66 protein-coding genes (1 of these 66 running past the window's edge) are annotated in these 53,390 nt (G+C 68.0%); 38 read left to right on the plus strand and 28 right to left on the minus strand.

What is annotated here, in order from left to right; translation table 11 throughout:
* Positions 1-49 precede the first annotated feature (49 nt).
* Positions 50-907, minus strand: a complete 858-nt coding sequence (locus JHY01_RS12445) for a hypothetical protein (RefSeq protein WP_205325973.1) — start codon at positions 905-907, stop codon at positions 50-52.
* A gap of 379 nt (positions 908-1,286) precedes the next feature.
* On the opposite strand from JHY01_RS12445, the gene JHY01_RS12450 reads away from it, so the two are divergent.
* On the plus strand, positions 1,287-2,546 hold the full coding sequence (locus JHY01_RS12450; protein ID WP_205325974.1) for a HEAT repeat domain-containing protein: 1,260 nt from the start codon (positions 1,287-1,289) through the stop codon (positions 2,544-2,546).
* A gap of 62 nt (positions 2,547-2,608) precedes the next feature.
* Here the strand turns inward: JHY01_RS12450 and JHY01_RS12455 are convergent, their stop codons facing one another.
* From JHY01_RS12455 to JHY01_RS12475, 5 genes are all read right to left on the minus strand, one after another.
* Positions 2,609-3,499 (minus strand): class I SAM-dependent methyltransferase, encoded by an 891-nt coding sequence (locus tag JHY01_RS12455; RefSeq protein WP_205325975.1) that lies wholly within the window; start codon positions 3,497-3,499, stop codon positions 2,609-2,611.
* 101 nt (positions 3,500-3,600) lie between these two features.
* Entirely contained in the window at positions 3,601-4,311 is a 711-nt protein-coding gene (locus JHY01_RS12460; RefSeq protein WP_205325976.1) for a sensor domain-containing protein, read from the minus strand.
* Between the two features lie 161 nt (positions 4,312-4,472).
* Positions 4,473-4,703, minus strand: coding sequence for a hypothetical protein (locus JHY01_RS12465; protein WP_205325977.1), 231 nt, complete (start codon positions 4,701-4,703; stop codon positions 4,473-4,475).
* A 644-nt stretch (positions 4,704-5,347) separates the two neighbouring features.
* A complete protein-coding gene (locus tag JHY01_RS12470) occupies positions 5,348-6,082 on the minus strand; it encodes a hypothetical protein (RefSeq protein ID WP_205325978.1) in 735 nt (244 codons plus the stop codon).
* A gap of 115 nt (positions 6,083-6,197) precedes the next feature.
* Complete coding sequence (locus JHY01_RS12475) at positions 6,198-6,710, minus strand: hypothetical protein (protein ID WP_205325979.1); 513 nt, start codon at positions 6,708-6,710, stop codon at positions 6,198-6,200.
* 324 nt (positions 6,711-7,034) lie between these two features.
* Here JHY01_RS12475 and JHY01_RS12480 point away from each other — a divergent pair, with 324 nt between their 5' ends.
* Positions 7,035-7,772 carry a hypothetical protein gene (locus JHY01_RS12480; protein WP_205325980.1) on the plus strand — a complete coding sequence of 246 codons (738 nt, stop codon included), beginning with the start codon at positions 7,035-7,037 and terminating at the stop codon, positions 7,770-7,772.
* A 19-nt stretch (positions 7,773-7,791) separates the two neighbouring features.
* Here the strand turns inward: JHY01_RS12480 and JHY01_RS12485 are convergent, their stop codons facing one another.
* From JHY01_RS12485 to JHY01_RS12495, 3 genes are all read right to left on the minus strand, one after another.
* The gene (locus JHY01_RS12485; protein ID WP_205325981.1) at positions 7,792-8,451 is read right to left on the minus strand and encodes a hypothetical protein; all 660 of its coding nucleotides are present in this window, start codon (positions 8,449-8,451) and stop codon (positions 7,792-7,794) included.
* Between the two features lie 256 nt (positions 8,452-8,707).
* Positions 8,708-9,403 carry a GNAT family N-acetyltransferase gene (locus JHY01_RS12490; protein WP_205325982.1) on the minus strand — a complete coding sequence of 232 codons (696 nt, stop codon included), beginning with the start codon at positions 9,401-9,403 and terminating at the stop codon, positions 8,708-8,710.
* 44 nt (positions 9,404-9,447) lie between these two features.
* Positions 9,448-11,802, minus strand: a complete 2,355-nt coding sequence (locus JHY01_RS12495; protein ID WP_205325983.1) for a hypothetical protein — start codon at positions 11,800-11,802, stop codon at positions 9,448-9,450.
* Positions 11,803-11,952: 150 nt separating this feature from the next.
* On the opposite strand from JHY01_RS12495, the gene JHY01_RS12500 reads away from it, so the two are divergent.
* Positions 11,953-12,432, plus strand: a complete 480-nt coding sequence (locus JHY01_RS12500; protein ID WP_205325984.1) for a hypothetical protein — start codon at positions 11,953-11,955, stop codon at positions 12,430-12,432.
* A gap of 148 nt (positions 12,433-12,580) precedes the next feature.
* On the opposite strand, the gene JHY01_RS12505 is transcribed toward JHY01_RS12500, so the two are convergent.
* Positions 12,581-13,105 (minus strand): hypothetical protein, encoded by a 525-nt coding sequence (locus JHY01_RS12505; RefSeq protein ID WP_205325985.1) that lies wholly within the window; start codon positions 13,103-13,105, stop codon positions 12,581-12,583.
* A 343-nt stretch (positions 13,106-13,448) separates the two neighbouring features.
* Here JHY01_RS12505 and JHY01_RS12510 point away from each other — a divergent pair, with 343 nt between their 5' ends.
* The 3 genes from JHY01_RS12510 (at position 13,449) to JHY01_RS12520 (ending at position 15,771) form a co-directional block, all read left to right on the plus strand.
* Positions 13,449-14,318, plus strand: a complete 870-nt coding sequence (locus JHY01_RS12510) for a hypothetical protein (RefSeq protein WP_205325986.1) — start codon at positions 13,449-13,451, stop codon at positions 14,316-14,318.
* Positions 14,319-14,554: 236 nt separating this feature from the next.
* Positions 14,555-15,448: a hypothetical protein gene (locus JHY01_RS12515; RefSeq protein WP_205325987.1), complete on the plus strand. Its 894-nt coding sequence runs from the start codon at positions 14,555-14,557 to the stop codon at positions 15,446-15,448.
* Positions 15,445-15,771 (plus strand): hypothetical protein, encoded by a 327-nt coding sequence (locus tag JHY01_RS12520; RefSeq protein WP_205325988.1) that lies wholly within the window; start codon positions 15,445-15,447, stop codon positions 15,769-15,771. The genes JHY01_RS12515 and JHY01_RS12520 overlap by 4 nt, the downstream gene beginning before the upstream one ends.
* Positions 15,772-16,165: 394 nt before the next feature.
* On the opposite strand, the gene JHY01_RS12525 is transcribed toward JHY01_RS12520, so the two are convergent.
* The 6 genes from JHY01_RS12525 to JHY01_RS12550 all read right to left on the minus strand — a co-directional run bounded on the left by JHY01_RS12525 (position 16,166) and on the right by JHY01_RS12550 (position 23,696).
* Positions 16,166-17,332: a M23 family metallopeptidase gene (locus JHY01_RS12525; protein ID WP_240192709.1), complete on the minus strand. Its 1,167-nt coding sequence runs from the start codon at positions 17,330-17,332 to the stop codon at positions 16,166-16,168.
* Positions 17,329-17,868, minus strand: a complete 540-nt coding sequence (locus JHY01_RS12530) for a hypothetical protein (RefSeq protein WP_205325989.1) — start codon at positions 17,866-17,868, stop codon at positions 17,329-17,331. Before JHY01_RS12530 ends, JHY01_RS12525 begins: the two co-directional genes overlap by 4 nt.
* A 3-nt stretch (positions 17,869-17,871) precedes the next feature.
* Entirely contained in the window at positions 17,872-19,503 is a 1,632-nt protein-coding gene (locus JHY01_RS12535; protein WP_205325990.1) for a hypothetical protein, read from the minus strand.
* Positions 19,504-19,787: 284 nt separating this feature from the next.
* Entirely contained in the window at positions 19,788-22,985 is a 3,198-nt protein-coding gene (locus JHY01_RS27745; RefSeq protein ID WP_205325991.1) for an ATP-binding protein, read from the minus strand.
* Positions 22,982-23,371 carry a hypothetical protein gene (locus JHY01_RS12545; protein ID WP_205325992.1) on the minus strand — a complete coding sequence of 130 codons (390 nt, stop codon included), beginning with the start codon at positions 23,369-23,371 and terminating at the stop codon, positions 22,982-22,984. Before JHY01_RS12545 ends, JHY01_RS27745 begins: the two co-directional genes overlap by 4 nt.
* Positions 23,372-23,417: 46 nt before the next feature.
* Positions 23,418-23,696 (minus strand): hypothetical protein, encoded by a 279-nt coding sequence (locus JHY01_RS12550; RefSeq protein WP_270111720.1) that lies wholly within the window; start codon positions 23,694-23,696, stop codon positions 23,418-23,420.
* Positions 23,697-24,080: 384 nt separating this feature from the next.
* On the opposite strand from JHY01_RS12550, the gene JHY01_RS12555 reads away from it, so the two are divergent.
* The 22 genes from JHY01_RS12555 (at position 24,081) to JHY01_RS12660 (ending at position 38,834) form a co-directional block, all read left to right on the plus strand.
* Positions 24,081-24,893, plus strand: coding sequence for a hypothetical protein (locus tag JHY01_RS12555; RefSeq protein ID WP_205325994.1), 813 nt, complete (start codon positions 24,081-24,083; stop codon positions 24,891-24,893).
* 168 nt (positions 24,894-25,061) lie between these two features.
* Entirely contained in the window at positions 25,062-25,799 is a 738-nt protein-coding gene (locus JHY01_RS12560) for a hypothetical protein (RefSeq protein WP_205325995.1), read from the plus strand.
* Positions 25,796-26,098 carry a hypothetical protein gene (locus JHY01_RS12565; RefSeq protein ID WP_205325996.1) on the plus strand — a complete coding sequence of 101 codons (303 nt, stop codon included), beginning with the start codon at positions 25,796-25,798 and terminating at the stop codon, positions 26,096-26,098. Before JHY01_RS12560 ends, JHY01_RS12565 begins: the two co-directional genes overlap by 4 nt.
* Before the next feature lie 14 nt (positions 26,099-26,112).
* Positions 26,113-27,048, plus strand: a complete 936-nt coding sequence (locus tag JHY01_RS12570) for a hypothetical protein (RefSeq protein ID WP_205325997.1) — start codon at positions 26,113-26,115, stop codon at positions 27,046-27,048.
* Positions 27,039-27,551: a hypothetical protein gene (locus tag JHY01_RS12575; protein WP_205325998.1), complete on the plus strand. Its 513-nt coding sequence runs from the start codon at positions 27,039-27,041 to the stop codon at positions 27,549-27,551. The genes JHY01_RS12570 and JHY01_RS12575 overlap by 10 nt, the downstream gene beginning before the upstream one ends.
* A gap of 108 nt (positions 27,552-27,659) precedes the next feature.
* A complete protein-coding gene (locus JHY01_RS12580) occupies positions 27,660-29,213 on the plus strand; it encodes a WXG100 family type VII secretion target (RefSeq protein WP_205325999.1) in 1,554 nt (517 codons plus the stop codon).
* Positions 29,214-29,263: 50 nt separating this feature from the next.
* On the plus strand, positions 29,264-29,602 hold the full coding sequence (locus JHY01_RS12585) for a hypothetical protein (RefSeq protein ID WP_205326000.1): 339 nt from the start codon (positions 29,264-29,266) through the stop codon (positions 29,600-29,602).
* Between the two features lie 61 nt (positions 29,603-29,663).
* Positions 29,664-29,969: a hypothetical protein gene (locus JHY01_RS12590; protein WP_205326001.1), complete on the plus strand. Its 306-nt coding sequence runs from the start codon at positions 29,664-29,666 to the stop codon at positions 29,967-29,969.
* Entirely contained in the window at positions 29,966-30,544 is a 579-nt protein-coding gene (locus tag JHY01_RS12595; RefSeq protein WP_205326002.1) for a hypothetical protein, read from the plus strand. Before JHY01_RS12590 ends, JHY01_RS12595 begins: the two co-directional genes overlap by 4 nt.
* A gap of 101 nt (positions 30,545-30,645) precedes the next feature.
* The gene (locus tag JHY01_RS12600; RefSeq protein WP_205326003.1) at positions 30,646-31,047 is read left to right on the plus strand and encodes a hypothetical protein; all 402 of its coding nucleotides are present in this window, start codon (positions 30,646-30,648) and stop codon (positions 31,045-31,047) included.
* A gap of 2 nt (positions 31,048-31,049) precedes the next feature.
* Entirely contained in the window at positions 31,050-31,376 is a 327-nt protein-coding gene (locus JHY01_RS12605; RefSeq protein WP_205326004.1) for a WXG100 family type VII secretion target, read from the plus strand.
* A 34-nt stretch (positions 31,377-31,410) separates the two neighbouring features.
* On the plus strand, positions 31,411-31,905 hold the full coding sequence (locus JHY01_RS12610) for a hypothetical protein (protein ID WP_205326005.1): 495 nt from the start codon (positions 31,411-31,413) through the stop codon (positions 31,903-31,905).
* Between the two features lie 109 nt (positions 31,906-32,014).
* Positions 32,015-32,476, plus strand: a complete 462-nt coding sequence (locus JHY01_RS12615) for an HNH endonuclease signature motif containing protein (protein ID WP_205326006.1) — start codon at positions 32,015-32,017, stop codon at positions 32,474-32,476.
* Complete coding sequence (locus JHY01_RS12620; protein WP_205326007.1) at positions 32,473-33,060, plus strand: hypothetical protein; 588 nt, start codon at positions 32,473-32,475, stop codon at positions 33,058-33,060. Before JHY01_RS12615 ends, JHY01_RS12620 begins: the two co-directional genes overlap by 4 nt.
* Before the next feature lie 13 nt (positions 33,061-33,073).
* Positions 33,074-33,592 carry an SUKH-4 family immunity protein gene (locus JHY01_RS12625; protein WP_205326008.1) on the plus strand — a complete coding sequence of 173 codons (519 nt, stop codon included), beginning with the start codon at positions 33,074-33,076 and terminating at the stop codon, positions 33,590-33,592.
* A gap of 345 nt (positions 33,593-33,937) precedes the next feature.
* Complete coding sequence (locus JHY01_RS12630) at positions 33,938-34,135, plus strand: hypothetical protein (protein WP_205326009.1); 198 nt, start codon at positions 33,938-33,940, stop codon at positions 34,133-34,135.
* Positions 34,136-34,247: 112 nt separating this feature from the next.
* Entirely contained in the window at positions 34,248-34,475 is a 228-nt protein-coding gene (locus JHY01_RS12635; protein WP_205326010.1) for a hypothetical protein, read from the plus strand.
* A gap of 26 nt (positions 34,476-34,501) precedes the next feature.
* Entirely contained in the window at positions 34,502-35,395 is an 894-nt protein-coding gene (locus JHY01_RS12640; protein ID WP_205326011.1) for a hypothetical protein, read from the plus strand.
* Positions 35,376-35,882, plus strand: a complete 507-nt coding sequence (locus JHY01_RS12645) for a hypothetical protein (RefSeq protein ID WP_205326012.1) — start codon at positions 35,376-35,378, stop codon at positions 35,880-35,882. Before JHY01_RS12640 ends, JHY01_RS12645 begins: the two co-directional genes overlap by 20 nt.
* A gap of 110 nt (positions 35,883-35,992) precedes the next feature.
* On the plus strand, positions 35,993-36,316 hold the full coding sequence (locus JHY01_RS12650) for a hypothetical protein (RefSeq protein ID WP_205326013.1): 324 nt from the start codon (positions 35,993-35,995) through the stop codon (positions 36,314-36,316).
* Between the two features lie 101 nt (positions 36,317-36,417).
* Positions 36,418-37,122, plus strand: coding sequence for a hypothetical protein (locus JHY01_RS12655; protein WP_205326014.1), 705 nt, complete (start codon positions 36,418-36,420; stop codon positions 37,120-37,122).
* Between the two features lie 2 nt (positions 37,123-37,124).
* Positions 37,125-38,834, plus strand: coding sequence for a hypothetical protein (locus JHY01_RS12660; RefSeq protein WP_205326015.1), 1,710 nt, complete (start codon positions 37,125-37,127; stop codon positions 38,832-38,834).
* A gap of 113 nt (positions 38,835-38,947) precedes the next feature.
* On the opposite strand, the gene JHY01_RS12665 is transcribed toward JHY01_RS12660, so the two are convergent.
* Together JHY01_RS12665 and JHY01_RS12670 are read right to left on the minus strand one after the other, a co-directional pair.
* Positions 38,948-39,916: a hypothetical protein gene (locus JHY01_RS12665; protein WP_205326016.1), complete on the minus strand. Its 969-nt coding sequence runs from the start codon at positions 39,914-39,916 to the stop codon at positions 38,948-38,950.
* On the minus strand, positions 39,916-40,239 hold the full coding sequence (locus JHY01_RS12670) for a type VII secretion target (RefSeq protein WP_205326017.1): 324 nt from the start codon (positions 40,237-40,239) through the stop codon (positions 39,916-39,918). The genes JHY01_RS12665 and JHY01_RS12670 overlap by 1 nt, the downstream gene beginning before the upstream one ends.
* A gap of 157 nt (positions 40,240-40,396) precedes the next feature.
* On the opposite strand from JHY01_RS12670, the gene JHY01_RS12675 reads away from it, so the two are divergent.
* From JHY01_RS12675 to JHY01_RS12690, 5 genes are all read left to right on the plus strand, one after another.
* On the plus strand, positions 40,397-41,206 hold the full coding sequence (locus JHY01_RS12675; protein ID WP_275889765.1) for a Bax inhibitor-1/YccA family protein: 810 nt from the start codon (positions 40,397-40,399) through the stop codon (positions 41,204-41,206).
* Between the two features lie 98 nt (positions 41,207-41,304).
* The gene (locus tag JHY01_RS27345) at positions 41,305-41,433 is read left to right on the plus strand and encodes a hypothetical protein (protein ID WP_275889766.1); all 129 of its coding nucleotides are present in this window, start codon (positions 41,305-41,307) and stop codon (positions 41,431-41,433) included.
* Positions 41,434-41,536: 103 nt separating this feature from the next.
* Positions 41,537-41,836 carry a YbaB/EbfC family nucleoid-associated protein gene (locus tag JHY01_RS12680; RefSeq protein ID WP_205326019.1) on the plus strand — a complete coding sequence of 100 codons (300 nt, stop codon included), beginning with the start codon at positions 41,537-41,539 and terminating at the stop codon, positions 41,834-41,836.
* Complete coding sequence (locus JHY01_RS12685) at positions 41,833-42,231, plus strand: YbaB/EbfC family nucleoid-associated protein (RefSeq protein WP_205326020.1); 399 nt, start codon at positions 41,833-41,835, stop codon at positions 42,229-42,231. The genes JHY01_RS12680 and JHY01_RS12685 overlap by 4 nt, the downstream gene beginning before the upstream one ends.
* Positions 42,232-42,276: 45 nt before the next feature.
* A complete protein-coding gene (locus JHY01_RS12690; RefSeq protein WP_205326021.1) occupies positions 42,277-42,885 on the plus strand; it encodes a hypothetical protein in 609 nt (202 codons plus the stop codon).
* Between the two features lie 175 nt (positions 42,886-43,060).
* Here JHY01_RS12690 and JHY01_RS12695 read toward each other — a convergent pair whose 3' ends face one another.
* Positions 43,061-44,257, minus strand: coding sequence for a hypothetical protein (locus JHY01_RS12695; RefSeq protein ID WP_205326022.1), 1,197 nt, complete (start codon positions 44,255-44,257; stop codon positions 43,061-43,063).
* 123 nt (positions 44,258-44,380) lie between these two features.
* On the opposite strand from JHY01_RS12695, the gene JHY01_RS12700 reads away from it, so the two are divergent.
* On the plus strand, positions 44,381-45,262 hold the full coding sequence (locus tag JHY01_RS12700; protein WP_205326023.1) for a hypothetical protein: 882 nt from the start codon (positions 44,381-44,383) through the stop codon (positions 45,260-45,262).
* A gap of 28 nt (positions 45,263-45,290) precedes the next feature.
* Here JHY01_RS12700 and JHY01_RS12705 read toward each other — a convergent pair whose 3' ends face one another.
* On the minus strand, positions 45,291-46,283 hold the full coding sequence (locus JHY01_RS12705) for a Gfo/Idh/MocA family protein (RefSeq protein WP_205326024.1): 993 nt from the start codon (positions 46,281-46,283) through the stop codon (positions 45,291-45,293).
* A gap of 234 nt (positions 46,284-46,517) precedes the next feature.
* Here JHY01_RS12705 and JHY01_RS12710 point away from each other — a divergent pair, with 234 nt between their 5' ends.
* Positions 46,518-47,108 carry a copper resistance CopC family protein gene (locus JHY01_RS12710; protein ID WP_205326025.1) on the plus strand — a complete coding sequence of 197 codons (591 nt, stop codon included), beginning with the start codon at positions 46,518-46,520 and terminating at the stop codon, positions 47,106-47,108.
* 17 nt (positions 47,109-47,125) lie between these two features.
* On the opposite strand, the gene JHY01_RS12715 is transcribed toward JHY01_RS12710, so the two are convergent.
* The 7 genes from JHY01_RS12715 to JHY01_RS27350 form a co-directional block, all read right to left on the minus strand.
* Entirely contained in the window at positions 47,126-48,337 is a 1,212-nt protein-coding gene (locus JHY01_RS12715; RefSeq protein WP_205326026.1) for a sulfotransferase, read from the minus strand.
* A 119-nt stretch (positions 48,338-48,456) separates the two neighbouring features.
* Positions 48,457-48,870 carry a molybdenum cofactor biosynthesis protein MoaE gene (locus JHY01_RS12720; RefSeq protein ID WP_205326027.1) on the minus strand — a complete coding sequence of 138 codons (414 nt, stop codon included), beginning with the start codon at positions 48,868-48,870 and terminating at the stop codon, positions 48,457-48,459.
* Positions 48,871-48,874: 4 nt separating this feature from the next.
* Positions 48,875-50,041: a molybdopterin molybdotransferase MoeA gene (locus tag JHY01_RS12725; protein WP_205326028.1), complete on the minus strand. Its 1,167-nt coding sequence runs from the start codon at positions 50,039-50,041 to the stop codon at positions 48,875-48,877.
* On the minus strand, positions 50,038-50,634 hold the full coding sequence (locus JHY01_RS12730) for a molybdenum cofactor biosynthesis protein B (protein WP_205326029.1): 597 nt from the start codon (positions 50,632-50,634) through the stop codon (positions 50,038-50,040). Before JHY01_RS12730 ends, JHY01_RS12725 begins: the two co-directional genes overlap by 4 nt.
* Positions 50,622-51,164 carry a cyclic pyranopterin monophosphate synthase MoaC gene (gene moaC / locus JHY01_RS12735; protein ID WP_205326030.1) on the minus strand — a complete coding sequence of 181 codons (543 nt, stop codon included), beginning with the start codon at positions 51,162-51,164 and terminating at the stop codon, positions 50,622-50,624. Before moaC ends, JHY01_RS12730 begins: the two co-directional genes overlap by 13 nt.
* Before the next feature lie 54 nt (positions 51,165-51,218).
* Complete coding sequence (locus JHY01_RS12740) at positions 51,219-51,368, minus strand: hypothetical protein (protein WP_205326031.1); 150 nt, start codon at positions 51,366-51,368, stop codon at positions 51,219-51,221.
* Positions 51,365-51,493, minus strand: a complete 129-nt coding sequence (locus tag JHY01_RS27350) for a hypothetical protein (protein WP_275889767.1) — start codon at positions 51,491-51,493, stop codon at positions 51,365-51,367. The genes JHY01_RS12740 and JHY01_RS27350 overlap by 4 nt, the downstream gene beginning before the upstream one ends.
* A gap of 68 nt (positions 51,494-51,561) precedes the next feature.
* On the opposite strand from JHY01_RS27350, the gene JHY01_RS12745 reads away from it, so the two are divergent.
* A complete protein-coding gene (locus tag JHY01_RS12745) occupies positions 51,562-51,927 on the plus strand; it encodes a hypothetical protein (RefSeq protein ID WP_205326032.1) in 366 nt (121 codons plus the stop codon).
* A complete protein-coding gene (locus JHY01_RS12750; protein ID WP_205326033.1) occupies positions 51,920-52,321 on the plus strand; it encodes a hypothetical protein in 402 nt (133 codons plus the stop codon). Before JHY01_RS12745 ends, JHY01_RS12750 begins: the two co-directional genes overlap by 8 nt.
* Here JHY01_RS12750 and JHY01_RS12755 read toward each other — a convergent pair.
* Positions 52,318-52,893: a TetR/AcrR family transcriptional regulator gene (locus tag JHY01_RS12755; RefSeq protein ID WP_205326034.1), complete on the minus strand. Its 576-nt coding sequence runs from the start codon at positions 52,891-52,893 to the stop codon at positions 52,318-52,320. The genes JHY01_RS12750 and JHY01_RS12755 overlap by 4 nt on opposite strands.
* Before the next feature lie 81 nt (positions 52,894-52,974).
* Here JHY01_RS12755 and JHY01_RS12760 point away from each other — a divergent pair, with 81 nt between their 5' ends.
* Positions 52,975-53,390, plus strand: the start of a protein-coding gene (locus tag JHY01_RS12760; RefSeq protein ID WP_205326035.1) for an NADP-dependent oxidoreductase. The gene runs 595 nt beyond the window's last position; only the first 416 of its 1,011 coding nucleotides appear in the window; it begins with the start codon at positions 52,975-52,977; the stop codon falls past the right edge of the window.

The following is a 53,390-nucleotide window of genomic DNA, read 5'->3' on the forward strand; positions in this document are numbered from 1 at the left end:
CCCCGCGCCGATCAGGCCGTGCAAGGCGGAGCGGTGGCCGCTCAAGCCGTCAGTAGGTCACATCGCAGAGTTTCCAGACGCCGCCCTCTTCAACCGCCGTGAAGGTATAGCCGGAGCCGTCCTCCATCTCGTCGGTGCTGTTGGGCTCGCTGTCGTCCATGGTCCAGCCGACCCAGACCTCCATGCCGCCGTCGACCTCGCGCGACATGCTCCATAGCAGGAAATCGAAGTTGTACCCGGGGTACTCCAGCTCCCATTCGAGGTCCGTCTGCATCGCCGAAGTCGGCTCCGCGCACACCTGCGCCTGCATCAGATCGTCGTCGTCCGTGTCAGACCCGATGCGGTAGTTGATGGCCGCGGCTTCGGGGGTGCCCGCCGCGAACTCCTCGGAGTTGACGGGCGTACCCCACGTGGCGAAGTCGTCGTCCGCCGCTGCGTCGGGGGTGGTCGCCTCCTCCTCAACGGGCGCCTCAGCATCCTCGCTCGACTCCTCTTCGGAGGGTGCCGCGCTCTCGGAGGGGTCCCCGCCCGCCTGCGGGTCGTCGTCGTCCATCATGCCGGGGATGATCAGCACCGCGGCGACGCCGAGGACCACGACCAGGGCCACGATCACTCCGAGGATCACGCCGAGGTTGCCGCTGCCCTGGTTCGCGGGCGGCATCGGGGGAGGCAGCACCGAACCGGGCGCCGACGGGTAGCCGGGCTGGACGTTCATCGTCGGCTGGATCGGCACCGGCGGGTACTGCGGGTTCGAAGGCTGCGTGTACTGCTGGGGCGGCTGCTGCTGGTAGTAGTTGCCGGGCGGGGGCGTGCTGTTGTAACCCTGCGAATAGGGATCGCTGGGCTGCTGCGGCTCGGGCTGCAACTGGTACTGCGGGTTCCCACCGCCGGGGGGCGGATACGTCATCGCTTCTACACGCCTCGTCTGCTCGGGGGCAATCGGTCGCGGTGATTGGGCTTCACCGGGGTGCTCTCGATCGTACAGGCAACCACCGACCCCGTGGACCCCGGAAATTCCCAGGTCGCACCCCCTGCCAAAGCCCAAGGGGCCGTAGCGGGGCGAACCGTTCGCGCCGCCCGGCGCGGGTGGACCGTCGCACACCCTGTGCGACGCCGAGCCCCCCTCTGGGACTACGATTTATGCCCCGGCACCCCGTATGCGGCCTGGTAGCGCAGTCGATCCCACATCGAGGCCGCGCGGCGCCCGAGGCGGTCCGCCGTCGCGGTCGTCGGCGGAGCCGCACCCAGAAGTCCCGCCGACAACGCTTCTACCCGAGGTTCGACGTATGGCGAACGCCAATGCAGTGCAGCTTTGGACCATCCGCTTCTCCGCCGCGCTCGCCCCCGTCCCGGTGGTCGAGCTTCTCGGCCTGAACCGCTTCTGGGGCTACGGCCTCCTCTATCCCGCACTCGCCGCGACCTGGGCGACCGGCTGCTGGCAGCGCCGCCGCCAGCTCGCCCGCATGCGCGACGAGCCCGACCCGGAGCCAGTGAGCGCACGCGCCCGCTTCTGGGGCGGCACCGGCGAAGCGAGCACCGACGCGGCCGAGGTCGGCGCCTACGAGGCCGCGATCAGCGGCGCGTACCGGCCTCCGGTTGCCGCCGAGGAGGCGCTCGGCGCCTTCGACGACGGCCGTGAGCGCTCGGCGGGCTCGTTCGGCGGCTCCTGCGCGCCTTCGATAGGCATGGCCGTCGTGTCCGTCCCGCATCAGCGCCGCGACCGCGCCATGAGCAACCTCGTGGGTTCCATCAAGAACGAGGCGATCGACGCCGAACTGCGCATCCAGCTCATCCAAGACCTCATCGACCTGGGCGGCCGGGACATGGCCATGCGCCTCTCACCCGTAGCCAAATTGTCCAATGTGGATATAGAGGTGCGCCTCGAAGTCGCCGAGCACATGGGCCGCTTCAGCGTCGAGGACGCCGCCCGAGCACTCGAAGCCATCGCCGCCGACTCGACAGTGGACCCCAAATACCGCCTCGACGCCGCTAGCGCCCTCGTCGACTGCGCCGCCGGCCCCGCCGGGGTCGCCCTGATGCAGTTGGTCACCGACGAGACGGTGAGCGAGTACGTGCGCCACAGCGCCGCCCACGCCCTGCGGAACGTGCACCCCTCGGCCGCTTCGATGGCGCTGCGGCACTTGGCGAACACTCCGCATGTCTCGGTGCGGCTGCGCATCATCTGCGCCGAGCAGCTCGCCGAGGACAGCGTCATCGACGCGGAGCACGCGCTGTGGCGGATCGTGAAGGGCGTCGAGTCCGTCATGGACTTCCACCTGGGAATCGATGCGGCAGAGGCGATGCACTGCTTCAGCCCCGACGTCGGGGTCGAGGCCTACTCGGTGCTCGCCTCCGACGACTGCTTCCACTGGTTCGGGCGCATCGAGGCGGCCTACCGGCTCGGGCGGCTCGGCCTGCGCGACGGCTACGATCTGCTCAGCGATTTCGCGCGCGTCGACCACTTGGAAGAGGTGTACGCGCGGGCCGCGCTCGAGCGGCTCTTCCCGCTGGAGGTCGATTCGGGGTCGTTCGACGCCGAGGACTGACGGCGCGGCTGCGCTTTCCGGCGCGCTGGTCGGGTTTCGGGGGCGAGCGACAAGCCCGGACCTCAGTCCGGGGTGGCGGTTGCCGCTTTGACGGCGACGAAGTACGTGTCGATCGACAGGTGGTGGAGGTCGCGGCGGTTGCCGAGCCAGTCCGAGCCGTCTTCGTCGAGGAGTCTCGCCCAGGCGGTCCGGTCGGCGTCGCTGAGGTAGTGCTCGAACCATTCGGCCCTGGTGCGCAACGACTCCAGCGCGTGCCGCAGCGCCGCGCCTTCGAGCGGGGCCGGGGTCGCGTCGAGCTCGTTCACTTCGCGCACGTCGGTCAGGCCCGCGCGCTCCAGGGCGAGGTTCCAGCCGTACGGGAGCGGCGTGGACCCGTGCTCGCGGGTTTCGCCTTCGAGGCGCCGCGACCCGGCTTCGATGAGGCGCAGCTCGAGCCCCGGGTTGCCCACGCCCACATGCCAGGGCAGGTACTGCGGGGCGGTGCCGCCCTCGCCGATCGCGAGCCGCCCGCCGGGGGCGAGCAGCCCGGCCAGGTTGTCCAGGGCAGCTTGCGGGTCGGCGGCGTGGTGGATGACGCGCCCGGCCCACAGGAGGTCGGCGGGCGCCCCGACGGCGGCTGCGAGCGCGTCCGCGTCGTCCACTGACGCCTGCGCGGCCCGCACCGCGGCCCCGGTCTCGGCGGCGCGTTCGCGTACGAGGTCGAGCATGGCGGGTTCGGTGTCGACGGCCGCCACCTGTGCGTCGGGGAGGACCTCGGCGAGGGCGAACGCCATCGAGGCGGCCCCGCACCCGATGTCGGCGACGACCTCGTCCCCTGGGGCCGAGAGTCGTTCGGCGAGCCGACGGTATTTGTCGGCTTCGGCGGCGGCGCGCTCCTTGAAGCGGGGAGCGGCCTCGGCGAAGTCGAACGCGGCGGAGTGGTCGTCGTGCCGGTGCCCGTGCTGCGCTGCCATGCGCCCCAACCTAGCACCGCTGAAAACCGTTCCCGGCCCGAAGGCGACCGGGCGGCCGCGTGAGGCGGCCGCCCGGTCGGGGTTTCCTGGAATGCCGGCCGCTATGCGGCGGAGAGCCGTTCCTGGACGCGGGTGACCTCGGTGTCGAGGGAGACGGCGCGGGTCGGGCCGCCGTACGGCGCGTCGGATTCGGTGAGGGAGGCGAGCAGGCCCCGGCCGAGCGCGGCCTGGGTGATCGCGAAGCCGCGCAGCACCAGCGGGAGCAGCAGGGCCATGACCAGGCCGCCGAGCACGGCGAGGAGTGAAAGCGCCGCGTACGAGTCGCCCCAGCCGAGCCAGCGCGTCGCGTACTCGAGGCCGTCGCCTTCGCCGACCGAGCGGTGGATGACCCAGGCGTACAGGGGGTAGGCGAGAGCCGCGACGGTGGCGACCCACCAGCTCAGGGCGACGCAGAACCCGGCGACGGCGAGCGGGAAGTTGACCAGGCCCCACAGGAGGTTCAGCCACGACTGGCCGTCGGTGAGCGGCGTCAGGTACCGGCGGAGCGCGGAAGCGCCTTCGGGGGCGCGCTGGTAGTGCGGCCGGTTGACGGGCTGGCGCAGGACGGCGCTGAGCTGGCTGCGGCCGGCGGCGGCGAGGCCGCGCATGGCGAACAGGGTCGCGGCGAGGATCGGGACGCCGATCCAGACGACGGCGGTGCCGAGGCCGGCGGCGAAGCCGGCGACGGTGATGATGAACGCGGGGAGGGCGATCGGGAACGAGGAGAGCAGGTACGCACTGTCGGCGCCGAGCTGCTTGAAGATCGTTTTCATGTGTCTCATCCTCGTCCGCGCGGAGCGCCGCAACGACCCTGCGAGCAGGCATTTCACTGGTAGGGGCAGCCCTACCGGGATTGTCGGGCCTGCCCTGGCGGTCGGGCTGGAGCGGCGTTGCCGTGCTGGGTGCGGTGCACGGTTTTGCGGTGGCGCCGTTTCTAGGTGCGCAAGGTCCACCACGGCCGCCCGGGGGGTTTGCTCGGTAGCGGGATCGTCAGCCGGAGGAAGCGTTCGTCGAGCGGTGCGACGAGGTGCCGCAGCTCCTGTGCGGAGCGCCGGGGCAGGAGGTGCAGGGCCAGTTCGAGGACGTCGCGGCTCGGCGGATTGCAGCGCTCGCAGTCAGCGTGGAGTGCGTGGTCGCGGGCGCGTCGGGACGGGCCACTGGTCACTCGGTGCCAGACCCGGAACGCCGAGGCGACTTCGTCTGGGCTGAAACGGGGATCGTCGAGTTCGAGGCGCGTGATCGCACCTTGCAGGGTGCTCGAGGCGCCGGGGATTCGGGGGAGCGGCCGGCTCGTCGCGGGTTGGACGCGGCGTCGCTGCTGTGCGCGTACTCGCGCGGGCGGCCTACACGGCATCGCCCTTTCGGTTGTGGCTCATAGCGACCATGATGCCGCGCCGCCGCAACCGGGGGCATTGGTGCGGCCCGGGTGGTTGACCTCCATCCCGGGCCGCGTTGTGCCACATAGTGGCCGCTGCGATCTGCGGTAGCCGTTGAGTCTGCTGCTAGCATCGCGCTCTGCCATTGAGCTACCGCCCCATGTGGTGGGGCGGGAGGGATTCGAACCCCCAACCTAGATGTCCCAGAGGAACTACTCGCGGATACGCGCGGCGTGGCGAATACTGAAGCTGGAGCGAGAGTCTCAGTTTTCGCGGCTTGCCTCTGCCGATTGGGCCACCCCGACTTGTGGTGCCGGGGGAGGGACTCGAACCCCCACCTCTACCGCGATGTATTCGACCTGAACTTCAATTTCAGTGTGTTTCGGCGCGATTCGCGCCACCCCTGTCGCTCAAAACAGGGGAGTCCGTGTGCCTATTCGCCGAGCAGGTAGCCGAAGACCTTGGCGCCGATCTTCTCGTCGACGACTTCGGTTCCGTTGGCCTCCTCCCGGGCGAACTTGACGGCGATCTGGAGCTTCTCGAGCCGCTCGGAGAGCTGCGCGACCCGCTTGGCGGGGGCCGCGCCGGAGAACTTCACGGTGGTCCAGTAGCCGACCGGGATGTCCTCGTAGTACACCTCGACCTGCGCCGGGTGCTCCTCGGTGGCCTCGGCCTTGACATGGTTGCGCGGGATCTTCTTGGTGCGCACCGTCTTCACCGGGTCGGTCGCGAAGGCGTCGGACGCGTCGTTGTACGTCCAGGATTCGCCCGCGTCCAGCACGGGCAGCGCCTTCACGAATGCCTGCAGTTCGCCGAGCTGCTTCTCCAGGAACAGGAGATAGGTGACGGGGACGTCGGCGACGAGCACCTCGCCGTCCACGGTGATGTCAGCGGTGGCGATGGCGTTGGTGCGGTCCTTGGTGGCCGTGACGTCGAACAGGCGCGTCATCGCCTCGGAGACCTCGCGCAGCTGCGCTTCGACGCGGCGCTGCACCTTCGTCGACTCGGGCGGGAGCTGCTCGCCCTCCTCGTCCTTCGGCTGGTAGGTCCGGGAGATGCCGGACAGCAGCGGTGCCTTCGCGAGCTCGCGCCCGGCGTCGCCGAGCGCACGCGCGGCCTTCGCCTTGACGCTCTTCTCGATCGCGATGATCTGGTTCAACTTGGTCACGGAGCAACCCTCACTTTCGGGGTTCACCATAGGACCTTCGTGCCGACTCCGGCAACGCGTTAAGCACGGCGCGGCCGCCGGACGGAACCCGCCCAGCGGCCGCAGCGCTTCCGTACTACTCGTTGCACCAGCGCTTGGAGTCCGCAGTGGACAGCAGCCCGATGATGATGGCGGCCAAGGCGATACCGATGACCGCGCCGATCGCGCCGCTCGCGGCGCTGCCGCCGGCGTCGGCTGCACCGGTGACCTCGACCTCGGGGGTGAGGATCCACGACAGGAGCGAGAGGCCCACGCCGACGGCCTCGAGGATGATCGCTCCCTTGCGGGCGCCGGCGTTGCGCTTGGCGATCCGCACGGCGAAGACGGCGCGCAGGACGGTCCAGACCAGGATCTGGATGATCGAGGCGACCAGGAACGGCATGAACGCCGAGGGGATCGAGACGTCGCCGGTGTCCTCCAGGGCCGCGAGGGCCGCGTAGCCGAAGACCGAGAGGGCGCCGCCGCAGATGCCGAAGCCGAACAGGATCCACAGGAGCACGACGGCGCCCTTCGTGGAACCGGGCATGGTCTCGGGGGTGGACCCGAGCGGCGGGCCGGGAGGGGGCGGGGGAGCGGGGGGATAGCTCATAGGCGTACTCCTAAGGTTGAGTGTTCGAGCGGGGGCGTCGGGGATGATCTCGAGCGGAACGGGGTGGCGGACCCGGCGGGGCGGCCGATGGTCTGCCCTCCAGGGGTGATGAGGGGTCGTGCCGCTCATTGTAGTTGCAACGGTGCCAATCGGGGTACCCCGCAATCACGACCGCCATGCACGCGTGAGTCAATGCCCAGCTCACCGTGGTGATGTTCGTGCGCGTCGCAGCGGGGTACTAGGCTGGAGGGACGTGTCGCGTCGCCCGAAATGACGGGTTCGTCGCGGTGGCGGGCGGCGGTCAGCGGTTGGACGGAGGAGCAGATGATCACGCGATTGGCCGAGTCCCTCGGATACCGGGTGCTCGACGTGCGCGACGGCGACGGCACCCTCTCCGTGGGAGGCCACGACGGCGCCAGCGCGCTCCGCATCGGCTGGCGGCCGCTCATCGTCGAGGGCTACACCGGCTCCGGCTCGATCGACCGCTTCGCGATCCGCACCCGCGACGCGACCTTCCGCAACTCGCTCTGGGACCTGCGCTCCCGTCTGCGCTACGCCACCCGCGACACCGACCCGGTCGACCTCGCGCGCCCCATCCTCCGGCTCCTGCAGCCCGGCCACTACGGGGTGCGCATCTGGCGGGACGCGAACGTCCACATCGAACCCTTCGGCGACAACGGCACCGCGTGGTGGTACCCGTACGAGCCCATCGGCACCGAGGGCACCGCCGTCATCCCCACCGACGCCTGGCCGCCCCGCGACGAGGAGACCATCGCCGGGTACGTGGACGCCATCGAGGACGGCGACCGCCCGCTCGCGGTCATCATCCGCTCGGAGCCGCCCGGCGACGAGCAGGACTGCGCGTCGTTCCTCATCGACGGCCACCACAAGCTTGCCGCATACCGCCGCACCGGGATCGCCCCGCACTTCCTCGACATCGCCCGTCTCGCCGACCGCCGCCCATGCCGGCCTGACGACCTCCGCGAGGTCATCGCGGGCGACGAGAAGCTCGAGCAGTCCGCCGCGAACCTGATGCGCTACCTGGAGGACCGCCACCGCTGACGCACGCGTTCAGCTGGTCTCAGCTCAAGACCAGTTGCGGCGCATAGGCGATGGCGATGAAGCGGACCGAGCGGCCGATGAGGCACGCGGCGACGAACAGCGGCAGGTTGATGCGGGTCCCGGCTGCGCAGATGCTCGTGGCCATCAGCGGTGGGAAACCCGTTGTGGCACTGAGGAGCAGGACCGGGGCGGCGAGCGCGGGCCGGTCGAGGAGGGTCAGGAGCCTGCGGCCGGTCGCGACCAGCGCCGCGAACGGGCCGGTGCGGCGTCCGCGCACGGCCGGACCTGCGGCGGTATCGGTGTCGACGGCGGTTCGAGCGGTACCCGACTCGGCGGCGGTCCGACCTGCGCCGCTCTCGGCCGCGGGGTTCGCCGGGGCCTCCACGGCTGCCGTCGGAGCGACCGCGGCCTCTGCGCAGCGGGCGGCTCGCTGCCGTCCCCGGCGCCGTTTCGCCGCTTCGAGCCATTGGCGCAGGCGGGTCGACCGGATGGCCCCGCGCGCGCCGAGGAACAGCGTCGTCTTGCCGATCGTCTGACCCACCGCGGCCGCGACGCCGAGTGCGATCGGGCTGTAACCGGTGGCGGCGGCCAGCGCCACCAGGTACGGCTCGACCGGGGTGATCGGGAAGAACGCCGACACGAAGGCCGTGAGCGCCGCCGAGAGGCAAGCGGGGATCACGGCCGCGCCACCCGCGCGGCAGCATCCGCGTCACCGGCGAAGACCCGCATGTCGGGCAGACGCTCTCCAGCGCCCGCGGCGCTGCAGCCGGCCCGCGCGGCGCGGCCGTCGGAGGCCCTGGCGGGCGAGGCGGGAGTGGCGGGTGGCTCGATCATTCCAAGTCGGTTCGCTCGCGGGGGGTGTGGCTTGGCGCACTGGGAGCGACTGTAGTGCACCGATGCGGGCCGGGGAACCCCCGTCGCGTCGGCGAGTGCCGCTAAGGGCGCGTTCCCCACCGCCCCATCGGGATGCCGCCCTCGCGGTCGAACGCTCTGAACAGCGCCTTGGCGTCCCAGTCGTTCGCCGGCTCCCCCTCGGCGGCGGCCAGGTACTCGGTGATGAACGCGCGCAACAGTTTGCCGGACAAGCGGTCCAGACGTTCGGGGGTGAACGTGGGGTCGGCGTGGATCACCAGCAGCAGCATCCCCTGGACGCGCCGCGAAGCCCCGCCGATGCCCGGCTGGAAGTACGGCAGGTCGAGGACCCGCGCGCCCGCGGACTCGTAGAAGCCCAGGCGGCGGCGCGGGTCGCCGTAGTCCTCATGCACCATGCGCGCGTCCGGTGATTCGATCTCAGCGACGATGAGGCACGGGTCGTAGCGTTCCCTCCAAGCGTCCACCGCGTCCCGCAGCAGCCGTCCGCCGAGGCCGTGCCCCCGCGTGCCCGGCTTGACGGCCAGATTCGCCAGCATCTGCACCCGCGACGCCTCCCACCAGTGCCCGAACGCCGCCGCTGCCGGTCTGCCGGTGTCGTCGACGGCCACGAGCAGGCTCCCGAGCCCGGTCTCCAGGGTCTCGGCGAGGCTCTCCTCGCTCTCCAGCTCCTCGGGCGGGAACGCGGGCACCAGCACCTCGCGGTACACCTGCGCGAGCATCCCGCCCGGCCGCGTCTGCTCCACGATCCGATACTTCATCCGAGCCCCCTCACCAGGAGCCCAGTATTTCAAGGAACGGCAGTTCAGGCGGCCACTCGCGCAGACTTGCGGCGGCCGCGCCAGCGCCGCACGAGCACCACCGGGGCCGTGACGATCCGCAGCGCGGTCGCCCAGGCGCCGTAGTAGGACACCCAGCGGCGCATCACGTAGACGACCGCCCAGACCGCCACGACCGCCGTCACCGCGCTCCAGCCGAGCGGCGTCCACAGGCCCGCGGCCTGCCAGATGCTGATCGCGGCGCACACGCTGAGCGCCGAGACGGCCGCGGTGAGGGAGTCGCGGATGCGCTGCTGCCGGTCGCCCTCCCATCGCTGCAAAGTCGCCTCGGACTGGTCGGCCATGACCTCGCCGAGCCCGGCCTCGAACGTCTCGAGCTGCTCGTCGACGCCGCTGACGTCGAGGAGTCGGCGCAGCGCGGCCGCGTTCGAGGGGGAGCGCAGGAGCGAGGGCGAGTGCAGCAGCGAGATCACCTGCCGGGTCTCGCTCTCGAAGCCGAGCATCCGGGTCCGGGAGGCCTTGATCGCCTCTAGATGCGCGGACCGGTCGGCGCCGGGCGTGTTGTAGGCGGCGATGGAGGCGGTGACACTGGCCCGGTACGTGTCGAGCTGGTGGTTCCAGGCGGCGAGCGTGCCGCTGAGACAGGCCGTGAACTCGGCGACGGCCTCCAGGTCGCCGGAGATGAAGTTCGGGGCGTCGAGCGCGGCGATCACGGTGGTGTTCTCGGTGGAGATGAGCAGGTCGCCTTGGTTGCGCTGGTTCCAGATCTGCTTGCTGTGGTCGTCGGCGAGCCGCACCCAGTCCCACAGCGACTCCTTCGCGTCCGGTGCGGCGTGCAAGAGCACGGAGGACCCGACGAGGGTGAGCAGGCGGCGGCCGTCCTGCACCATCTCGCTGCCGCCGTTGCTGACGTGCGGGCCGTACTCGTGCTTGCGCTCGCTCGCGCGCAGCACCCGTATGAGCACATGGGAGCGTCCCCTATGGATTTCAACGGGTTCGAAGTGATGCCGCTTCCGTTCCGCCTCCTCGTCGGTCGCGAGATGCGCGGGCAGCTGTTCGAGGAGGAGGTCGCGGGCGAATCGCGACAGGCGGTCCCAGGTGCGATCGGAGTCGCCGCAGCGCACGTCGATGGTCCCGTGCTCGCGCGCCGCCCGGAACATCGCGGCGTGCAGCTCGCCGGGGTAGACGTCGGTGAGGGTGCGTTCGAGGCGCAGGCAGTGGACGCCCATGGGGGAGAACCGGATCGACGCGGCGAGCTCCTCGGTCGTCTCGTCGTCGACGCGCAGCAGCACGTTCGGCAGGGACATCTCCATGCCGTCGAACCGCTTGTCGGTCTCGAGGCGCGGCTCCCAGATGTCGGCGTGGTACGTGAAGTGGTCATGGATCGCGTTGGGCCGCAACAGATCCGAGTCCACCCGCCGCTCGAGCGAATGCCGCAGCCGCGAGGTGAGCGCGACGTAGTCCAGCCCGGTCACCCCGAACGGGAACAGGTACACGATCCGGCCCTCGTCGACCCGCATCCACCGCCGCGAGTCCTTGAAAGGCGCCCGGCCCAGGAACGCCAGCAGGCGCTCCAGCGCCTGCCGGTGGGCGTTGAGCTTGCTCAGCTCGACCGAGGAGAACTGCCACTCGTTCGCCAAGCGCTGCAGGTCTTTGCGCATCTCGTACTTCGGCGCCTGCCCGCCGGACGCGACGGCCAGCGCCTGATTCGCCCGGTGCAGCGCCGAGTGGTACTCGTTGCGGATGCACACCTCGTCCCGCACGTACCCGCTGATCGGGTCGGTGTGCCCTTCGGTCTCCTCGAGGAGGCCGGCGTACCCGGCGAGGAGTTCCCGCAGCGCGGTCTCATAGCGAAGTCGCGACCCGGTCTTGAGCCGGTCCTCCAGGAGGATCTCGGCGCGCACGAGGTCGCACAGGCGCAGCGCCAGCGCGACGGGCTCGTCCGGTTCGGCGTCGAGGCCCCACGGCTCCCGCACGGTCTTGGCGAACCGGATCATGCACTTGGTGAGCAGGTCCACCCGGTACGTGTGGTTCCATGCTCGCACCGAGCTGTGGTGCACCCAGAGGCACAGCAGCGCGCGGTCGAAGCCGTGCCTCGTCCGCGCCGCCTGCGCCGCGAACTCGGCCCCGGCCAGCGCGAGGTAGGTCTCCTCGAGCTCGGGCCCGCCTTCGGCCCCGATCTCGGACTGGAGCCCGTTCCACACGAAGCAGTCCCGCACCGCTCGCGTATCGACGCCGCACCGTTCGCGCAACCGCGCCTCGATCCGCCGGTGCACGGCGACGTCTCTGGCCTCCAACGGCTCAATGAAGTCGTCGCCGGTCGACCCAGTGCGCGCCAACGGGACCGAAACGCCGGTCTCCGACTCTGAGTGGGTGCTCATGAACCCAGGGTAGGGTGACCGCGCCCATCCGGCGGGTCACCGCCGCTGCCACGCTGCGGAGACGGTGCTGACGGGCGCCCGAGCGCCTCCTGCCGGCGGGCCCTCACGGAACGGCAACCGCCTCAGCGCAACCGAGGAGGCGACAGCCTCATGAGCACAGTGCAACGCCACCCCGGCGAACCTCCCATGCAGGTCCGATCCGGCCCCTACCCGCCCCCGCGGCCCAAGGCTCGCCTTCCCCTCTGGTTTCACCTGCTCGCGTGCCTGCTGGTGTGGCCCGCGGTGTTCGCCACCATCGTCATCGCCGAGTTCGTAGCCGTCGTGATCGTCTACGACACCTGGGCCGGGCCGCTCTTCTGGCCTATCGCCTGGATCCTGTCCGCGATCGTCTACGGGTTGTTCGTCGGTGTGCCGCTGGCGATCTGCGGACGCAGACAGCGGCCGTACCTGCGGCTGATCCCGGCGGTGACCGCAGCGGCTCCGTTCGTGTGCTTCGGCATCCTGGTCGGCATCGGATCGATCCCCGTGACGGCGACCGGCCTCCTCTGGCTGATCCCCGCGATGGCGACCATCGCCCTCTCGATCCTGGTCCAGACGGCTCGCTGGTGGAGGGCCGGGAACGGAGAGTGAGGTGGGCGGTCGAAGGCGCCGCCGAGGCGGGCCTGGAACCGGTCGCAGCGCTCCCGGACCTGTTGGCGCAGGCCGAGATCGTCCTCTCGGTGGTGCCCGGCGTTCGGCGAAGACCTCGCCCAGCAGCTGGCCGCAGCCTTGCCTTCGGTTATGACCAGGGAGGTGTCCAGGCGAGGCGTTTGCAGACCACGTCAAGATTCGGTTCGGTCAGGCTCGACAGGTCGGAGAGGTTGCCCATGCGTCCTGCCAAGACGTCCATCCGGGTGATCGAGCTGTCGGGATGCCCGACGTCGTTACGGATCTCCAGCAAGAAGTCGGCGTACAGCCGGAACTGTATATCCGCAGGTGGTTGATGCGGTAGCGCCATCATGAATCGCGAATAGGCCCGGACTGCACCATCGGAGGCGTAGACGTTCAGCCAGGTGTCGAATTCGCGCTTATGTTCCAGCTCCTCAGGTGTAGGCACTTCGTCAGAGGTGAACATGCGGTCGAGCAGCCGAACGATGGGCTCATACATCGCTCGCTTGGTGTCAGCGATTCGCTCGAAGGACTGGTTAGTGCGTTGGAGTCGCACCTCCTCACGACGTGAAATGTTGGCGAACACGCCCGCCACTATGGCAGCGATAACCGAAGCCACGGCCGCAATGACCGCTACAACTATCGGGGAGGACATGCGACGGATTCAATCATTCGTCCTCGCTCGAGAGTGTCGGGTACACGACACCGGGCGGACTGAGGTCACGTGCTTGCGTGGAGGGCCTGGTTGTGACGCTTGGGGCGTATAGCGCAGGCACGCGGAAATCGTGATCATTGCGGTGCTGGGCAGGGTTTGGGAGCCGGAGTCGAGGACCCTCCAGGGGGATCCGAACAGCCTTTGGTTGAGGTCTGTGGGGGCGGTCCAATAGGGTGTGGTCATGGGTAGGTTGTTCCGGCGTGTCGTTCGCAACGTACGTGGTCCGCGACGCGTCAGTCGCGCCTCCACGGTCCGCAGCGCGGACGGGAGGCAATACCGGGTCGTGGCGGTCGACGAGGCCGAGGCAGCTGAGTTCGCCGACCCGCCAAGGAAGTGGGGACGAGTCGGTGCGATGGCCGGAGCGTGGGCCATCGTCGTCGCCCTGGGCGGCTGGGTTGCTCCCAGCTTTGCCGAGAGCGGCAACCCTGCCAATGTTGACCCACGTGATGAAGCCGCCTCCAGCGCAAACAACGCAGCCTGGCGATACCTTCGCTATGGATCGAACCAGGACTTGGAACGGGCCGAGGCGACTCTCTGTGAAGGCGCCTCTCCTGAGCTGACACCTTCCGATCTTGATGCTATTCGCCAGGCATACGACGCTGAGCTTGGCGGAATCACCCGAGTGGACCTCGAGACCGGAGACCCGGTGCCTGGCGTGGATGGAACCACGGTGGCAGGGACGGTCTCCTACATCCACGAGGCGACTCAGCGGTTCGAAGAATTCGTCATCACGGTCCAGGAAGATGATGGGGCGTTCTGCGTCTCGAACGCGGTGCGGGTTGGAGGCGAAGAGCCAGGATCTGGCGATGATCTTGGCGAGGTTGTCGACCCTGAGGCAGTCGCCGCCGATTTCATGCGTGCGATCGTTGTCGAACGAGAGCCTGGCTCTGCAGCTGCACCCCATTGCGCCGCAAACACAGGCGTTACGCCTGAAGAGATCGACGCGGCGATCAGTGAGTGGGCCAAGGCAAACGGTGAATTCACGGCCTTCATCGACACGATCGAACCAGCGGAGTCCTCAGAGACATCCATCACGGCCTTTACCTTTGAGATCTCCCTCAAGGCCTCCTTGAACCAGGAAACGTTCAGCTTTACCGTTGCAGTGCAAGAGGGTTGTGTGACGATGATATCGGGTGGAGATGGACTTATCTAAATATCTTGCGTCCGTGATCCACTTGAGACCTCTCGACACGCCGTAAGTGAAGGTTGACAACTCGGAGAAGTTCGCTCACCATTTGGTCAGCGCGCCTCTGGCTCACGATCGGTTGATCCGCTTGTGCGAGGCTTCGCGCCCAACTGAATGAGGCAGAAGTACATCTGCCGCCCGGTGGCACCGACTACCAATCATGTTCCACCGGGCGGCCCCTTGAACCAGAGGAGCAAGCTCCCTTGGCAACTACGACGATACTCGATTTCGGGCTGCCCGCAAACAGCCATTCCGGGGCGAATCAGAACCGCCGACCGGGCGTTCCCACTTACCTTGAGCAGGTGGTTTACGCCGCCGATGTCGACTCGAATGCGCCCGGCACGTACCGCTACGACCCAGAGGCCTCCGACCCGACGCTCCCCGAATCCGACCCTCGATCCCCCCGCTACGAACCACCGCATCTGCGGCACCGGCCCGGCGACACGCGGATCATCGACCGTAAACGCCCGCACGATCCGCTCGACCCCGGCCCGTTCGGTTCACCCGACTGGCGTCCCGACACTCGCACCGGCAGGCACCGACGAGGGGAACTTCCCGACCCGCCGCGCCAGGCCGAACCGAACCAGCCCCGACCCGAGCGCGCCAAGCGACCGTCACCCGGCCCCACCTCCGAAGGGACCGAGGGATGTCGCATGTCGACCGGTCTGGGCGGCAGCGAACGGCCCAAACGTCCGCGACGGCGATTCTGGGAAGACGACCACGAGGACCGCTACGACTTCGGCAAGCTCCGCGAAGACGCTTGGACGCGGTTCATCGCCGGTTCCCAAGATCTGCACCAAGCACAACTGATGGCCACGACCACCTTCACCGACCGCTGGTTTCAGTTCTGGGCGACCATGTGCGCCTTGCTCTTCCGTGTACTCGGCATCGATATGGCCAAGAGCGAGGTCGTGATCGAAGATCCGACGGTCCCGCTCCGTACCGTTGCCGCGCAGGCCCAAACCGCGACTCGACCGCTGCTCGCGGGTACGCCCTTCCAAGGGACGCAACAAATGAGCCCCATCAGCCCATACCTCGGCGACTGGGAGCGACATTTCGATGAGCGTCAGGCCTTCCGAGAGGCGGTGGCGCTGTGAACGCCAATTCTTCTGGCAGCGATGCGCCCAGAGGGAAGTCCGCCGCTGAGGAGCGCGACGGCCTTCACTTCGCGGCCGTGATCGGCGGACGGCGACTCTACTTCCAAGCCTTCCCAACTCAAGCGCGCTTTCGGATCACCATGGCCCGGGCTTGGGAACAGCGCACTGAAGCCCTCGGTTCGGTGATCCGGCTCGACACCGCCCAACCGGGTTTGCGCGTCTGCGCCCCATTGGAAGTCGAGTGGGCGGAGAAGCACGCTGAGAAGATCATCGACGAGGCCGTGTCGGTCTGGAAATCCATTATCCGCGGTTGCGAAGCTTGAGCGGGAAACAGAGGGAAAGCATGAAGAGGTCGGCGCACCGCGGTGGGGCAGTGCGCCGACCTCTTCATTATCCAAGTCTCCAAAGTCCGAGTTGCGGCGGTCCTTCCGGCGCAACGGATCCGGACTCGCGGGATCCTGAGATCCCTGCTTCGACAAAGCGATGGAAGTACTCGAGTGCGCGCCCGCAATATCGCAGACTCGGAACGGTCATCGTCGCGACGCTGGCGGAAGCTCGAGCCGAGTTGCAGGAGAGACTGAACGGCGCAGCTCCGCGCGGCCGGGGCTGAGGATCGGAGGGAACGAGGCGAGGGCTCGCTCAACACGACGACGACTGCCGTCGCGACATCTCCACCAATGAATGCATCGAGTCCTGACCGTGCCGAATGAACAACGGCTACTGGAGCGGAGCGCCCATCTGGTTCATGAAGTCGACCGGGTCCACCGCGCCCGCCGGGCTGCGGTCGGCGTTCAAGTGCGTCTCGAAGTGCAGGTGCGGGCCGCTCGACCGGCCCGAGGAGCCGACATAGCCGAGGATCTGACCGGCCTGGACCACGTCGCCTTCCTTCACCAGTGGCGCAGAACCGAAGTGGCAGTAACGGGTCAGGTAGTCGCCGGCGTGGACGATGTTGACGTACCAGCCGCATCCGGCCACCTCCGGCGAACCGTCCTGGTTGCAGGAGTAAGGCGCTCCGTACAGACTCGCGTTGCATTCGGCGGTGATCACGGTGCCCGCCGACGCCGCCACCACTGTCGCGCCGCGCGGCGCGCCGATGTCGACCCCGTTGTGGGTCGGGCGCTCGGCGGTCCTGAAGCCCGAGTTGAGCGGTCCCTCAACGGGAATCATCCAGCCCGAGGCGGAGAGTTGGCCAGAGGGATTGCAGTTGCCGAGCTGGGTGTCGACGGCGGCCACGCGGCCGCCGCCGCCGGTCAGAGTGTTCACGATCTCCGTGGCCTTCGGCTCGTGCTTGGCGTACGCATCGGGAAAGGCGGAGATCTGGACCCGTTGGGCCGCAACGGTGAGCGGGAGCGTCTCCCAGTCGTCGATGGTCTGGAGCTTCTCGTAGAACTTCGTGGAGGCGTAGACCGGATCGGTGACCTGTTCCGGTGTGCCCCAACCTGAGGAGGGACGCTGCTGGAACAGGCCTTGGGAGTCGTGGTCGTTCCGGTCGCCCAGGTGCCCGAGGTTCGTCAATCGCGATTCCTGCATCGCCGTCGCCACCGCGATGATCCAGCCCCGGGCCGGAATCTCCAGGTCCTGCCCGACCGAGATGATGATGGCGGCGTTCTTGATCTGCTCAGAGCTGTACGGGTCGATGGCGGGGAACTCGGCGTTCGGGTCGACCGTGGCGTTGGTGCCGCAGCCTGCCAGGGTCACGCTTCCTTCGTTACCGTTCGACTGGTCGGAGAGCAACTGCACGATCGAGAAGACCGCACCGAGGCAGCACACGCTGAGCACCGTAAGCGTCCACATGAGAGGACGAAGCTTCTTGGGAATCTTCGGGGGCTTGGGGTCTAGAGAGTATTCCTTCGCAGTGGTCCCGTCATCGCCGATGGTGCTCATGACTGCTCCCAGTCGATCGCCGAGACGAGCCAGCCGGTCCCGGACAGGTTGTTGGAGCTTTCAGTCATGGTGAGTGTCAACGTGCCCGTGTCCATCGGGATGCCGACCTTCGTGCCCTCGGGGACAGGTTCCCCGGTGATCTCCTTCGCGGGCACCGAGATGGGGTCGACGCCCTGCAGCAGCTCGGCCTGTTCGTCGGTGATGAAGGGAAGGAGTGAGTTGTACCAGTTGTCAGCACCGAACCCGTTGGGGTTGAGCCAGACCTCGGCGAATTCGACCGATCGGTCCACCGCCTCCTGCGGCAATTCGATGTCGGGATAGCAGTCGTCGCCTTCGCAGTTCTCAGTCGCGAAGCCGTCGTCCTCGGTGAAGGCCTCGGAGCTTGCCTCAGAGGTCGAGTTGCCATCGGCGGAATTCCCACCGTCGAGCGGTGTCTGCTGGCGTTGCGAGGCCAGCGCGATCACCCCGAGCACGAGTACCAGGATGATGACAACGATCCCGTTGCGGGAGAAGATGATCCGGAGGGCTCGGTTCATCGGTCACTCTTTTCTCGAAGGCCGGTAGACCTCTCCGCCACCGCCGGACGCGCCTGTCCCGCTGGGGCCGCCGGTGCCGGCCGGCTGGTCGGCTCCCGTCTTCTGCTCGGGCAGGGTGTCAGTGCTGCGCGGGGTTCGGACGCTGTCGGTGACCTCTTCAGGTCGGGCGTCGTCTCGGCGCCGGGAGATCCGTTCGCGCTCGCGCTCGCGTTCGGCCTCCCGCTCGGCTTCGCTAGTGCGCCTGCCGAGGAAGGAGTCGGCCACGCCGCCGCCGGCGGCGAGTCCGGCGATGCGTCTCCCGGGTCGTAGTAGCAGCCAGGCGGCGACGCCCAAGAGTCCAATGAGGACGACCTGCAGCCAGACGGGCATGGTGGTGCCCAGGATGCGACTCGAAGCCCAGATGTAGATCACTGCGGCCAGCGAGAAGATCGCGACGTTGATGATCGCGCCGAGGACCGTGTTGACCAGGCGTTTGAACGGGCCCCCGGCCGGGCGCAGGAGCGCGATGGTGCCGATGATCGGCAGGGCCACGATCGCGAATCGCACGATCATGAAGCCCAGGATGATCATGATCGAGGCGGTGAGGTCGAAGAGCGAGAAGAAGATCGCGGTCAGCAGGGCGAGGAAGCCGGTGCCCGTCCGCTCCCAGGCGCGCTGGCCGCTGATGTTGGCGTAGGCCTCGGGGTCCTCGGTCTGGATCTGGGCGACCAGGTTCCGCCAGATCTCCTGCTTCTCCTCGATGAGGTCGTTGCGAGTGCCCGGGTCGTCCGCCTCGGAGTCCTCCTGCCAGGAGAAGGCCTGGGCGGCGAAGAGCGCGGGCCCGTACTTGTAGGCGGTGTTGGAGTCAGTGACGACCGGGTTGCCTTCGGCGTCCTCGACGACCTTGCCGTCGCGCTCCTGGAAGGTGACCTCTTCGCTCTGGCCGAGCATGGTCCGCAGCCAGTTCTGGTAGAGCACCTGGCCGGAGACCGTGTCGGAGGCGACGACGGCGGCAGAGCGAGTGTCGATGCAGAAGCCCTCGCCGTTGTTCCGCTTGAGTTCGTCGTAGCGTGCTTGGGTCATGCCGTCTTCGCGCAGGCAGCCCTCGACCATGTCGTCGTTGATGAGCACGGTGCTGAGGTTCATGCCGATGGTCAAGGCCTGGTCGGTGTACTCGGCGGCCTTAACCGGCCAGCGCACGACGGCGGTGACGAGCACGAGAATCAGCACGGCCCAGGCCACGGTTGTTACGGCGTTGTTCATGTCGGCCTGCTTTGAGCGCCAAAGCAGGTAAAGCCCGATCAGGCCAACGGTGACCGCGCCGAAGACGGTGAATATCTGGCGGTACAGGACCTCGGTGCCCTGCTCCATGAAGTCGTTGGACCAACCCCACATGTTGTCGGGTTCCCACGCGGCCTGTCGCATCGAGTTCGCGGCGCCGACCGTCGCCAGGGACAGGTTGAACTCCATGTTCGCCAAGGCGTTCGCGGTATCGGCGCCGTTGGGGATCGAGACCGAGTCAACGCAGCCGCCGCCGATGGCCATTTCCTGCGAGCCGTACATCGGGAGTTGATAGCCCGCGTAGCCGTAGGCGCTGTAGGTGCCGATGCCCTCACTCTTGTCGAGCCTGCTCGGTTCGGCGAACCATCCCGCCATACCAGAGTCCGGCGAGGCCGGTTGGGGCGCGGCTTCGCACTGGAGTTCCTGCCCCGCAGGCAGTTCGTCGACGCAGTCGCTCCAAGCAGTGTGCCACTCGTAGTCCGTGCAACCCCCCGCATCGCCTTGTGCCCCAGCCATTCCCGGTGTGAAGACCAGGGCACCGGCCGCCGCCGTCAAGGCAAGCAGCACGCGGCCGAGTCGTCCGGCCGCGCGTTTCGCGAAGCCGGATGGTCGGTGTGCGGATTTGGGAGGAGCAAGGTCGTGATCGGCGGAGGGGTCGGTCACTTCGCCTCCCCGGGCGTGGTGTTCAGGTACTCGAGCAGGTTGCGGACCCAGCTGAAGTCGGCGCGGATGCGCTGGACGCGTCCGTCGACGTCGCGCATCACGAACTCGCGGTAGGGGAGCTTCTGCGTCTCCGCGGCATCCACTTCGGAGAGCGAGGCGAGGACGTTCTCGTAGCCGACTCCCGTGGGCACGCGCAGCAGCTTCAGCGCCTCCTCGGCCACCTCGCGGTCCTCCGCGATGCGGCCGACGAAGACCGTGGAGACCAGGTTCTGCACGTCGAGCCCGAGGATGTCCTTCGGGTTCTGGCTCGCCACCAGCGCCGCGAGGTTCCATTTGCGGGAGTCGCGGGCCAGACGCACCAGGAACGAGCGGCCGGACTTCCAGCCCTCCATGAAGTGCGCCTCGTCGAGACCGACGAGCTTGCGGCGGTGCATGTCCCCGCCGTAGGCGCGGCGCACGGCCAGGCGGTGCGCGGTGTGGAGCATCGGTAGGGCCAGGGCCTCTTCGGCGCTCCAGTACTCGCGCTCGATCCCGAGGTCGGGGAGGCGCAGGCCGGACATGGTGATCACCGTCAGCGCGGTGTCGTCCTCGAGCACGCCCTTGTCGGGGCTGCCGAAGAAGAGCTTCGCGAGCGGCATCTCGGCGGTGTCGAGCAGGAGCGCGGCGAGTTCGGCGCCGTCGCCGGAGACGTGGTCCTCGGCGTCCTGCAGGGACTCGACGATGTCCTCGATGGTCGAGTCCTCCTCGGCCGGGACGTGCCGGGCCGCGTGGCGCAGAAGGCGGGCAGTGGAGGCCTCGCGCTGGATCTGCGGCGGCAGGAGCATCGAGGCGATGTCCTGCACGAGCATGCGTCTTTCGCTGCGCGCGTTGGAGATCGCGATGTCGTATTCGCGCTGGCCGTCGGGGGTGTCCTCGTAGTGCTCCCGCTTCGGGGAGGGGATGAGCGCGTACGGCGCGAGCGTGCCGTACTCCGAGCCGGTGAGGTTGAGGACCCGCGAGTACGGCTTGAGCTCGGGCATCTCGCACAGTCGCGCGAGCGGGCCCGACGGGTCGAGCAGCGTGACCTGGACGCCGCGGCGGGCCGCCAGGTACCCGATCGCGCCCATCAGCGTCGATTTACCGCCGCCGGGTTCGGCGACGAAGACCGAGAGGCCCGACTTCTCGCGCACTTCGGTGGCGAAGTGCATGTCGAGGAAGACCGGGCGGCGGCAGGTGCCCGCGGTGCGGCCGATGAGGTCGCCCCGCTGGTCGCCCACAGTGGACGCCGCCTGGGGCAGGGCCGCGGCGAAGAGCTTCACCGGCATGCGGCGCACGTACCCGGTCTGCGCGACCGGCTCGCCCGGGATGAACTCGCGGGCCAGCCAGTCCTGGTTCTTCGGGTGCTGGAGGCTGATGCGCATGTCCCGCTGGTACATCTGCATCAGCGTGCGAGCGCGCTCCAGGCACTCCTCCTTCGTGTCGGCGGTGACCGCGATGCGGTGCCAGCCGTGGGCGCGCGCGGCGTCGATCGGCAGGCCCGTGGTCATCTCGTCGCCCACGCCGAGGGCGCGTTCGGCGAGGCGCTGGAGTTCCGGCGGGGCGTCCATCGCGTGCTCGTCGTAGTCGCGCTGCTGGGAGCGGATGAGGCGCAGACGGTGGTCGAGGTCGCGGAAGGCCTCGCCGGGGCCGAGGATGTCGATGCGACTGGAGATCTCCACGGGCCACGGGCAGCGCTCGTGGAAGTGCAGCCACGGCTCGTGGCGCTGGGGGATCTCGAGCTCCTCCATGCGGCCGACGGTGAGGACCGCGGTGTGCTTCTCCTCGCCGGTGAGGCGGTTGACGAGCTTCACCGTGGAGCCGTAAGGACTCCGGTAGCGCTCGATCGACTCGGTGAGGGCCAGGACGTCGCCGGACTCCCACTCGCTGTTCGAGCCCGAGAGCAGGCGCGGCGGCGACATCCCCAGGGCGACCGACCGGTAGACGAGCCATTCGAGCTCGGCGGTGGTGGCTCGGCGGGCGCGCACGCCGAACGATCCGAGGACCTCGTCGAACTGGAGGCTGCGCTTCTCGATCTTCTCGCGTTCGGAGAGCTTGGTGCCGCGGCCGAACATGCGGCCGACCTTCTCACCCAGCTGGTCGAGGGCGCCGCGGCGGCTGAAGGTGATGCCGAGGAACGTCTCGCCCTCCGCGTGCGAGAGCTGCTGCAGGTGGCGCTGGGCGGCCACGAGGTGGTCGGCCCAGCTGGTGCCGCCGGGGACGGTGCGCAGCGGGCGCGCGGTGTACTTGTCGACGGTGCGGGCCCACTGGTCGGCCGGGAACGGGCGGGTGGTGCGGCGCAGGTGGACGCGCATGCCCGCGAGGCCGGCGAACTGCTCGGCGATGGCGACGATGAGCGCCTCGCGCTCGAGGTCGGGCCGGAAGGACCAGCGGACGCCGGGCAGTTTGTACCAGGCGGTGACCGAGGCGGGTGTGAACGTGGCGTGTCCGGCGATCTCGGTGAGGCTCAGCTCGCGGAGCGGCTGCTTCTCCTTGTCCCTGGGCAGCGGCTTGACGCGGGTCGGCTTCTGGTCGGTGGTGTCGAGCACCGCGGCCTCGGCGCGGGCCTGCTTGACCGGGACGAGGTCCTGGCCCGGCACCCTTTGTGCACCCTTTTGTTCAGCTGCCGTACGACCTGTGGAAACTTTCCCGCGTCGCTGGTCAACAGCCTGTGGATAACTTTGCCCCGACTGTGGATAACTGCCGTTGTGTTGTGGATAACCCTGTGGATTTCCGCTGGTAGGTGCCTGTGGGTAACGTTGTGCATACCCCTGTGGATAACTCCCCGGATTCTGTGGATAACCCTGGGGATAAGCCTGTGGACGACTCGCCGACGGCGGTGTCGTCGGCGCAGGTGGGGACGCGTGTCGGACGGAGTCCGAAGGAGCAGCGGAGCGATGGGGCTCCACTGGGGAGGGCGTGGCGGCCGGGCTCGGCTGGGTCGGGCTCTGCGCCGGGGGCGCGCTCGCCGAGCGGACCGCCTGGGCCGGCTCCGCGCCGCGCCCGTTGCCGGGCTCGGCGCTCTGCCGCTTGACGGGCTCGGCCCGAAAGACCGCGTCGGCCAGAGCGGTGGCGTCGTCGCCGAGATCGCCTGCGTGCCGCTCCCGGTCGCGCACGGGCGCGGGCGGCCGGGGGGCGGAGAACTTGGCGACGGGCTGTCGGCGATCCTCGCCGCTCATATGCGCTCCTCAGTTCGGACAGGCTCCACGAGTGTGGGCCGCAAGCGGATCGAACGGGTCGTGAACGCCGGTATCCGCTGCTCGTCCCCGGCCTCCCGCGTGCGCTTCCAGTCGGTGAGCAGTGTGCGGACCACGGTGGTGGCGGGGCGGTCGGCGTCGACGTAGCGGAAGATCAGCGAGGTGGCCACGAGGGCGAGGGAGATCTCGATGGCGGGGAAGAGGTCCACGTCGCCGGTGAAGGCCCATCGGAGCAGCATGAACAGGGCCAGCAGCGCGGCGAAGGCCCCGTACTGCCCGTAGGGAAGGTGGACGGGGAGGGTGTAGCCGGGAGGGCCGAGGTACAGCAGCCGGGCACGGTAGATGTCGTCGTCGGTGCGCAAGCGCATGGGCGTCCTCCGTCCGGCCTAACTCAGGGCAATGGGGTGCGTCGCTCTAATCCTCTGAGCTGAAGAGGACGTCGACCAGGCCGCTGCCGACCGCGACCAGGACCACGGCTCCGGCGATGAAGGCGATGCCGATGATCGCGATGGTCGAGGAGGTGAGCACGCGGCTGACCTCGCCCTTGTTGGAACGCGCGATGAAGATGAGCCCGAGGATCGCCAGGAGGATCGGGGCGATCTTCGACAGGAAGAACCCGATGATCCCCTGCGTGTTGATCTCGGCGCCGGCCTGGGCGTGCGCGGCCACCGTCCAGAGTGTCTCTCTCATCATCGTCAGTCCCATCCTTCCGTCACAGGAGTCACTGCAGTCTCACGTAACGCAATTTTCACTCATGTTTCTTGTCTCCCAACCCATTGGGGTCTTGCCACTCATCATATGCCGCGGTGCTGACGGAACGCACCTTCGTCGGGCCGAAGAGCGACTGCAAGCGCCGCCAGCAGCCAGTGAACTTCATTCAGCGCCGGAAGGCAATCCGATGGGCGCGATCACTCCGTGTCGGCAATCCGACACTAAACTCAAGGAGGCCGGTGTCCTACGCTCGGAAGCGGCCAGGCACCGCACAATAGAGCCCGACGACGCGGCACCGTCCGACACAACTCCATCCAGCCCACACCGCCGGCCACCAGGCCGAGCACCTACCTCGCGGAGACCACCATGGACTACATCGACGACATCGCCGGGAGGCTCACCGCCGCCGCGATCGCCTTCGCCGTCGCCGGTCTCGCCGTCGCCGCACTCGCCGCCGCCGCCCTCGGCGGCGTCCGCGCCTCCGAGAAGTGGCCCTCCGCCCCCGTCCCGCGCCTCGGCCGCCCCGCCGTCATGACCGGCGCCCTCGCCGGCCTCGTCGTCTTCGCCCTCGCCGCGGGACTGTTCTCCTTGGCGCAGTTCGGCACCGGGCTCAACGCCAACCTGCGCGTGCTCCTCGCGGTCGGCGTCGACCTCGCCGCCCTCGCCATCGGATTGTGGTTGGTGAGCTACGTTGCGGGGAAGGTCGAAATGCGCACGCTCATCAACGTGCCCGACCAGCCGGTGAACCCGCCGCCGATCCCGGTGTCGGGCGACCCGACCCGCTACCAGATGCCGGACTACACGGAGACCCCCATGGAACCCGAGCCGCAGGACTACCCGACCGCACCCGAACCGCGCCACCCGCAGCAGTACTCGGGCGCGCCGTACGCGCCCGACACCGCCGCCACGGGCAGCCTCCCCACCTCTCGCTCCAAAGTGCCGACCATCCCCACCGACACCCGGCCCGGCTGGGTCTTCCAGGACCGCGGCACCGGCGCCTACTACGCCGCCGTCGCCCAGAGCCGCGGCGGCATCAGCCTCCTCGCCCTCGACGACTTCACCGTCGCCCGCACCGCCTCCCTCGTCGGCCCCCTCGAACTCGTCGGCTCCGTCGAAGCCACCGTGTGGCCCTTGGAGAACGGCGAGAACGGCAGGACCGAAGCCGAAGCCGAGCACTGAGCGGTCCACCACGACCGACCGGGATGACGACCGCCGGAAACCGCGGGCGCCGAACGCCGCCGAGGCCGTGCCGAACAGGCGCGCACTGGTGCGAATCGGCCGGTAACGGCTACTGTTCCTACGACGACCCGCCATCGCCGACCGTCCCCGTCGAAGTGAGCCGCACCCATGAACGAAGCCGACCAGACCGTCACCGACCTCGATGCCTATGTGACGGTGCGGCTCGACGGCGAACAGGTGGTCGTCGAAATCTCGCCGACCGGATTCCGGCAGCCCATGAACGTGATCGGCAACCTCGTCACCGAACTCGTGGGACGACTGCCCCGCCCCGGAGCCGACGCGGACGAGGCGCTCGCGAACGGCATAGCCGCGATCAGCCAGCTCCAGCAGACGGCGGCCTCCGGCGGCTACGAGGCGTTCGCCGCCAGCATGCGGGCCCGGCTCGGCATCCAAGGCCCCGCCGCCACCCTCGGCCGCGACCCCGAATTCGACCGGACCATCGCGGTGGGCCTCGAAGGCATCCTCAAATCGATGCGCGACTCCAGCGCCAAGCGGTCCACGGCGTCGCAGGACGTGCTCACCGCCGAGGTCTACACGGCCACAGGCGACATCGGCGTCACCGCGAGCTCCGACCGGATCGTCTCCGGCGTCTGGATCGGGCCCGAGGCCCGCAACCGCGGTGTCGAAGGACTCGGGCAGCGCCTGACTAGTCTCGTGGCGGAAGCCCGCGCGGCCCTGGAGCGACTCGCCGCCGCCAAAGCCCGCGAACGCCTCCCCGAAGCGATCACCCAGGTCGTGGACGAAGCGCCCGAGCAGGCGAAAGCGGCCGAACAACGCGGCATGAGCGTCATCGGCGAGGCGACGCAGATGACCGAAGCGATGAAACGAAAGGCTGGCAGGGCATGACCCGGAACTTCGACTGCGACTTCGTCTCGCAGATGGCCGAGAACATCGACGCGAACGTGCTCCCCGTCCTTGAGAGCACCAACGACGTCCTCCCCGACCTCAGCGCACTCGACCGCAGCCTCTACACCGCCGTGATGCTCCCGATGGCCGCCGCCTACACCGTGGCGACCGCGACCGTCACCGAATGCATGTCCGGCGCCGCCGAATGCTTCCGGGAGATGCGCACCGCACTCGACGGCTGCGTCCAGGACATGCAGGCCGCCGACGAAGCCTGCGCCACCGAGTTCGGCGGAAACTAGAGGAAGGGGTCGCCATGTCCATGGGGGAAGCCGTCTACGACACCGGCGCGGCCATGTCGCCGTACTACAACGGCGTCATCAAGACCTGCGCGATCGCCATCGCGCCCCCGGCCCTGGTCTTCGGCCTCTCGGCGCAGATGCTCGCCGTCAAGATCTACCTCAACCAGTGCAACCCCGGCGACATGTTCAAAGCGGCCGGAGCCTGGATCCGCTTGGGGGAGAAGAACTGGGAGGCCTCCGAGAACCTGAGCGCCGAAGTCGACACCATCACCGACGAGAACTGGTCGGGCAAGGACTCCGAAGCGTTCAAGACCTCCGCCACCGGGATCAACGCGCAGCTGAAAGAACTCGCCGTCACCGCGTTCCTCATCGGAGCGCAGCTCATCACCCTCGGCGTCGCCCTCACCATCTACTGGGGATTCCTGGTCACCTGCACCGTGATCATGGCCTGCTGCCTCGCCAGCTACCTCGCCGCATGCTGGACCGGCGTCGGCGAGCCCGCCGCCCGGATCGCCGCCCTCACCACCGCCGCGTCGCTCCTCGCCACGGCCGAGACCTTCGAAGCCGCACTCAAACCCATCATGATCGCGTGCACCGCCCTGACCAGCACCCTCACCGCCTTCACCTGGGGATTCCAGGCAGGGGCCAGCAACAAGGCGAACCCCCTCGAGATCGCCGGAGCCTCCATCACGAACATGCTGGAAGGCTTCGCCACCTACTGGATCCGCAAGATCAGCATGCCCGCCGGGAAGTACGCCTCGGGGATCAACCCCGAGAACACCATCCAGGCCGTGTCCGGCATCTTCCCCACCTACCAGGGCGACGGCGAATGGAAGGGCGGCTTCCAAGGCGGCGGCGCAGGGCTCGGCATCGCCGACAGCCTCTCCAACCTGTGGCAGGACCACGCCCCCGAAGAGCTCACCAACCCCGAAGAGATCAAATGGCAATGAGCCCCGGTTCCCCCTCGATGAGCCGGGGACGGAGCCTGGCCGGGACGGCCATGATGCTGGGGCTCGCGCTGGCCGCGCTGGTGGCCCTGGGCGTGAGCCTCGCGCGGTTCGCGGAGTACCGGGCCGCGGTGGACGGATCCGGTGGGACGCAGGGGACCGCGATCGTGGAGGTCGCGTTCCTCTCCGGCAGCGGCGACACGGTCTGCACGGGCGAGTTCCGGCCCGATGACGGCGGCGCGGCCGTCGAGGTCGACATTGCGGTGCGGGGCCGTTGCGAGGAGGGGCAGACGCTGCCCGCGGTACTGGTCGAACCGGCCGCGTTCCACCCCGACTGGGGTCGCCCGACCGCGTGGACCGCTGGCACCGGCACGGCCCAGCACCTGACTCCGGTGATCATGGTGTTCCTGCTCTTCGTTCTGCCCGTCGGGGTCGCCTACTGGGTCACCCGGAAACCCTTGTGGCGGATGCTCAAGCTCGCTTTCGGGCCCTCGCCGCAGAAATAGGCACCGCTGTCGGTGGCGAGGTTCGGTGCTTCGGGCGGTTCCATCGCCGACGTCCTGTTGCTACCGTGAACGCAACGGTCACCCCCCGAAGCCGCGAGGTGCATGACGATGAGCGACAACTCGATCGAGTCATACCCCGGACTCGATGCCGCCGCACCGGCCATGGGCGCCCCCGCGTTCGGGGACGTCGGCGGCGCCGCTCCGCTCCCCCCGCCCGCCGACGGCGAGATCGTCGCCCCGCCGCCCCCCGGGCGTCCGGCCTGCTCGAACCCCAACTGCGGCAACCCGACCGAGCATCCCGCCGAACACGACTGGCAGCAGCTCGTCTCCCCGGTGCCCGTCGAACGCCAGCTGTATCGGCTGCGCCCCAAGGAAACCGGGATGGCGTTCCCGACCGAGGCCGACTTTCGCGCCGCCGTCGCCGCCGTGCGGCCCGAGCGCGCCGACGCCCACTCCCTCGAGCGGCTGCGGGGCGCCTGGTCCGAGCAGGTGTCGGGGAGGCTCGCCGACTGGTCTGAGCAGATCAAGTCCAACCTGAGCGACCTCGCCGAAGGCTGGTCCGGCGCCGACTTCGAGGCATTCGAGGCCGCCTGCTCGCAGACGCGCGAACTCGTGGAGGACCTCGTCGACGACGTGGACGCCACCGTCGCCAGCCTGCATTCCACCGAGGAGGCGCTCTACGCGATCCAGGGCGGCGGTTCCGGCGAGATCCCTTACCCGGCACCGCAGTTCTGGATCGACGGCGACTGGCACAGCTGGGTGTCCGTGCACGTCAGGCCCGCGTGGTGGCATGGCGACTGCATCCAGTACACCTGCCAGGACGCCGAACACGTGCTCGTGCTCGGCGGGGCCGAACCCGAACTCGCCACCGAGATCATCGACTACATCGACGAGCGCATCCTCCACTACATCGACTACTACTCCAGCCCCGTCAACATCGAGCGCGACGGCCTCGACCCCGCCAAGGGCCTCACGGTCGAGGAGGCCAAAGAGCTCGCCGTCGCCGATGCGATGGAGCACTACGGGACCCTCGTCGACCAGAGCTGGGGTGCGCACGACGTTCGACAAGCCGAGTCCAATGAGGACATAAGCCAGCGCGGCACCGACACCGACGCCGAGGACCGCTCCGTGCGGACCGTGCGCAGCGACAAGGAGTACCCGGCCTCCGCCGACCGCGCGTACATGAACCTCGAACCGCCGCCCATGGAGCAGCCCAGCGGTTCCGCGCAGCCCATGGCCAGCGAGGACCCCTCCCTCGAACCGCCCGTCGGCGATCCGCCGCCCGCAGCCGAGAACCCCGACGAGCCCGCCGAAGACGACGAAGCACCGAGCGGCGGCCTCGCCAGCGGCGGCGCGAGCACCGGAACCACCGGCGGTTTCGGAGCGGGAGCCGGCGGCTTCGGCGGCGCATCCGCCACTGGTGCTTCGGGTTCGGCCGCATCGGCCGGCGGCGCCCTCGGCGGTGCGGCCCTCGGCGCCGCGACGGGCGGCGCGGCAGCTGCCGTTCCGGGCTCGCGCGGGTCCACCGCGATGATGAGCGGCGGTGCCGGACCGGGGCGCGGGATGAACATGGACGACAAGGAACGCGAAGCCGACGTCGACCTGGTCGAGGACGAGAACATGTGGGGCTTCGTCAACGAGGACGACGACCCCTACGCTTAGAGGCGGGAACTCATGGGCGCGAAGCGTTTATGAGCCCTGAAAGGACCAGCATGGCCACGCGCGCTTTCGACCCGGCCGCACTCGATCGCTACCGGCAGTTCCTCACCGGGCTCCTCGAGGAGCTCGAGAACGAGATCATCCCGACCCTCAGCGACGGTGACCTGAAGAAGGCCCCCGCGTTCGGCACCGCCCCCGGCGCGGCCGAGAACGCCACCGCCGAATACGCCGACTTCCACGCCACCACTTGGCGCAACCTCCAGTACCTCCGAGGCACCCTCCACGGCCTCATCGCCGGGCTCCAGACCGCGATCGACAGCGGCGGCGTCGTCGACCAGCAGGTCGCCCAAGACATCAACCGCCTCGCCAAAGGCGACGACCTTTACGCCTGACCGTTCACGCATAGCGGTACCTCGCGCACCTGCGCCGAGTGGTGCGCCGAACCGCGGGTAGATGAGCGCCAGCAAAGTGGCGCGCGACGATCGACCCCACCTGGACGGAGGCAGGACCATGTCGAGCATTCCCGTGGTGACCACCGGAAGCAGTCTGGCGCAGAACATCTGGGGCACCATCACCGGCGACGACCGCCTTACCTCCGCCGCCACCACCGCGGAAGGGCTCGAAGAGGCCATCGGCGAGATCAGTGCGGCGTTCGACGGCAGCTCGATGCGCATCGGCGCCTGCCGGGAAGACTATGCTTCCTGTGACGAAGAGCAGGCGGACGCGCTGAACAAGCTCCTGATCGAGCTGGGAACATGACCGGTCGCGAATACGACCTGCGCGAGGACGTCCGCAGCCTGATGACGGGTCAATGGCTCAAGCCGGGCGAAACCCTGCGGGCGTTCACGCCCACCGGCCGCGGGAACTACCGCTCCGATATCCGCGGCTACCCTTCGGCCGCATGGAAGGCCGCTACTGCGCTCGGGTGGGCGGTGGCGAAGCTTGCGAGCCCGTTGGGCATCATCGCAGGCGGCGCTCCATATTGGAATGAACTGCGCCGCTTCGAAGGCGGTCCAGCAGGTCTGATCGCCTTTGGCGATGGCAAGCAATGCCAGGCGGCCCGCCTCCTCGGCACGGGGCCGCACAGGAGCGGTATCTGGATCCTCGCCAACGTGCGCTTCGGCTTCGCAGCAGACCGAGTCACGTCGGTCGAGAAAGCCCCCGAGGGGTTGCGCCGTTCCGGCGACTTGAGCATCGTCCTGGACAAGGTCATCGAAGTCCCGTCGACGCAGTTCGCCTTCGAGGACCGCGTCAGCCACGGTTCAGATGTGTACCTTCGCATCAGATTTCACGACGGCTCCGGAGTGGACCTCCACCCGTTCGCTCGACACTGAACGACATCGGCGGCGGGCCAGCGAGACAGCATCCTGAAGTGCTTGCAATGTCGGTATATTATGAGTGATCCTCAGATAGCCCAAAAGCGACTGGAGGTCACATGTTCGGTGAGGACGCGATCGCTCAGCAACTCGCGGATGCCCGCGCCGCCCTGAGCACGGCCGTCAGATCCCCCGAGGCCAACCAGGTCGAACCGGTGACTGTGGAAGGCGCTGAAGGCCTGCTCCGCCTCACCGTCGGAGTGGAGGGCCGCATCGACAAGTTCGAGTTCGACCCCCGCATCATGCGCATCGGGTCCGAAGTGCTCTTCGATGAGATCAAACGCATGGTGAACGCCGCCTTGGACGAGCGTGCCGAGGCCATGGGGACTGACGAGCCCGTACCGGATCTCGAGGCCATCAATGAATCGGTCGCCGAGATCCAGGACCGCTCGCTGCGGCAGTTCCAGGCCATGAGCGCCTCGATCAGCGAGGTCATGGCGAAGCTCCATGGAGGCAAGTAGCCATGCCCAGCTTCGACATCGACCCCGAAACCTTTCGTCAGGCCGCCGATCAGCTCGACGCCGCCAAGGATGAGGTTCAAGCGCTCCTCGACCAGTTCACCGGTGCGCTAGAGCAGTTCGCCGATGCATTCGGTGGCGACGAGATCGGCATGTTGGTGGGCATGGCGCACCAGGCCTGCACCGAGGCCCTCAGCGAGTGCTTCACCACCAATATCGACGAATTGGCCGACTACGCGCAGTGTGTGAGGGAGATGGCCGACCGCCACCAGGCCACGGACGACGAGACCGCGCAGATCTTCAACGAGCTCCTCGGCGAGCTCGGCGTCTGACCCCTACTTCCGTCCATCGAGGAGGTACCACCCCATGGGCCTGCAACTGCCCTCAGAACTCACCGGCCTGCTGAGCATGCTCGGCTACGACTTCCCAGAGTCCGACGAGGAGTCGATCTTCAACCTCGCCGGCGAGTGGACCGGCATGGCCGACCAGATCTCCGGCCGAATCGAATCGTTGAACTCGGCAGCATCCACGCTGTTGGAAAACAACTTCGGCAAGGAGATCGACGCCTTCAAAGACGAGTGGGACGACGCCGAGTCTGCAGTGCGGAACATCGCCGACGCGGCGAATCCAACCAACATCATCAACATCGGCTTGACCATCGCCGCCGGTGTAGTACTGGCGTTGAAGGTCCAGGTGATCGTCCAGCTGGTGATGCTCGCCTTCCAGATCGCCCAGGCCATCGCCACCGCTGCAGTCACGTTCGGCGCCTCGCTCGCGCAGATCCCGATCTTCAAGATCATCAGCGGGATCATCATCGACCAGCTCATCGGCATGGCAATCGAGATGGTGATCAATGGCTAGGCCACGCGTAAGCCCCAATCGCTCCACCCGCACCCCTACCGCGAGGATCATCGGCGCGACTCTCGAGGATGTCAAAGCCTTCCGCACTTCGAAGGGCGGCAGGGATGCGATGGACAACTCCGGCAAGCAACCTATGGTCCTGGAGCTGCGGCTCACGAGGGATCTGAAGAAGCGCGACTTCCGGAGGAAGGCAAGAGCCTTGGCCGCTCTGGGCCGAGACGGCAAGCTCGTCAAGACGAAGCCCCCGCCACGCGGCAATCCGGTGAAGAAGTACCGCAAGGATACTGTGAAGCGAATTAAGGAGCGATACAAGGACAACCCAGCACTGATGAAGAAGATGCTGAAGAAGTTCGACTCTGGCACAAGCGGGGCGGATCCCAGGGGCGTTACCAAGCGCGATCAGTACATGGAGCCCGACCATATCCATGAGCTACAACTCGGAGGCGCGGACAAAGCCGACAACCTGATGTGGTTGGATTCTCGGACGAACCGGCTCCTGGGCGGCGACATCAAGGTCGCGCTGAACGGTGTACCCGAGGGCACCCCGATCATTGTGAGGATCGTTGAATGAGTAACCTGCTGCGACAGCGTGTAGAGCGATTCAAGACCGCGGTGGCCGAGCTCGAACTTGGCGATGAGATCCAAATCCTCGACCCGATTCCCGTCGGCCAGCTGCCTGAAGTGATGCATGCCGACATGAAGGCCGTGTACTCGGTCATCGGAGGTATTGCCAGCGAGTCGTTGCGAATCCACGATGTTGGGGAGATTGCCGTCGAATACGGCAGGCCCGACCTGAACGAGGTGACCGGGGAATTCACCGACCCTGTTCCCCGGGATTGGAAGAACTTCGGGGCCGTCCTTGGCGGATTCGACTTCACGCTCTCCGGCAACACGAATACCGGCGCGATGGGATTCTATGATCCGGAGGAGATTCAGTACGCCGTAGTGGATGGCGAATGGCTAGAGATCCAGGAGATTTCGCCTCACCCGCTCGATTTCTTCATCGAGTTCATATTCGGGCCACGCTACCCTGAAATGATCCCCGAAGACACCATCTACTCCTCCGAGCCGACTCCGAAGGAAGAGTGGTTCGATGAAACGTGGTTTCGGGTGCTTCAGCGGGCAGGATTGGACGAGCACTCGAGTGATGGTTAGATAGGAACGCACCATGGTGGCATCAGCGAGATTCCGATCTCTTTGGGGCGAGGACGAGATGGTCCCGTACCCCCGTGAGCCCTGGACCGAGGCGGGTATGCCTGCCTCCGCGCTTCCGGAAGGTGACGAGGTCCCACTCGACGTGGCTGTCGTGTACACCGCCTACCTCACCGGAAACATCGAACTCTACGATCCGGTTCGCCTGACCACGGAGTCCAATGCGCTCGACATCCCCCTCATCGTGATCGGGGCGGTCCCTGAAAATCGCGACCTGCTGTACATGCTGGATCCGAAATCCGGCGAAATCATCCTGTTCGATCTCACCGACCAGGATGTTCAGGGTGTCAACTCGAACTATCGCTGCTTCATCGAATTCCTGTATAGATTCGCGATCTTCGTTGAGGAGGACCAGGGCAAAGTCGGACGCGCTGAACGTGCGGGCGAGCTGATGGCTTCTCTTCGCGGCATCGACCCAAATGCGTTCGGCGAAGACGCCTGGTGGCCAATGGTTTTCGACCAGCTGATGTCGTGAGCAAGGTGAAAGGCCCGAGGGCATTTCAGTGATCATCCGGGTGGTGTAATGAGCGGGGAACGTCCTGACGGGCTCGACGCCATCCATCGGAAGCTCGAACATCTCCGCGGCATCGAGGAGGCGCAGGCTCGACGTGATCGTTGCGGGCGGCGAGCCGCTCGCCCCGAGCGAAGGCGTGCTCGACGACCTCACAGCGGTCTTCAGCCAGTTCCGACTGCTCCAAGGCCTGCCTTCGCTTCACGCGGCCGGAGTCGATCACGGAGCGCGGAGGCCTGGGCGCAGCACGAGGGCGATCCCGGCTGCCCGGTCGGCAGCCCCTTCGGCATCGGGTACAAGCATCTGGGCATGCCGGACGACATCCCCGGCTTCCTCGGCGAACCCGTGATCCGGGTCGATCGCGAGGACGGCGGCGTCTACTATCTCAACGGCGACGACTACGCCATCTGCTACGCGAATCCCGATCAGGTCGAGACCTGGGATTTCGAGGTCGACGTGATCGAGCTCCTCGATGATTTCGGGCTCGGGGCCGGTACCCGGAACTGATGGAAGTCGTGATCGGGCATGAACTGTACGATCGTCACGACCGCAAAGGCAGGTACGTGAACACCTGGCGAACCCTGCTCGAGAACGGAGCCCTGCTCTGATCCACGAAAATATGGAACTGTCGGAGACTGTGGCGCAAATCAGGGGTGCTCTGCCTGAGTCCCTTCGCCACTGCTGGGACATCCCACCCGGCATCCAGGGTGATGCGCTACGGGCTGTCCCGGAAGTCCTGCGCAATCTCTACGAGCTTAGCGAGCGCCTCAGTCTTGGCGACGTCAGGCATGTGCCGTCGAAAGAAATCGAGAACACAGAAGACGTTCAAGACGATTTCGATGAATGAGGCCTACAGGTCGAGGGTCGCTTTCAATGGATTCGCTTCGGGAGTGCGCCGAAACTCGACTCTATGTCCATCGAACACAGGGCGTCATAGCGGCGATCAGCTCCCGGGACCTCAAGTCGGGCCGTCTGCGCCTCCGAGTACTTGCCGATGACATCTCCGGCTTCCTTAAGGAGTATGTGTTCGGTCCCAAGTACATGCTGATCGTCGCCGATCCTGAATCAGAGACCGTCCCTCCTGCGTTGGAAGACGATTGGATGCGGTTTCTCCTGGAGCAGGGGCTCATCGATGCCAGACGACTGGCTCGGCTCGAGCACCAGTGGGCCGACGAATACGCCGATCCGAGCCCTCAAATTCCCGAAGCCTGGAGCGAGACGGAACCGGGAGCCGCCGAACGCTCAGTCGCCGCAAAACTCGCGAGGCTGGACGAGGTCAACGTCGATGTCCGCAAAGCCACACGCGTGGATCAGGACTGGGACTTCGCCCGCCTGGGCGTCTACGTCAGCAAGCCGGGGGAGATCCAGCTGATCAGCAACCCGACTGAGCCGCTATGGCGGCTTCACCGTCTCGTGTCCTCCTCGGCTCTGGGAACACTGCATTTCCTCACTGAAGAAGTCATGCTCGATGAGCAGGACGCGCTGCCGAAACGCCTCTCCCGGAACGGCATCGACCCTTCCGAAGCCGATCAATGGTTCGTGATCGGCACATACCATCTGAAGGCCAGACTCCTCCTCAGCCGGGTCAACGGGTCGGTAGCCGGTCTCGAGCCTGCTCCCGCGAAGCGGCTGCGTCATCTGCACGACGATCTGTTCGAGTTCATCGACGAATTCGCGTTGGGAACACGACACCCGGAGCTCTGCTACAGCCCGAGAAGCCGCGTACAGGCCACCGCCGCCCGCCATTATGCCTGGCGGCTCGCCTGAGGACGCCGCCGCGATCGCGGCCCGCTGGCAGTACCCGGCCCAGGGCAGCCACGAGGAACAGCTCGCCTTCAAGCGGGAAGCGGCCGACTCGCTTTCGCCGCGCATGCGTGACGCTGCCATGGCGCAGGTCGAGGCCCTTCCGTCCACTGAGGAACTTGCGGCACTGACCGCTCAGGCGATCGCCTTGCAGGAAGTCACCGCACGCGTAACCGAGCAGCGCTTCGAAGGCCGGTTCGACCCGGTTCGTAATCGGCTTCGACCCTGCGGCACGCTGTCCACAGGCGCTCTCGACCGCGATGGTCGAGGCATGGAACACCGCCGTGGCGTTCCGCGACGGGGCCGCGATCGAGGCCAATCGGGCGGTCGCGCGAAGCGCGGGAGAGGATCAGTCATGATCGATCCCGACCGGATGTTGCACCGAGTCGAACCGCATCATCGACCGCATATCCCCGACAGGCGAAGACGGATGAACGCGCTGCCTTGCTGAGCTGGTCATTCGCTGTAGATTGGCGGGACTGTACGGGTTGCGAGCCCCTGCTAACCTGAAAACCAGGACCCTAGGCGATACGCAAACACGTTGATTACCCCGGAGGAACCATGGCGCGTGTACTCGATCCTGAAGCCCTACGGGCGTTCCGTGACGTTGCGCAAGCGCAACTCGATTACATCGAGGACGTGCTGATTCCCAAAATGAGGACGGGTGAGGTCCTCGGTGTGGAACCGGGCTTCGGGTTGCTGGAAAGCTCCGAGCAGGCAAGGAAAGCCTACGGGGATTTTCATAAGCTGACTTGGGACAACCTCCAGGCCTTGCGCAAGGATCTGACGGGGATGGTCAAGACCCTGAACGATTCTGCGGATCTCTCAGAAGAAGCCGAGGACACCAACGTCCAAGAGACCTCTGCATACGAGAACGATCTGTAACAGCGGTCCGAGTCGGCCGGGGACGGCCGTCATGGTATTTACCCGGTTGCCGCAGGATACGGCGACCCTCTTGAATCCAACACAGAGGAGATTGCGAACGCATGGCACGCGGAACGATCAAGGCGATGGCCGGGCTCGGCATGACCGCACTACTGCTGGCCGGGTGCTCGCCTGACGGCGATAACGGCGACGGCAACGGAAACGGCCCCGAGGGTGGCGACCCCGTCGCGACCGAAATGCGTTCCTGGGAGCCGTGCGAGGTGCTCGATAATCTTCAGCCGTTCATCGACTTCATGGGAATCACTGAGTTCTCAACGTCGCCAGGCGAATACATCCCGGACAGTGCTGGATACGGCGAAGCCTCGCTCGACCCGGACGCGATCATCTGTGGCGCCAATATCGTTCTCCCGGACGTCACGGAGGGTACCTCGGGGAGGGGAGTGCTCACTGTGAAGATTGTCCCACTCGACAATGAAGAGCAAGCAATCGAGTCCTATAATGGCCGCGCTCCGAATGCGGTGGGACCCGTCGAGAACATTCGATCGGAAATCGGGGACCCTTGGGATGAAGGGGTCCTTCTCTCTACTGTCGAGGAATCTGGCGCGACTGAGTACGTGGATGTCGTTGCACGGGACGGCCAGTGGGTTTTCCAGGTTGAGCTCCAATTCACTGGAGACTTCTACGCGCAGGACGGCGGCGAACCCGCGTACCCGTTTACGAACGACGAGCTCTATAGCTGGCTCGTCGACACATACTTGCCGGCCGTCAACCAGACAGTCAACGACCGAGCCGCGGGAGGGGAGTGACCATGGGCGACAAGGCGGATGAAGAGTTCAAAGAAGAAAAATACGACGACAGTGCGGTAATGCAGACTTCGATCGAAACCGGGCTGGAGAACGATGCTAACGCCGAATTCCTGACATGGATCAAGTGCAATGACGGCGACTGCACGAACACGGAGAACCCGGCTGAAGAAGCTTGGGTGAAGCTTATGTCGGCGATCCCAGTGAAAGGCCAATTGACAGCTGACATGGTCTGTGTTGCAACAGGCTTCCCTACCCCGTCGCCAGGAGAGATCCAGGCCCTCATCACCAAGATCAGGCCGAAGGACGACCCGGACCAGTACGCGATCGCCACGATTCGCGATGAATGGGCAATTTTCCGTAAGGACTTTGCTCTCGACGACAACACTGGGGTGCCTGGCAATTTGAGGACCGCCCTCGGCGAACTCTCTAATGGTTGGGAGGGCGACGACTTCGACGCGTTTGTCGAACAGGTCGAGGTCGTCATCGCGAACTGTGAGAAGATCGCAGACGACATCGGTGACGACTCGTCGGGAGCGGTCCAGCTCCTGACCCAGAAGAGCGAGGAAATCAACGCTATGCAGGGCATCTCGACTGCTAGCGTTCCCTACCCCGCCCCTCTTTACTGGATCAAGGACAAAGGCGGGCTTTTCTCGAACCCCAACATCCACGTCCGGGTTCCGTTTGCCAGGGATGGTTGTGAAGTCGCCGAGGGCTGCATGTTCGGCGACGGCGCGGACAACAAGGCGCTGGAACTGGGTGGCTTCGACAGCGAGGTCGTGAGCGAGGCCCAGGCTTTTGTCGAGTCGCAGACTCAGTACTACCTGGCCCAGGGCGCGAACGAGGAGCCCCCGGTCACCCAGGAACAGGCCGCGCGTTGGGCCGCTGCGGACGCCGACCGCGAGCTCGGCAACGTGGCCGAAGTCAACTCGGAGAACTTCGAGGAGCGTGCACAGGTCGCGAACGACACGGTCGTCAACCGCTGGGAGCAGGCCGAGTCCGCTGCGAGTTCGTTCCAGCCGACCGCAAATCCGTCGAACCCCTCGACGTTCGGCGACAGCGCAGGCGATCTGAGCGGCTCAGGCTACAGTCCTCCCTCCGGAGGCAGTGGCGGGCTCAGCCCGGGACAGATGCCGACAGGTAGCGGGCCCAGCGGGCTGGAGCCACCAGAAGGTTTGCAGCCCAGTAACCCCGGTGGGTTCGATCCCTCCAACCCAAGCAGTCCGAACTACCCGGGTAGCTCGAACCTCCCCGGCGGGTTGGACGACGACAACCCGTGGAGTTCCTCGGTGCCCGACCCCGATGACATCTCCGGTGGTCTGGCCTCCGGTGGGGGGCTCGGCAGCGGTGGTGGTCTCGGTGGTGGCCTCGGCGGCGGTGCCGGTGGCGGCTTGGGCGGCGGCGGCCTCGGCGGTGGGGCAGGTGGTGGCCTCGGCGGCGGCCTCGGCGGTGCCATGGGCGGCATGATGGGCGGCGCCGGTGGCGGCCGTGGTGCTGGAGCCGGTGCCGGCGGTCGCGGTGCCGGCGGCCCGAAGGGCATGGGCAAAGGCATGGGCGCCGGTCGCGGCGGCATGGCCGGCGGCATGATGGGCGGCGCCGGTGGCGGCCGTGGCATGGGTGGTCAGGGCGAGGGCGAAGGCGAGTCCAACACCTGGCTGACCGAGGAAGACGACGTCTGGGGTATCGGCAACGAAGAGGAAGACCCCTACGCGTAGCACGAACGAGATCCGGGCCGGCGCAATCCTCGCTCCGGCCCGGATCTCGTTTCCGACCTTGAATACCTTGGGCCGCAAAGGCGCACCTCTGACGAACCGGACCCTTAGACTGGTCAGGCAGTGGCCTGTTCGGCTAGGCCTGCTCCTGTCGCGATCATGGTCTTGTTGTTCTTGAGGAACTCCAGGACGGGCTTGATCTTCTCCAGGACCTCCCAGACCTTGGCGATCGCCTGGGCGGCCTTGCCGAAGATGTCGGTGGCCTGGCGGATGCGGTTGAACGCCCGCATGAGGAGTGTCGCGACCTTGTAGATGCCGTCCGCGATCGCGGTGGCCGCGGTCGCGCCGAACGTCGCGATGCCCGCGGCGACCTGCGGCAGCAGGCGGGTCAGCGCATACGACACGCCTTTGGCGAGCAGATCCACGATGTCCTGGCGCAGCGCCTTGGCGAGGTCGGCCATGCAGAGCAGCAGGCCTTCCATGCCGACGGCCACGAAGCCGAGCCCCTCGACGGACTGCGCGGCCTCGCCGACCCGCGTGCGGGCCGCGTCGCCGTCCCGGCCCTGCCAGTCGGCGAGGCTGTCGTCGCCGACCGACCTGATGTACTCGCCCACCTGCGGCGCGCCTGCGGCCACGGTGTTCCACATCTTCGCCGAGTCCTTCATGCGGGTCTCGTTGCCCGAGACGATGCCGACGAGGTCCTCGAGCGGCTGGAACACCTTGATGAGGAAGTCGATGAGGCTGCCGGCCAGCCATTCGACCGGGTTGAACTTCGGGTCGGTGAGGTTCTCGACGAAGCTCCAGAAGTCCTCCGCCGCGTTCTGGACGGAGAGCAGATCACTGGCGAGGCCGGTTGCGACGTTCGCGAGACCGTCCCAGTCGGTCAGGCTCTCGACCTTTCCGATGTTGGTGTAGGTGTTGTACCCCGCAAGGGGGACGGCGGTGACGCTCTTGATCCCGTCCAGTGCGGCAGCGGTCTTCCACGCATCCGTGCCGCTGGCACCGACATCGCCGTCACCGAACAGGGTCGGCTTCTGCTCGGGCGCCCCCTCGTCCCACACGGGCGTTTCGATCTGGTCCGACATCAGTTGCCGCCCTTCAATTCACCGGCGATCTTCTCGAGCTCGGCGGCGATCGCCGCGTCATTGCCCTCGTGCTCATCGGCGCATTCGGCGATGCGATCGGCGAGACCCGAGACTGCTTGGACCGAATCGGCCATCGAAGTCTGGAACACATCGGCGAGCGTGAAATACGCCGGCGCCATGACCAGTCCGGCCACACCCCACATCCACCAGTCGGGGTCGGCTTCCTTTGCGTAATCGGCGAGGGATTGGATCTCGCCTTCGGTCTGGTGCAGTGCCGAAGCCGCGGCGCGCAGCTTTTCGGCGTCGACGTCGATCCACGTCATGGGCGATGACTCCAGGGATGGGAATGTGCGTGGGCGGCGCTGTCTGCCGGGTTCAGGGCCGGTAACGCCATCGAGCATACGCAACCCGTGCAATTCCGATCAGCCATCTGTCGTAGCCTGGGGCGGGCCCTCTACCCCGGAACAAAGGTCAGCTCCCATGGCACGCGGCAACCCACTCCTCAATCGTCTTGCGCGAGTGCAGTCCCAATACCCGGTGACCTCGGCCGGTGGGCGAATGACCGCAGCGCAGGTCTCGGAGCGGGCGTCGGTGCTGCTGGGTGTCACGCTGGTCGCAGGGGCGGCGGCCTGGTTCTTCATGACCGCGCAGGTGGACGACGCGACCGATTGGCCCGGTTGGGAATCGAACCTCATCGGGATCGCGGGGCTGGTGGTCGCCGCGGGGTTCCTCATCGCCGGGAGCCTCAGGCCGATGCCGGGTGCCGCGGCGGCGGTGGCCTATGCGGTGGCGCAAGGGCTCGGACTCGCCTGGATCGGCGTCGCCTTCGATCTCGGGTCGGGCGGGTTCGTCGCCAACCTGCTGCTGGGGACCGTGCTGACCGGTCCGGCGGCGCTGGCCGTCCTCCGCAGCCGCTGGGGTGCGCTGCCCGCACTCGTCGTCGTCCCGGTCTCCGCTGCGATAGGTCTTGCGGCGCTGGCGTCCGTCAACGCGGTCGCATTCCTCGCCGGAGGGGACGCGGGCCTGTTCGGCGGCGTCTCGATTCCCTGGTGGGGCTGGTGGAGCCTGGCCCTGCTGGCACTCTGGTCCGCCTATTCGTTCGGGGTCGACATGCGACGGCTCGACGAGTACGTGAACGCAGGCGCAGAGGTTCGTTACGTCTGGGCAGCAGCGCTCGCGATCGCGGCGGGACCGATCGGCATCTACGCCTGGCGGCTCTCGGATTTCCGCAGCACCCACAGCAGCGACACCTACGACTACGTCAGCGATGCGGGGGACCCGTCCGACTGACGCGGGTTCGGACCAGCCCGTCGCAGGAAAGCGAAGGCGGTTCGCGTATTTGCCATGGTGGCCGGCATGAGACCCCGATTCGGCACAGTAGGCGACCTGTGGGCGTAGTGAGCCACATCGACGCGATCCGGCGGTCCGCGACGCGCATAGACGAACTGGCCGACGACGCGCCGGACGGCGAGGACCGCCCGCACCGGCCGTACAGCATCGCCGCGGACATCGCTTAGGACCCGCAATGCCTGGTAGCGGGGGTGGGTTACGCTCGGTGCCGAAGGAGTGCGGCGCCGACGTACTCGGGGTGGCGCGAACTCGTTGGGAGGCAAGGAACCTATGCCGCAAGAGGACATGTCGGCGCGAATCGCCGAAGCGCAGCGGCTGGCGGTGGAGGCCGAAGCCGAAGTGGTCTCCGAGACCGGCGCGGTCCGCGTCGTCGCTGGGCCGGGCGGGCGCGTCAAGGAACTCGACCTGCGCATGAGCGCGTTCGAGATAAGCGGGGTCGAGCTCGGCGAGATCATCGCCGAGACGGTGCGAGCCGCGGGCAGCAAGCTCGAAGCCGACCTGACGGCTTCGATCAACGACGTCCTCGGCGGCATGTTCGACGGGGCCGGCACCGAAGGGGAGCGCGCATGAGCGACCGGAGTCGTCCCAACCCCGAGGAGATGTTCGCCCGGATCGAGCAGATGCAGCGCGACGCCGAGGAGACCCTCCGCAAGTACGAGGAGATGCAGGCGCAGATGGGCGCCGACCCGATCGAGGTCTACTCCGAGGACGGCCTCCTGCGCGTGGAGCTCGACGCCGAAGGGAAGGTCGCCGAGATCGGGATCGACGAGATGGCCATGCGGCGGCGGCAGTCGCTCGCGCCCATGATCATCGCGCTGCTCGACGAGGCCGCCGCCCTGCACAGCGTGAAGATGGCGGAGATGGCGCAGGCCCTAGCGGGCGACAAGATGGACGTCATGGGGATGGTGCGCGGGAGCCTGCCCGAGCACCTGCGAGACCGGTTCGACCGCGACCGCGGCTTGTAGATCCCCTGGCAGCGAAGGCCCCACCTGAAGCTCGACACTCCCGGCATGCTCGAACGCCAATGGCTCGAGCCCGGCGAGAAGACCCTCGACTGGATATCGCAGTGGAAACTGCCCGCGTTCGACGGGATCCCGAAGCCGCCTTGGACGGCCGAGCAGGTGTGGCGGCGGATAGGGAAGGTCGTGGGCCTGACGCTGGCGTGGATCGCCGGCTCCGTGGTGCTCCTCATCGTGCTCGCCTTCCTCGCCGAAGGCCTGAGCGGCGCGAGCGTCGACGGCGGTTCCGGCAAGAAGCTGAAGGGCCCCAACGTGGTCCTTCGCGGGCAGGGGCGGGATTCGGTCATGGGCCGGATGGTGACGCCCGCGCTGCGGTGCCGCGGGCTGTGGGTCTACACCAACCGGCGGATCGCGTTCATCGCCGTCGAGGGGCGCACGTACGGGAAGTTCCTGAGCGGCTCGGGGCAGCCGAGCGAGTTCACCGAGCCGGTGCCGATCCGGACGCTCTTCCAGGTGCGCGAGCCGCATTACCGCTATGACGGTGAGGCGGACCGGCTCCGCCGGACCCGGTTCCTGCGGCGGTTCAAGCCGGCCGGGGTGTACCGCCGGATCTCGTTCGCCGACGGCTCGGGCGTCGACCTGCGCCGCTACCGGAAGTAGGCGCGAGGCACGCGGAGTATCCATACGGCCCCAAGGAACCCGGGAAGCTCAAGTAGACGCTGAGCACGGTCGCCTACCGCGGCGGCGTGTCCGCGCCCGGTGAGCGGGACGCGGCGTTCCTCGCCGACATGCGGGGGCGCGGCCGACCGGCAGCGGCACGCGGGCTCCTGAACGGTCAGACCGCTTCCAGCCAGAGGCGGGGTTCGAAGGACTCGATGTCGCCGGTGGCGGAGCGCCAGATCGCGTAGACGTGCGCTTCGGCGTTGACCTGGATCGTCTGGCCCGCATGGGCTTCGACGACGAGGTCGCGCTGCTTCTCGGATCGGCCGGTGTGCCGGTCGGGGATCTCGAGGTTCGCGGGACGGCCGTCGGTGATGACCGTGAGCTGTTGCGCCCCAGTAGGAACGAGGTAGCGCCAGTGGCCTCGGGAGGCGGGCCGCTCGGTGTCGTCGATGAGCACGCGCGGCGGCCGCGTCCAGGCGCGGGACAGGAACGAGCCGTGTCCGGTCTTGCGGCGCCCCGCCCAGAGGTGCCTGCCGCACTCGAGGTGCAGGTCGATCGCCGCCATCCCGGCGGGCAGGGGTGGCAGCGCGGTCGGATTGGCGCCCAGGAGGATCGCGTCTTCGCCGTACAGCACGGGCTCGCGCGGGAGGCTGCGGCGCTGCGCGGCGACGTCAAGGTGGTACCTGGCCTTGGCTCGGCGCCACAGCGGCACGCCGGCGACGATGAACGCCACCGCGAGCGCGGCGATGCCGATGCCCGACACCAGGTGCCAGGTCTCGGTGGGCATGAGGGCCATGACCGAACCGGCTGGGAGGCAGCAGATCAGGGAGGTCACCACCAGCAACGACCAGCAGCCCGTGTTGGTGGGGATGAACTCGATGGTCTCGGGCAGGTCGCCGAGTACACGGTGCCCGGACGCCCTGTCCTCGAAGAACTGCACCCGGTGCGCGCCGTCTGCGGCGACCTGCACGACGACCGGGTCGAGGGTGGCGGTGTTCTGGACTTCGACGGTGTGCGGCCCGGCGCGGAGGACGAGGTCGAGCTGGCCGTTGCCGACGGAGACGGGCACGCCGTCGACGGCGACCACCGGGGCGGTGTCGCCGCCGTCGGCCAGGACTGAGAGGACGCCTTCGTCGGGTCCTGGCGCGAGGCCCGGATCGCTGAACGTCCGCATCGGTCCGCGGTTCGGCAGGCCACTACGGGAATCGTTGCGGGACTGCACCGGGCGCGCCATTGCCGCGGCTTGCGCGTTCACCAAGCGCATCTCGTCGTCGCCCACGCGAAGCGGACGCGGCTCGAGGTAGGCGACCTCGCGGGTGCGGTAGATGCCGAGGCGGTGGCGGGGCAGGTCGTCGCGGGTGGGCGGCATCGCGGTCCTTCTGCGGGGGCGGATCGGTGCGCATCACCTTATCGTGACGCTGCCGCGAGAAGGGGTCGCTGAGCGGCTTCGCTGGGTGACCGGGCAGTGGCCCCAGACCTGTATCTTGCTCGCATGGGAATGAAAGACCGCCTGGAGCAGATGAAGCAGCGCGCGCAGGACGCGGGCAAGATCGTCGTCGACGTCGGTGTCGACGCGGCCCGCGAGAAGCGCGACGCCGCCGTCGGCGCCGCTAAGAGCAAAGTAGACGCCACGACTGGGTATGTCGTCGAGAAGCGCGACGGCGCCGTCAATTTCGCGAGTGACGCGAAGTCCGCGATCAAAGAAGGCGACTTCGAGGAGCTGCTCAAGCGCCTGCCCCTGCCCTCCTCGCCCGTCCAGGAGGACTGGCAGTGGAGCCTGGCCAAGCTCATCACCTCGGGCAACAAGCCCCCCATGGGCACCGGGATGCTCCTGGGCCTGCTCGACAACTTCGGCACCATCGACATCGGCCCCGAAACGGTCGGCTTCGACGGGTCGACGGCCAAGTGGCACAAGGTGAAGGCCATCCGCACCCGATCCCTGGACGGCATCATCCAGAAGCTCTCCACGGACACCTTCACCGAGAGCATCGAGGCCCTGCTGCCGCCCGTGCCCGGCCGCGGCTGGGTCTCCGAGAAGGCCACCTCCGCGATCTTCACCATCTGGGCCATGGTCGCCGACCTCGCCATCCGCGACCCCGAAGCCGGTCGGCGCCAAGTGGTCTGCGAGATCGAGTACAAGGGATGGATCCGCACGAAGGAGGCCGAGACCGGCTTCTTCACCGGCCCCGTGATGGCCCTCCTGCCGAACCTCGACCAGGTCTTCCGCGAGGAGGCCGCCCGGCGCGGCGTGCTCGTCGAGCAGGCCGAGCAGACCGCGATCGAGAACGCCGAAGCGCGAGTGGCGTGGCTGCGCGAAAAACACGCCGCCATCAGTGCGAAGCGCGAAGCAGCCCGCAAGCAGATCGAATACTGATCCGCCTGCGGGCCTTGGAAAAACCTGGCTACTTCGGGTGGGTCTCACCGGGGTAGCGCAGCCCGATCTGGGCGCGCGCCTCGTCCAAGATCTCCATAACCTCCACGGTGCTCTGGGGCGGCACGAGCGTCGACTCGAGTCGCCCCTGGCGCAGCGCCCGGTGCACTTCGAGCGCTTCGTGGACGTACCCGTGGCCGACATAGGGCGCCTCGAACTCGCGGGGCGCCTCGTCGTACCGCACGAGCGTGTAACCGCTCGGCCGATAGGCATAGTTGCGCAATTCGATGCGGCCCAGCGTGCCCGCGATCGTCACCTCGTTGGCGGGCCCGCCCCGGTAGGAGCAGGAGAGCTGCGCGATCGCGTTCGGGTACTTGAGGGTGAGCGCGGTCTGCGCGTCCACCCCGGTCGTGTCCATGACGCTGTGCGCCTCGATCGCATCGGGCTTGCCGAGTACCAAGTGCGCCAACGTGATCGGGTAGACCCCGAGGTCGAGGAGCGCTCCCCCGGCGAGCTCGAGGTTGCGGAGTCGATGGCTCGCGGGCAGGTCGGAGGCGAACGAGAAGTTGCCGTTCACGGACACGACCTCGCCGATCATGCCCTCCTTGATGGCGCGGCGCATCTCGCGGATCGCCGGGTTGCACCGGGTCCACATGGCCTCCATGAGGAACCGCTGGTTCTGGCGGGCGACGTCGAACATGGTGCGGGCTTGAGCGGCGTTGTAGGCGAAGGCCTTCTCGCACAGGACGTGCTTGCCGGCTTCGAGGAGTTGGAGAGTGGGCAGGTAGTGATGTGAGTGCGGGGTCGCGACGTAGACGATGTCGACTTCGTCATCTGCCGCAAGGGCCTGGACGGACTCCCAGGCCTGGGGGATGTCGTGCTTCTTGGCGAACGCGGCGGCGCGCTCCGCCGATCGAGAGGCCACAGCGGTGACGCGGCAATCGTCGAGGAGGGCAAGATCTTCCACAAAGGTCGATGCGATTCCACCGGTCGCCAGGATTCCCCATCGGATCGGTTCAACCATGGACGTAAGCACACCACAACTTCTCGCGATCGTCAACACGAGGGTCAGCGGTACTATCTCCGCCAACCGGGCCATATTCGCAATCGAGGATCACCCTCGGTCACGTCCCAGTTGTGACCTGGTGATTGATGTGACCTTTCCCGCAAGGTGGAACCGAACCCTCCGTGGCACTATGGCGAAATGTCTCTTCGCGCTTCTGAACGACGGCCCGTCAAACGAGTGATCGCGCTTGCGATGTCCGCCGCCCTCGGCGGCCTCCTGACGCTCGGCCTCGCCGCTCCGGCTTCGGCGCACGCGGCGCTCACCGGCACCGACCCCGAGGACGGCGCCACCCTCGCGGAGGCCCCGGCCGAGGTCTCGGCCACGTTCTCGGAGATCCTCGACCAGGCCTCGACCGAGATCGCCGTGACCGACCCGGCCGGAACGGTCATCGACGTCGCGGACCCGAGCTACGACGGGGACACGTTCATCCAGCCGATGCTCTACACCACCCCCGGCAAGTACACGCTGGCGTTCCGCGTGATCTCCGAGGACGGGCACCGCGTGGAGGACGCCGTCGAGTTCACCGTCGAGTCGATCCCCGAGGGGCTGTACGCCCCCGGCGCGGCGCCCACCGGCGAGGCCGCGACCGAGGCCGAGGCGACCCCGGAACCCACGACGCAGGAGGCGACCGGCGCGGCCACCGAGGAATCCGCCGAGGAGGACTCGAACCCGGGCGCGGCTCTGGCCGCGATCCTGCTCGGCCTCCTGGTGATCGTGGTCGGCGGCGTGATCCTGGTGAAACTGGTGGGCCGCAAGCAGCACGACGACAGCAGCGGCGAGTAGCGGCGGGCCCGCCGCCCTCAGCGGTTGAACCCGGCGACGAGCTTCGTGTAGTCGCCGAAGGCCGCTTCGACGCCGTCGAGGTCGAGCCCGTAGCGGGCCAGCCCGTACTCGTGGCGGCGGTCGGTGACCGGCCGGGCCAGCGCGCCGTCCAGGTTCCCGGCGTCCCGTTCGGTCCATTCGGCGCCGACGGCCTCGTAGATCTTGGGGACGTTGCGGTGCGGGTCGGAGCTGAGCAGGTGGTAGGGCACGTCCACGACCGACTCGGGCGGCAGGGCGATGCGGGCGGTCCGGGCGCGTTCGACGGCCTTGACCATGAGGTCCAGGCTGAGCTCGCCGATGGCCTCCGGGTCCGGCCGTTTGCGGGCCATCGCCCAGGCGGTCTCCAGGAGGCTGCACAACGACCCCAAGGCGGTGGCGGGGTCGCGGTGGGTCCACACGAACGTCGCGTCTGGGAAGACCTTGACGATGGTCGCCATGTCGTTGAGGTGCAGCGGGTATTTGAGGATCCAGCGCTTGGGGTCGCGGCCGAACTGGAGCACTTGGAGCGCGAGCTTCAGGTACTCGTAGTCCGGGGTGGTGTCGCGCGACTCCAGCCAGCGCTGGTATTCGGGCATCGGGCCGCGCAGCAGCGGGTGGAAGTAGCCGTGCGGGAGCAGGAACAGCGACTCCTCGGGCTGGTCGACGCGGACGGGGTGGATGATCTCCCACATCGGGGAGATCTTCTGGGCCGCGCCGATCTGCCTGGCGAGGGCGCGCACGCGCCGGTCGACGACCGCGGGGTCGGTCTCGATGTCGGTGTGCAGCATCTCCCACATGAGCGGTCCGCGGTGGTCCTCTGCGAGGGCGAGGATCTTGTGGGTGAGCGTGGTGGCGGTACGGGGGAGCCCGAGCACGAAGACCGGTCGGCGGATCTCCTCGTCGAGGACCTCGGGGTGGTCGGTGATGATCCGGTTGATGCGCAGGTGGTTCTCGAGGCGGCCCTTGACGTCGGAGAGGACGGACTGCCAGCCGAGGGGGGTGAGGTCGGCGGCGGCGCGGGCCAGGCTGGACAGCGCGAAACCCTGCTCGTCGGTGAACTGCCGCTCCCGTTCGCTCAGGGGGCGGCCGTGGGTCTTCGCTACGGCCGTGACGGTCTTCCGCCATGCGGCTTCGGGACGTTTCCGCCCGCCCGAGGCGGGGGCGAGGGCGAGGTTGAGGAGTTTGGCGGTGACGGTGATGCGACTGCTCATGGGGGTGCGGCTCCTCCGCGGGGATACGGTCGGCACTTCGGAGCAGTCTATGGCGGCGTCCACTGCAGATCAATGCGAAGCGTTGACCGATACCTTGCGGCGCAATGGCATCGATTCGCTCAAGGGCAGTTGACCCATTCGTCGGTGCCGTCGTCGAAGAACTGGTGCTTCCAGATCGGGAGGCGGGCCTTCACCTCGTCGACGAGGTCGGCGCAGGCGTCGAAGGCCTCCTTCCGGTGTTCGGCGGCGACGGCGGCGACCAGGGCCGGGTCGCCGATCGCGAGGTCGCCGACCCGGTGCGAGACCACCACGCCCCGGACTCCGGGGCGCGCCGCGATCTCCTCGGCGATGGTGCGCAGCAGCTCACCCGAGGACGGGTGGCCCTCGTAGGAGAGCCGGAGCACGCCCCGGCCGTGGTCGTGGTTGCGGACGACGCCCGAGAAGGACACGACGGCCCCGGCCTCGGCCGCGGCGACCGCGGCCTCGTGCTCGGCGACGTCGAGCGGGCTGTCCAGCACGCGTGCGCGGATCATGGGGTCACACTCCAGGGACGGTGGCGAGTTCGACGGCGGCGCCCGCGGCGCCGGTGCCTTCCGGGCCGATCACGGCGAACCCGGCGGCGTTGGCCAGACCCCGCAGCATCGCGGAGCCGTGGTGCCCGAGCCGGTTGCCGGCCCGGTCGACGAGGGCCAGGTGGGTGAAGCTCCCGCGGCCGGGGACCGCTTCGGCGAGCCGGACGGTCTGCAGCGGCGGCAGCGGCAGCCCGCGCAGGCCCGCGAGCAGCGGCGCTACGAGCGAGACCACCGCGATCACCGCGGACTGCGGGTTGCCGGGCAGGCCCGCGATGAACTTCCCGTCCTCGGTGCGGGCCAGCAGCATCGGGAAGCCGGGACGGACCGCGACGGTGTTGATCACGTACTCGGCGCCGATCTCGGCGAGCGCGGCGTGCAGGTGGTCGACCGGGCCGACCATCGTGCCGCCGGTGGTGCACACCAGATCCGCGTCGGCGAGCGCCTCGCGCAGTGCCGCGACGTGTGCTTCGAGGGTGTCCTCGACCGGCCCGATGCTCGGCCCGGCGGCCGCCCCGGCGGCGGTGAGCATGTGGGGGACCATGGGGCCCAACGAGTCCCGGACCCGGCCTTCGCGGGAGACGCCGGAGGTCAGCAGCTCGTCGCCGAAGACGACGACGCGTGCGCCGGGCTTGGCGTGCGCGGGGAGCGTCGCGTGCCCGGCGGCGGCCGCGAGGCCGACCACGGGCGGGCTGATCGGGGTCCCGGCCGCCAGCAGCTCATCGCCGTGCGCGGCCTCTTCGCCGGCCTCGCGCCATTCACGCGCGGCGGGGCCGTCGACCAGGTCGTCCTCGAGCGTGCCGTGCTCCAAGCGGATGATGCCCTCGGCCCCTTCGGGGACCTGCGCGCCGGTCGCGATCGTGACCGCCTGGCCGGGCTTCATGGCCTGCGGCACCTGGCCCGCCAGGACGGCGCCGTCGACCCGCCACGGGCCGCCGCCGGCGATCGCCCAGCCGTCGACCGCGGAGGTCGGGAACGCGGGCAGGTCGGAGACGGCCACCAGCGGGGCGGCCAGCGCCGAGCCGACCGCTTCGCCGAACGGCAGCTCAGAAGCGGCCGGGCGGGCCGCATAGCCTGCGGCCCAAGCGGTCTCTCGGGCCTCGGCCCAGTTCATCGGGGCGGCGGTCCCGGTCATCGGGCGGTCCTTCCGTGGTCGTGGGAGGGGCGGGCGGAGGCGTCGGCGGATGCGGAGCGGGTGGCCGCGCCGTCTCCGGCGTCCGCGACGGCGCCGTCGGATTCGTCGTTCCGTTCATGGTCGCCGTCGTGGAGTTGGGAGACCGCGTGCTCGACGAGCGCGGCGGTCAGCACCGCGAGGCCGTCCTTCGCGGCGCCCTTCGAACCTGCCAGGTTCACGATCAGCGTCCGCTCCGCGACCCCGGCGATACCGCGCGAGAGCGCCGCGTGCGGCGTCTTCGCGAGCCCGGCGGCGCGGATCGCCTCGGCGACGCCCGGCACCTCGAAGTCGACCACGCGGCTGGTCATCTCGGGGGTGAGGTCCTTGGAGGTCAGGCCGGTGCCGCCGGAAGTGACCACCAGGTCGGCGCCCTGCCCGACCGCGACGCGCAGCGCGGCCTCGACCTCTTCGCCGTCGTGGACGACGACCGGCCCGATCACGTCGAACCCGTGGGACCGCAGCCCCTCCGCGAGGATGGGCCCCGACTCGTCCTCGTAAACCCCGTCGGCGGCCCGGTTCGAGGCCACGACGACCACGGCCTTCACCGCTGCCATGTGCCCTCACCCGCCGCCCCGCCCAGCCGCTCGCTGCGCTCGCTTCCCCGAACCGGAGGCGCTTCGCGCCGCCACTCCTGCGTCTTCCCTCCGAGCTTCTCCTCCACGCGGACGTCGGTGATGACGGCGGCGGGGTCGACGGCTTTCACCATGTCCACCAAGGTCAACGCCGCCACCGACACGGCCGTGAGGGCCTCCATCTCGACGCCGGTGCGGTCGGCGGTCTTCACCCGCGCCGCGATCTCGACGCCGTCGTCGGTCACCGTCAGATCGACCTTCACACCGCTGATCGCGATCGGGTGGCACAGCGGCACCAGGTCGGGCGTGCGCTTGGCCGCCATGATCCCCGCGATCCGCGCCGTCGCCAGCGCGTCGCCCTTCGCGAGCGAGTTCTCGCGCAGCGCCGCGACCACCTCTGGGGTGGTCACGAGCCGCCCGGTCGCGAGCGCCGAACGGTGCGAGACGTCCTTCTCGGAGACGTCGACCATGCGGGCGGCCCCGGACGAGTCGACATGCGTGAGGTCAGCCATGCCGCGAAGTCTAGTCGCGGAGTGGGACGCCGCCGAGTCTCCGGCGCGGCCGGGTCAGCGGCCGAGGCGTTCGCGCCAGAACGCGACGTTGACCACCGCCGAGAGCAGCAGCGAGTTGACGATGACGATGAGCGCGAGGACCGGCAGGAGCCGGCTCGTCAAAGCCGGGCCCGGCAGCGGGCTGACCAGCAGGTCGAGCGTCATCCGGCGGGATGGTCGCCGAGCGCGGTGATCGCCTCGGCGCCCGCGCCGGTCTCGTGCGTCGCGGGCGTGCGCATCCAGGACCCCTCGGTGCACCAGGTACCGACGCAGCGATCGGGCAGGATCACATTACGCGGCGGCCACTTCGCGGTACGGCCTCGGATTCGCCCCCGGGGGCCTGTATTAGCGTCGAGGCGTGATCGAATGGCTCTACCTCGCCGTCCAGGCCGCCGCGCTGGCGATGAGCGCCTGGTTCTTCGTGGACACGGCCCGCTCGAAGCTCGTCGGCCGCCGCCACTTCGCGGGCGTCGCCGTCCTCGAACTGCTGCTGCTGGCGCAGCTCGCGGTGTCGATCGCGATCGTGCCGGGCGAGGCGGGCGGCGGCAAGGCCCTGTTCTTCTCGTACCTGGTGACGACGATCCTGGTGCCGGTCGCCGCGTGCTTCTGGGGCTCGATCGACCGGAGCCGGTGGGGGATCGGGACGGTCGCGGCGTCGGGCGTCATCGTCGCGGCGCTCCTGCTGCGCATCCACCAGATCTGGGAGCTGCAGATCAATGTCTGAGACCGAGGCGGCGCCGCGGGCGCTGGCGGCCGGGTTCGGCCGCCTGATCGTGCTGGTCTACGTGGTGTTCGCGGTGTCGGCCGGGGTGCGGGCGGTGTTCCAGGTGGTGACGAAGTTCGATGCGGCGCCGGTGAGCTTCACGCTGAGCGCGATCGCCGCGCTCATCTATCTGGTGGCCGCGATCGCGATCATCCGCGGCGCTGGCGCGCTCGCGCTGCTGGCGGTGGGCGTGGAGATGGCCGGGGTGCTCGCGGTGGGCGCGTTGAGCTTCGCGGTGCGGCAGTGGTTCCCCGAGCCTTCGGTGTGGTCGCATTTCGGCTCCGGGTACGGCTATGTGCCGCTGGTGCTCCCGGCGGTGGGTCTGGTGTACCTCTTCAAACGCCGCAGGGCCTAAGGGCGCTTGACCAGATCGAGTGCGGCGTCGAGGCTGTGGAGGGCGCTGTGGGTGTCGACCCGGGCGAGGGCGTAGGCGGCGACGACGAGGGCGGTGCAGGTATCTGTCAGTCGATCGGTTTCGTCTTCCGGTAGGTCGGGGCGGTGGGCGCGGATGCCGTTGCCGATGGCCCGGCCGAGTTCGGCGCGGTAGGCGGTGATGGTCTCGCGGACGGCCTCGTCGTCGGCGATGGCGGCACCGGCGGCGTTGATGAGCAGGCAGCCGTTGGCCGCGATGAGGGATCCGGCCCGTTCCAGGGCTTCGCGCAGCCCCCGGAGGTAGTCGAGGATCGCGTCCGGCGCGGGTTCGGCGAGCGGGGCGAGGCGGGGGCGCACGATCTCGTCGAGGTAGGAGTCGACGGCGGCGTCGAAGAGGCCGCGTTTGCTGCCGAAGGCGTGGTAGATGCTCGATCGGCGCAGTCCCGTGGCCGCTTCGAGGGCGGGGACGGAGGCGGCCTCGTAGCCGTGCCTCCAGAAGACGGCGCGGGCGGACCGCACGACCTCTGCGGTGTCGAACGTCTGCGTGCGCCCCATGACGAACCTCTCTTTGCGGAATGCTCGTTCCAGTATATGTTTGTGAAACGGTTATTCCAAAACTGATCGGAGCACATCACGATGACCGAGGCCGTCAGCACCCAGATCCAGCTCGTCCGCCGCCCCCAGGGCTGGCCGGTCCACGAGGACTTCCGCACCCAGAAAGTGAGCCTCGGCGAGCTCGCTCCCGGGCAGGTCCGGGTCGCCAACGCGTTTCTGTCAGTCGATCCGTACATGCGCGGGCGCATGAACGACGCCAAGAGCTACGTCCCGCCGTTCGCGCTCGGTGAGACCATGACCGGCGGCGCCGTCGGCCGCGTCGTCGAATCGGCCGCCGAAGGACTCCCGGTCGGCACCGTCGTCCTCCACCAGTACGGCTGGCGCGACCTCGTCCAGGAGGACGCCGCCGGCTTCACCGCCGTGCACGAGATCCCGGGCGTGCCGCTCTCCCTGCACCTGGGCATCCTCGGCATGACCGGGATGACCGCCTACGTCGG

Origin of the sequence: Glycomyces sp. YM15 (assembly GCF_016918015.1) — a bacterium.
Lineage (GTDB): Bacteria > Actinomycetota > Actinomycetes > Mycobacteriales > Micromonosporaceae > Glycomyces.

Excerpts from the sequence above, each read along its gene's own strand:
- JHY01_RS12445 (WP_205325973.1), bottom strand. The coding sequence starts at position 907 with ATGACGTATCCGCCCCCCGGCGGTGGGAACCCGCAGTACCAGTTGCAG.
- JHY01_RS12450 (WP_205325974.1), top strand. The coding sequence starts at position 1,287 with ATGGCGAACGCCAATGCAGTGCAGCTTTGGACCATCCGCTTCTCCGCC.
- JHY01_RS12455 (WP_205325975.1), bottom strand. The coding sequence starts at position 3,499 with ATGGCAGCGCAGCACGGGCACCGGCACGACGACCACTCCGCCGCGTTC.
- JHY01_RS12460 (WP_205325976.1), bottom strand. The coding sequence starts at position 4,311 with ATGAAAACGATCTTCAAGCAGCTCGGCGCCGACAGTGCGTACCTGCTC.
- JHY01_RS12475 (WP_205325979.1), bottom strand. The coding sequence starts at position 6,710 with ATGAGCTATCCCCCCGCTCCCCCGCCCCCTCCCGGCCCGCCGCTCGGG.
- JHY01_RS12480 (WP_205325980.1), top strand. The coding sequence starts at position 7,035 with ATGATCACGCGATTGGCCGAGTCCCTCGGATACCGGGTGCTCGACGTG.
- JHY01_RS12490 (WP_205325982.1), bottom strand. The coding sequence starts at position 9,403 with ATGAAGTATCGGATCGTGGAGCAGACGCGGCCGGGCGGGATGCTCGCG.
- JHY01_RS12495 (WP_205325983.1), bottom strand. The coding sequence starts at position 11,802 with ATGAGCACCCACTCAGAGTCGGAGACCGGCGTTTCGGTCCCGTTGGCG.
- JHY01_RS12500 (WP_205325984.1), top strand. The coding sequence starts at position 11,953 with ATGAGCACAGTGCAACGCCACCCCGGCGAACCTCCCATGCAGGTCCGA.
- JHY01_RS12505 (WP_205325985.1), bottom strand. The coding sequence starts at position 13,105 with ATGTCCTCCCCGATAGTTGTAGCGGTCATTGCGGCCGTGGCTTCGGTT.
- JHY01_RS12525 (WP_240192709.1), bottom strand. The coding sequence starts at position 17,332 with ATGAGCACCATCGGCGATGACGGGACCACTGCGAAGGAATACTCTCTA.
- JHY01_RS12530 (WP_205325989.1), bottom strand. The coding sequence starts at position 17,868 with ATGAACCGAGCCCTCCGGATCATCTTCTCCCGCAACGGGATCGTTGTC.
- JHY01_RS12535 (WP_205325990.1), bottom strand. The coding sequence starts at position 19,503 with ATGGCGGGATGGTTCGCCGAACCGAGCAGGCTCGACAAGAGTGAGGGC.
- JHY01_RS27745 (WP_205325991.1), bottom strand. The coding sequence starts at position 22,985 with ATGAGCGGCGAGGATCGCCGACAGCCCGTCGCCAAGTTCTCCGCCCCC.
- JHY01_RS12545 (WP_205325992.1), bottom strand. The coding sequence starts at position 23,371 with ATGCGCTTGCGCACCGACGACGACATCTACCGTGCCCGGCTGCTGTAC.
- JHY01_RS12550 (WP_270111720.1), bottom strand. The coding sequence starts at position 23,696 with ATGATGAGAGAGACACTCTGGACGGTGGCCGCGCACGCCCAGGCCGGC.
- JHY01_RS12555 (WP_205325994.1), top strand. The coding sequence starts at position 24,081 with ATGGACTACATCGACGACATCGCCGGGAGGCTCACCGCCGCCGCGATC.
- JHY01_RS12560 (WP_205325995.1), top strand. The coding sequence starts at position 25,062 with ATGAACGAAGCCGACCAGACCGTCACCGACCTCGATGCCTATGTGACG.
- JHY01_RS12565 (WP_205325996.1), top strand. The coding sequence starts at position 25,796 with ATGACCCGGAACTTCGACTGCGACTTCGTCTCGCAGATGGCCGAGAAC.
- JHY01_RS12570 (WP_205325997.1), top strand. The coding sequence starts at position 26,113 with ATGTCCATGGGGGAAGCCGTCTACGACACCGGCGCGGCCATGTCGCCG.
- JHY01_RS12575 (WP_205325998.1), top strand. The coding sequence starts at position 27,039 with ATGGCAATGAGCCCCGGTTCCCCCTCGATGAGCCGGGGACGGAGCCTG.
- JHY01_RS12580 (WP_205325999.1), top strand. The coding sequence starts at position 27,660 with ATGAGCGACAACTCGATCGAGTCATACCCCGGACTCGATGCCGCCGCA.
- JHY01_RS12585 (WP_205326000.1), top strand. The coding sequence starts at position 29,264 with ATGGCCACGCGCGCTTTCGACCCGGCCGCACTCGATCGCTACCGGCAG.
- JHY01_RS12590 (WP_205326001.1), top strand. The coding sequence starts at position 29,664 with ATGAGCGCCAGCAAAGTGGCGCGCGACGATCGACCCCACCTGGACGGA.
- JHY01_RS12595 (WP_205326002.1), top strand. The coding sequence starts at position 29,966 with ATGACCGGTCGCGAATACGACCTGCGCGAGGACGTCCGCAGCCTGATG.
- JHY01_RS12600 (WP_205326003.1), top strand. The coding sequence starts at position 30,646 with ATGTTCGGTGAGGACGCGATCGCTCAGCAACTCGCGGATGCCCGCGCC.
- JHY01_RS12605 (WP_205326004.1), top strand. The coding sequence starts at position 31,050 with ATGCCCAGCTTCGACATCGACCCCGAAACCTTTCGTCAGGCCGCCGAT.
- JHY01_RS12610 (WP_205326005.1), top strand. The coding sequence starts at position 31,411 with ATGGGCCTGCAACTGCCCTCAGAACTCACCGGCCTGCTGAGCATGCTC.
- JHY01_RS12615 (WP_205326006.1), top strand. The coding sequence starts at position 32,015 with ATGGACAACTCCGGCAAGCAACCTATGGTCCTGGAGCTGCGGCTCACG.
- JHY01_RS12620 (WP_205326007.1), top strand. The coding sequence starts at position 32,473 with ATGAGTAACCTGCTGCGACAGCGTGTAGAGCGATTCAAGACCGCGGTG.
- JHY01_RS12625 (WP_205326008.1), top strand. The coding sequence starts at position 33,074 with ATGGTGGCATCAGCGAGATTCCGATCTCTTTGGGGCGAGGACGAGATG.
- JHY01_RS12630 (WP_205326009.1), top strand. The coding sequence starts at position 33,938 with ATGCCGGACGACATCCCCGGCTTCCTCGGCGAACCCGTGATCCGGGTC.
- JHY01_RS12635 (WP_205326010.1), top strand. The coding sequence starts at position 34,248 with ATGGAACTGTCGGAGACTGTGGCGCAAATCAGGGGTGCTCTGCCTGAG.
- JHY01_RS12640 (WP_205326011.1), top strand. The coding sequence starts at position 34,502 with ATGGATTCGCTTCGGGAGTGCGCCGAAACTCGACTCTATGTCCATCGA.
- JHY01_RS12645 (WP_205326012.1), top strand. The coding sequence starts at position 35,376 with ATGCCTGGCGGCTCGCCTGAGGACGCCGCCGCGATCGCGGCCCGCTGG.
- JHY01_RS12650 (WP_205326013.1), top strand. The coding sequence starts at position 35,993 with ATGGCGCGTGTACTCGATCCTGAAGCCCTACGGGCGTTCCGTGACGTT.
- JHY01_RS12655 (WP_205326014.1), top strand. The coding sequence starts at position 36,418 with ATGGCACGCGGAACGATCAAGGCGATGGCCGGGCTCGGCATGACCGCA.
- JHY01_RS12660 (WP_205326015.1), top strand. The coding sequence starts at position 37,125 with ATGGGCGACAAGGCGGATGAAGAGTTCAAAGAAGAAAAATACGACGAC.
- JHY01_RS12665 (WP_205326016.1), bottom strand. The coding sequence starts at position 39,916 with ATGTCGGACCAGATCGAAACGCCCGTGTGGGACGAGGGGGCGCCCGAG.
- JHY01_RS12670 (WP_205326017.1), bottom strand. The coding sequence starts at position 40,239 with ATGACGTGGATCGACGTCGACGCCGAAAAGCTGCGCGCCGCGGCTTCG.
- JHY01_RS12675 (WP_275889765.1), top strand. The coding sequence starts at position 40,397 with ATGGCACGCGGCAACCCACTCCTCAATCGTCTTGCGCGAGTGCAGTCC.
- JHY01_RS12680 (WP_205326019.1), top strand. The coding sequence starts at position 41,537 with ATGCCGCAAGAGGACATGTCGGCGCGAATCGCCGAAGCGCAGCGGCTG.
- JHY01_RS12685 (WP_205326020.1), top strand. The coding sequence starts at position 41,833 with ATGAGCGACCGGAGTCGTCCCAACCCCGAGGAGATGTTCGCCCGGATC.
- JHY01_RS12690 (WP_205326021.1), top strand. The coding sequence starts at position 42,277 with ATGCTCGAACGCCAATGGCTCGAGCCCGGCGAGAAGACCCTCGACTGG.
- JHY01_RS12695 (WP_205326022.1), bottom strand. The coding sequence starts at position 44,257 with ATGCCGCCCACCCGCGACGACCTGCCCCGCCACCGCCTCGGCATCTAC.
- JHY01_RS12700 (WP_205326023.1), top strand. The coding sequence starts at position 44,381 with ATGGGAATGAAAGACCGCCTGGAGCAGATGAAGCAGCGCGCGCAGGAC.
- JHY01_RS12705 (WP_205326024.1), bottom strand. The coding sequence starts at position 46,283 with ATGGTTGAACCGATCCGATGGGGAATCCTGGCGACCGGTGGAATCGCA.
- JHY01_RS12710 (WP_205326025.1), top strand. The coding sequence starts at position 46,518 with ATGTCCGCCGCCCTCGGCGGCCTCCTGACGCTCGGCCTCGCCGCTCCG.
- JHY01_RS12715 (WP_205326026.1), bottom strand. The coding sequence starts at position 48,337 with ATGAGCAGTCGCATCACCGTCACCGCCAAACTCCTCAACCTCGCCCTC.
- JHY01_RS12720 (WP_205326027.1), bottom strand. The coding sequence starts at position 48,870 with ATGATCCGCGCACGCGTGCTGGACAGCCCGCTCGACGTCGCCGAGCAC.
- JHY01_RS12725 (WP_205326028.1), bottom strand. The coding sequence starts at position 50,041 with ATGACCGGGACCGCCGCCCCGATGAACTGGGCCGAGGCCCGAGAGACC.
- JHY01_RS12730 (WP_205326029.1), bottom strand. The coding sequence starts at position 50,634 with ATGGCAGCGGTGAAGGCCGTGGTCGTCGTGGCCTCGAACCGGGCCGCC.
- moaC (WP_205326030.1), bottom strand. The coding sequence starts at position 51,164 with ATGGCTGACCTCACGCATGTCGACTCGTCCGGGGCCGCCCGCATGGTC.
- JHY01_RS12740 (WP_205326031.1), bottom strand. The coding sequence starts at position 51,368 with ATGACGCTCGACCTGCTGGTCAGCCCGCTGCCGGGCCCGGCTTTGACG.
- JHY01_RS12750 (WP_205326033.1), top strand. The coding sequence starts at position 51,920 with ATGTCTGAGACCGAGGCGGCGCCGCGGGCGCTGGCGGCCGGGTTCGGC.
- JHY01_RS12755 (WP_205326034.1), bottom strand. The coding sequence starts at position 52,893 with ATGGGGCGCACGCAGACGTTCGACACCGCAGAGGTCGTGCGGTCCGCC.